A 54,738-nucleotide genomic window follows, 5' to 3' on the forward strand; every position below is an offset into this window, starting at 1 on the left:
ACATGCATGTCTTCAACAGCGATCACGAAGTGAGTCTGGACGGCGAAGAGTCCACCGTCTGATTTGCTATCGGTTGATCTGGACGTGGGAAGGGGCGACTCTTTCCCGTCATAGACCGCAGGGAGGGCATGCCCTCCCTGCGCCATTGAGAGGAAAAACTATGAGAATTCTGATCATCGGTGGCGAAGCCGCCGGTATGAGCGCGGCCGCCAAGGCACGCCGTCTGGCCATCGATGCCGAAATCGTGGTGTATGAGGCCTCCGAGGTGATCTCTTTCGGTGCCTGCGGCCTGCCTTACTTCGTCGGTGACGAGTTTCAGGAGCCCGGTTACATGGCCGAGTTCACCCCCGAGCAGTTCGCCGCCAAGGGGATCGAGGTCAAGATTGGCCATCGGGTGCTGAGCGTTGATGCAACTGCTCAGACCCTGGTGGTGGAGCATAACGGCGACACCTTCACCGATCGCTACGATCGGCTGATGATCGCCACCGGTGCCCGTGAAGTGATGCCTCCCATCCCCGGTTTGCAGCAGCAAGGGGTATTCGGTCTGCGCCGGATGGCCGACGGACTGGCGCTGAAGGCTGCGGTACAAGACAAGAACAATCGCCGCGCCGTGGTGATCGGCTCCGGCTTTATCGGGCTGGAGGTGGTCGAGGCGCTGGTCCATCAAGGCAAAGAGGTGCGTCTTATCGAGCTGGCGGATCGGGTCATCCCCGACGCGTTTGATGGCGAGATCACCCAGCACATCGAAACCGAACTGCGCGAGCAGGGGGTCTCTCTCCATCTGGGTGAGCGAGTTGAAGCGCTGCTGGGGGATAGCCGGGTGACCGGCGTGCGCACCAGCCAGGGTGAGTACGAGGCCGATATCGTGGTGGTCTGCACCGGGGTCAAGCCCAACACCGAGTTTCTGGCCGATACCGGTATCGAGCGGCTCGGCAACGGCGCCATCAAGGTGGATCGTCAGGGACGCAGCTCGCTGGCCAATGTCTGGTCGGCCGGTGACTGTGCCAGCGTCTGGCACAGCGTGAAGCAGCAGCAGGTCTATGTGCCGCTCGCCACAATCGCCAACAAGCTGGGGCGCATGGTGGGTGAGAACCTAGCGGGGGCCGAGCAGGAGTTCCCGGGCACCCTCGGCTCTGCGGCGCTCAAGGTACTGGGGCTGGAGGCGGGCCGTACCGGCCTCTCCGAGCAGGAAGCCAAGGCGATGGGCATCGATTACCGCACGGTGGTGATCAAGGACAAGTGCCACACCAACTACTGCCCGGGCCAGTCCGACATTCACGTCAAGCTGGTCTATGAGACGGGCAGCAAGCGGCTGCTGGGTGGCCAGATCCTCGGTCGCAAGGGGGCGGTACACCGCATCGACGCGCTGGTGGTCGCCATCACCATGGGGGTGACTACCGAGCAGCTCGGCATGCTGGACTTTGCCTACGCGCCCCCCTTCTCCCGCACCTGGGATGCCCTGAACGTGGCGGGTAACGTCGCCAAATAAAGGGGGGCAGGCCAACCTGACAGTGACAAGAGGCGGCACAGGGTGCCGCCTCTTTTTTCGCTTAACCTTGCCCTTTGTCAGGAACCGGCAGGGGGAGTCTGCCGCTCCGGCTGGCTTGCCGCAGGTTTGCTGCCGACCAGCACTGCGCCGAAGAAGATAAGCGCAACGCCTGCCGCCTTGCTCGCCACCAGCGGTTCGGCAAAGGCCGGCATGCTCACCGCTAGCAGATAGACCAGCCCGTAACTGGTGCTGAGCAGCGGGTAGGCGATATTGAGCGGCGTTGAGTGCAGCGCCGCCAGCCAGCAGAGCATCGACAGCCCGTAGCAGAGGATGCCGATGGCGATGGTGAGGAGCGGCAGGGGGTGAGCCAGCATCACGGCGGGATCGGCCTGCCACTCAGGGAGGCTGATTGCCCCCCACTTCATGCAGAGTTGCGCCACCGTCACCAGCACTATGCTGCCCAGTACGTAGAGATAACCCTTCATAGCAGACCTCCCAACAACAGGGCGCCGACGATGATGGCGGCAGCCCCCAGCCAGTTGCGGCTGCTCACCGGCTCGCGGAAAAAGAGGCGCGAGCCGAGCATCACCAGCACCAGATTGAGGCTGAGCATGGGGTAGGCCATGCTCAGTGGCAGCCGCTGTAGCAGGTAGATCCAGAGCAGCATACCGCTGCCAAGGGCTGCAACGCTCCCCAGCAACCAGGGGGAAGCGAGCTTCTGCCAGTGGTCGTGCGGTGTGCGTTGCCAGCTGATGACCGCCTGCTTTTGCAGCATCTGTCCCGCACTGGTGAGGAGGCTGACCAGCAGGAGGAGCAGGATATCCATCAGCGACTCCCGTGGTAGACGAGCAGAGTGAAGCGGTGACTGCGGATGGTCTGGTCTGCCGGAGGCAGCGCAGCGATCTCCTCGTCATCATTGGTGCGCAGCAACAGGGCTACCTGCCCCTTCTTGCGTGCCTGTGCCAGCCAGTTCGGGAACTCCTCTTGCGTGATGTAGCGCCCCTTGCCATCGGGGTAGTCAAGGCCATATCTCAGTTCACCCATGCTATCGAGCAGGTTGACCTCGCTGCGTTTGGTCTCCCAGGCGATGGAGGAGGCAGTACCCACCTCGTTGGCCAGCAGGGTGTGGGACTCCATCAGGATCTCCCGGTTGGCCTTGATGAAGTGCTCCGGCAGTTTGGAGTCTACCAGCGATAACGGCAGCGCCAGCGGCAGGGCGATGGCCAGCACCATGGGACAGAATGTACTCAGCTGCCAGCTGCGGGCGGGGGCTACCAGCTGGATAAAGCCAAGCAGCGACCAGCCGACGAAGATGGCCATGGCGATGGCCAGCTTGCCCATCTCGTGGCGGCCGTAGACCGCATGTTGCGGCGAGAAGGCCAGTACCGCCAGCACTCCCACGCAGATCAGGCCAAACAGGCCGTTGATCCAGGCGTTGAGGCGAAATGGCTGATCCCGTCCCTCCTTCAGGGCATTGACCGCGCTGTTGGCGAGCAGGATGGCCAGCGGGGCGAAGCAGGGCAGAATATAGGTGAGCAGCTTGCCCTTGGCGATGCTGAAGAAGATGAAGGGCAGTACCAGCCAGGCCAGCAAATAGAGAGTCTGCGGACCTACCTTGCGCTCCTGCCAACCCTGCTTTAGCGCGCCCGGCAGCAGCCCCAGCCAGGGCAAGGTGCCGAGCAGTCCCATCGGCAGGTAGTACCAGAAGGGGGATTTGTGCTGGGCATCTTCCGAGGCGAAACGCTGGATGTGCTCAATCCAAAAGAAGTAGTGCCAGTAGTCCGGTTCCCGCTGATGAATGGCGATGGCCCAGGGGGCGGCCAGCAGGGCGGCGCTCAGGATGGCCAGCGGCCCGAAGCGCACCAGCTCGAGCAGGCGCCCTCGGGTCAGCATATATGGGACCAGCACGATCACCGGTACCGCCAGCGCGATGAACCCCTTGGTGAGAAAGCCCATGCCGCAGGCGAGGCCAAATAGCAGATAGCCCGCCATCCTGCGACCGGGTGGCCCCTCCTGCCGGATGAGGTAGAAGCTCACCATGGCGGCGTTGAGCCAGAGGGTCACCATGGCATCCAGCACACTGTAGGTGCCGATGCCGTAGACAATCAGGGTCGAGAGATAGATGAGGCTGGCGAACCACGCCTTGCGCCGGCACTGCCAGAGCTGGAGGGTAAACCAGAAGACCAGCAACGCGCTCAGCCCGGTCGAGGCGGCCGAGGCGAAGCGGACGGCAAAGTTGCTCTCGCCGAACATCAGCTGGCTGAGGCTGTTGAACCAGTAACCGGCGATGGGTTTCTCGAAGTAGCGCAGGCCGAGGAAGTGGGGCACCACCCAGTCACCCGTGGTGACCATCTCCCGGCTGATTTCGGCGTAACGGTTTTCGTCCGGGCTCCACAGCATCCGCTGGTTGAGCGGCAGCAGGTAAAAGAGCAGAAAGAAAAGGGGCAGGGCCCATCGGGTCATCTTCATGAGATCCTCGGTTGCAATCTGGTGAGCGGGTTCATGGGGCTGCTTTGCAGCCGAGCCACCCTTCGCGTCCCGGCAGGGTGCCGCGCAGCAGATGACCGGTCGGCAGTTGAGTCGGGTCGGACGGGAGCAGCTCGCCAAGGGGGACGAAACGGATGCCGCGCGCTTTGGCCTCGCCGAGCAAGGCATCGAACTGATCCGCCATGACGATCCCCTCCACTTCGGCGTGGATGGTGTAGACATGGGGGCCCGGTTGCGGTGCCGCAGTCAGCTGCTCCAGCAGGAAGTGGTTGAAGCGCTCGACTGTCACCTGATGCCCCACCACCTCGTCGAAGGTGGGCAGGTTGACCGGGATCTGCGGGGTGCCGGGACGACCATCCTCCAGAATGGGGCGGAACAGGCCGCTGCCGCGGCAGTCGCTGTTGTAGCGAAAACCGAACTGCTCCTTGGCTTGGGTGGTGAGCGGGTCTGCTCGCCAACCAGCGGCGGCGGAGCAATCCACCGCGCGCCCCAGGATCTCGCTCAGGGCATCCACCCCGAGCCGGATCTGGCGAGTCAGCTCGGCTTCGTCCCAGCGCCCGGTGTTGGCCTGCCAGCCGTGGTGATCCCAGGCGTGCAGCCCCACTTCATGACGGGCGCTGTCGGTGTCGCGCATCAGGGAGCCGAGCTGCTTGCCGATGGATTTGCCTGGCCAGGCGGTGCCAGCCAGCAGGATATCGAGCCCATACAGAGATGCTGCGTTTGAACGCAGCATCTTGAGCAGGAAGCGGGGTTTTAGCAGGCGCCACAGGTGGCGCCCCATGTTGTCGGGACCGACCGAGAAGAAGAAACTTCCCTTCACCTGATGCTGGTCGAGCAGCTGCAGCAGGCGGGGCACCCCGTCACGGGTCCCCCTGAAGGTATCGACGTCGATCCGCAGACCCACCTCAATCATGTTCGACTCCCGTTGTGACAGCCCCTTGCAGAAAGAAGTCCAGCGTCTTGCCGATGGTCTCCTCCATCTCGATGGTCGGTTCCCAATTGATCAGCTTGCGGGCATTGCGGATGCTCGGACGACGGTGGGAGACATCCTGATAGCCATCGCCGTAGAAGGACTTGCTCTCCACCATCTTGAAGCCGGCGAACGGCGGGAAGTGGTCGCGCAGCGGGTGAGCATCGAACTTGGCGAGCAGTACCTCTGCCATCTCGCGAATGCTCGCCTCGTTATCCGGGTTGCCGATGTTGATGATCTGGCCGTTGCAGCGATTGCCCTTGTTCTCGACGATGCGGAACAGGGCTTCGATGCCATCCTCGATATCGGTAAAGCAGCGCTTCTGGGCGCCGCCATCCACCAGCTGGATCGGGGTACCGTCCACCAGATTGAGAATGAGCTGGGTAATGGCGCGAGAGCTGCCGATGCGGGCGGAGTCCAGACTGTCGAGGCGCGGCCCCATCCAGTTGAAGGGGCGGAACAGGGTGAAGTTGAGCCCCTCTTTCTTGCCGTAGGCCCAGATGACCCGATCCAGCAGCTGCTTGGAGACGGAGTAGATCCAGCGCTGCTTGTTGATGGGGCCGACGATGAGGCGGGATTCATCCTCGTCGAAGCTGTGATCGTCACACATCCCGTACACCTCGGAGGTGGAGGGGAAGATGATGCGCTTGTTGTACTTGACGCAGTAGCGGACGATCTTGAGGTTTTCCTCGAAATCGAGCTCGAACACCCGCAACGGGTTACGGGTGTACTCGATGGGGGTGGCGATGGCCACCAGTGGCAGGATCACGTCGCACTTCTTGATGTGATACTCGATCCACTCGGTATGAATGCTGATGTCCCCCTCCACGAAGTGGAAGTTGGGGTGGCCGATGAAGCGATCCACGGCGCTGGAGCCGATGTCGAGGCCATACACTTCGTAGCCGCCATCCTTGAGCAGACGCTCGGTCAGGTGGTTGCCGATAAAGCCGTTGACGCCGAGGATCAGCACCCGGGTCAGGCGCGCCTTGCGCAGGGCATTGCTCGCCTTGGCGCCGATCTTCATTCCTTCGACCAGCCCCAGTTCGCGGGCAAGTTGGGCACCGCGTACATAGAGCCCCCCTTCGGCCTGGCCGGTCAGGATCTCCAGCACCCCCTCACCACAAGCCACGCGCAGCGGGTCGTGGGAGAGAATGGTGCCTGGCTGCAGGTCGTTCTGGATCGCCAGTGGCTTCGCCTGCCAGACCGTCAGCTTGCGATCACCGGCGAAGCTGAAGGCGCCCGGGTAGGGTTGGGTGACGGCGCGTACCAGGTTGTAGAGATCGCTGGCGGGCTTATCCCAGCGCAGCTCGCCATCGGCCGGGGTGCGGCGACCATAGTAGCTCGCCTTGCTCTCGTCCTGCGGGGTGAAGGTGGCGTCCCCGCGCTTGAGTTTGACCAGCTCCCCTTCGAGCAGGGCGCGGGCTGCCTGGCGCATCTTGCCATGCAGGGTGAGTGCGGTGTCATCGTGGGCAATGGTTACTGCCTGCCGGGCAAGGATATCGCCGGCATCGGCACGGGCCGTCATCCGGTGCAGGGTCATGCCGGTCTCGGTCTCGCCGTTGACCAGACACCAGTTGATGGGGGCGCGGCCGCGATAGGCTGGCAGCAGGGAGCCGTGCAGGTTGAAGGCCCCGACGGTTGGGATATCGAGGATCTCCTGCTTGAGCATGTTGCGGTAGTAGAAGGAGAAGATGGCCTCCGGTGCCAGCTCGCGAATGCGCTCAATCCAGAGCGGATGGCTCACATCTTCGGGAGAGAAGACCGGCAGGTCGTGATCGGCACAGAGTTGGGCGACCGAGTCGAAGAAGCGGTTCTCGCCCGGATCGTCGGCATGGGTAAAGACCGCCTGGATCTGGTAGCCGGCCTGAAGCAGGGACTCGATACCGGTGCAGCCGATATCGTGATAGGCAAAGACGACAACGTTCATGATTGAGTTTCCTGTTGCGAAGCATCCGGGGTGGAGCGAACGATTTGGTGAATGAAGTAGCGGGGACGGGCGCGCACATCGGTATACATTCGGCCTATGTACTCACCCAGCAGTCCCATCCCGATCAGCTGTACGCCGACAAAGGTGAAGAGAATGGCAAACAGGGTGAAGACGCCATCTGCTGCCCAGTCGGCACCCAGTAACAGGCGCAGCAGCAGCAGCAGGATCGAGAAGATGAAGCCGATCCCCGCCACCACGCTGCCGACGATGCTGAGCAGGCGTAGCGGGGCCGTGGTCATGCAGGTGACCAGGTCGTACATCAGGTTGATAAGGTGCATCAGGCCGTATTTGGATTCGCCGTGGGCCCGCTCGGCGTGGCCCACCTCCAGCTCTGTGGTACGGCGGGCAAAGCTGTTGGCCAGGATGGGGATGAAGGTGCTGCGCTCCTGACAGCAGAGCATGGCGTCGATGATGTGGCGGCGATAGGCGCGCAGCATGCAGCCGTAGTCGCTCATCTGGACGCCGGTCGCCTTTTGTACCGACTTGTTGATAAAGCGCGAGGCCGTCTTGCGAAACCATGAATCCTGCCGGTTTCGGCGGATGGTGCCGACCACGTCATACCCTTCCATGGCGGTGGCGACCAGCCGCGGGATCTCTTCCGGCGGGTTCTGCAGATCCGCATCCAGAGTGATCACCAGATCCCCAGTTGCCGTCTCGAAGCCCGCCATGATGGCGGCATGCTGACCATAGTTGCGGTTGAGCAGCACGGCGACCAGCTTGCTCCCTTCGCGATTGGCGGCTTCGCTGATGATGGTGGCGGATCGGTCATTGCTGCCGTCGTCGATCAGGATCACTTCGTAATCCTGGCTCAGCTGCTCGCAGGTGTCGGTCACCCGTTGCAGCAGTTCCGGCAGGCTCGCCTCCTCGTTGTAGATGGGGATGATGACTGAGACCCGTTTGATGTCGTTATGGTTCACGTATTGTTACTCCAGTATGTCGGTCAGGGCTGCCACGACCCGATCCACGTCGGAGAGCGTCATGTCGGGGAAGAGGGGCAGGGTGCAGAGCCGTGACGAGTTCCACTCTGTGTTGGGTAGCGAAAGATCCGGATAGCGCTCCCGGTAGTACTTCTGGGTGTGTGCAGCGCGAAAATGCAGGCCACTGCCGATGCCTCGCTCCTGTAGCGCCTGCATCAGCTGATCGCGATTGAGGCCGCACTGCTCGGGGTTGACCCGCACCATGAAGAGGTGCCAGGCATGCAGATGGGGGTAGGTGGGGATGGCAAGCGGTGCCAGCGGCAGGTTGGCCAGACGTTCATGGTAGCGAGACACCAGCTCGACCCGCTTGGCATTGAGCTCGGGCAGTCGGGCCAGCTGCACCAGAGCGATGGCGGCGTTGATGTCGGCCAGGTTGTATTTGAAGCCCGGCATCAGCACCTCCGCCTGCGGCTTGCGTCCCAGCGTCATGCGGTCGAAGGCATCGACCCCCAGGCCGTGGAATTTCAGCATGCGAGCCTTGTCGGCCAGCACCTGGTCATCGGTCACCAGCATGCCTCCCTCGGCACAGGTAAGATTTTTGATGGCGTGGAAGGAGAAGATGGCGGTGCCGGTTTCCCCGACCCAGCGCGCGCGATAGCGGGTGCCGACTGCATGGGCGGCATCTTCGATAACTGGAATATCGTGCTGGCGACCTAGGGCGAGGATGGGGTCGAGGTCGACCGGTGCCCCTGCGTAGTGGACCGGGATGATGGCCCGGGTGTTGGGGGTGATGAGTGGTTCTATCTGGTCGACGCTGACCATCAGAGTATTCCTGTCCACATCGACAAAGACCGGGGTGGCCCCCAGCAGGGTGATGATGTTGATGGTGGAGACCCAGGTCTGGGAGGGGGTGATCACCTCGTCACCCGGGCCAATCCCCAGCGCCATCAGGGTGACATGCATGCCCGCGGTCGCGGAGCAGAGCGCGACCGCATGCTGGCAGCCAAAGGTCTCGCAGAAACGCTGCTCCAGCTCATGATTTTTCGGACCCGTGGTGATCCATCCCGATTGCAGCACCTCGCTGACGGCACGGATCTCGGCCTCGCCCATGGCAGGCTTTGAGAATGGCAGAAAGTCTTTCATACGACTCCGGTCTTAATGTCGCAAAAAATAAAATGACGATGAAAATCGGCATTACCGATTTTCACTGGAAATATGCCTGGGGAAAGTGTCGAGATTGCTCGATATATTTTGAAAGTAGCTGAATAACGAGTTTTTATTCAAGCGCACAGCAACACTTGGTAACAATTACTGCCGCTTTGGTGATGTAAGTTAATATGGAAATATCTCGTAACAAAAAATTGCTTGGTTTTGTTTTGGGTTGGTGTTTAGCCATTTGCCTGGGTTCACAACCAGAATTATCAGCTGTTGCTGAACGGGTTGGTTGTCGTTCAAATTGACACTGCTTGTTACAAATTGCCCATAGTGCAATTGGGTAAAGGATGTAAAGTTTCCATCATTACGCATTATGGGAAGGTTGTTATGAATATCACAGTATTTGGCAGTGGTTATGTTGGACTGGTACAGGCAATTGTATTGGCTGACGTGGGACATCAAGTTGTCTGTATCGATCTTGATGCAGATAAAATAAATAGATTATCCCATGGCGAATTACCAATATATGAGCCGGGACTGGATGTGTTATTACACCAGACATTGCAAAATGGCTCGCTGACATTCACCACGGATATTCCCATGGCGGTTACCCACGGTGACGTGCAATTTATCGCCGTCGGTACGCCCCCTGATGAGGATGGTTCGGCCGATCTGAGCGCCGTCAGGGCGGTGGCGAGATCGATTGCCCAGCATCGTTCAGATGAGGTGATCATCGTCAACAAATCCACCGTGCCGGTCGGTACGGCAGACAAGGTATTCCACTGGGTCATGGAGCAGCAGGCCGAGCTTGGCAAGCAGTTCGAGTTCGATGTGGTCTCCAATCCCGAGTTTCTCAAAGAGGGGGCGGCCGTCCGTGATTGCCAGCGTCCGGATCGCATCGTCATCGGCACCGGTAAGGAGCGCTCCAGAGCCGTCATGCGTGAGTTGTATGAGCCATTCAATCGCAATCACGACCGCATTCTGTTTATGGATGTTCGCAGTGCCGAGCTGACCAAGTATGCCGCCAACTGCATGCTGGCCACCAAGATCAGCTTTATCAACGAGATGGCTGGACTGGCCGAGCGGGTCGGTGCGGATATCGAGCTGGTGCGGCAGGGGATTGGTGCCGACCAGCGTATCGGCTACCAGTTTATCTATCCCGGTTGTGGTTATGGCGGGTCCTGTTTCCCCAAGGATGTGAGGGCATTTCTGGCGACTGCAGCGGCCCTCGACTACGACACGCCGCTTATTCGTGCGGTGGAGCGGGTCAACGAGCGGCAGAAGTTCAAGCTCTTCGACACCCTGGCCTGCCACTTTCACGAGCAGGGCGAGTCGCTGGTAGGCAAGACCATTGCCATCTGGGGACTCGCCTTCAAGCCCAATACCGATGACATGCGCGAAGCGCCGAGTCGGGTGCTGATGGAGGCGCTGTGGCAGGAGGGGGCGCGGGTGCAGGCCTTCGATCCGGTGGCGATGAAGGAGGCCCAGCGTATCTATGGTTGCCAGCCCGAGCTGTCGCTGATGGGGACCAGGGAGGCGGCGCTGGCGGGGGCGGATGCGTTGGTCATATGTACCGAGTGGAACGAGTTCAAGGCGCCCGATTTTGCCCAGATCAGGAAGATGCTGGCGCACCCCCTCATCGTCGATGGTCGCAATCTCTACGATCCGCTCAAGATGAAGGGGCTGGGTTTTTCCTACTATGCCATCGGGCGTGGGGAGACCATTGCAGAAGGGATGAGCCATGCAGAGTGCTGATATTTCGCAGCGCACTCTCTGCTGGATGTTGCTGCTGGTTGCACTGGTGCTGCTGTCTGGCCAGTTTGACCATCAGCTCTGGACGCCTGATGAACCCCGCGAAGCGGCTATTGCACTCGAGATGTATCGCAGTGGTGACTGGGTGGTACCGACCCTTGGCGGGCGCAGCTTTGTCGAGAAGCCACCACTCTTTTACATGGCCGCTCTGCCGTTTCTTGATGGGTTTGAATCCTGGCTGGGGGTGACCAATAGCCTGCGGTTGGCGGGCGTGGTCTGGGCGGCGGGTATACTGCTTTTTACCGGCCTGCTGGCCTATCGCCTGCTTGGCAACAGGTCTGCGGCACTCTGGTCGGTCATCGCACTGGGCACCATGGAGGGATTTATTATCAACACGCACTGGATCAGAACGGACAGTGCGCTCGCCTTCTTTGTCATATTTACCCTCTGGGCATTTTCAGAATATTACCTTGCACGCCGTTGGTGGATGGCGATATTGGCCGGAATAGGGCTGGCGGGCTGTTTTATGGCAAAAGGTCCTATCGGGCCGCTGACAGTGTTTTTTGGCTGGCTCCCGCTATTCTTCTTCGCTGCAAGATGTGCCGCCATCGACAAAAAACTGCCCGAATTTATCTGGCAGCATCTGTTGATACTGCTCTGTTTTATATTGCCAGTGGCAGCATGGATCCGTGAATTAATTAATCATGTTGATGGCGATGCCTTATGGGATGAGTGGTTCTGGCAGAATCAGGTTGGCCGCCTGACAGGCACCTCTACAGAACTCGGCCATATCAAGAAAGGGGCCTATCTCTATTATTTATGGGGGATGGCTGAGTATACCATCCCCTGGTTGCCATTCATTTTCTATTGGGGTTGGCAAACCATAAAACAGCGACGCTGGAGTCGTGAGCGAATATTTCTGTTGTGCTGGGCAGTAGGAACACTTGTGCTGTTAACCCTCTCATCCACCAAGCGTACCCTCTACCTTTTTCCGTTGTTGCCGGTATTTGCCATCATGTTGGGTCAGGTCAGCCTGAACTGGCCGGGATGGACGGCTCGCTATGGTCGGGGATGGCTCTGTTTCATGCTGCTGTTTTGTGTCGTGGTTACGGGGATCCCTCTGCTCGGCCCTTCACTACCAGGTACCAGCCATATTCCGGCAGACGTGCTCCACATCGCCGGCAAGCTGGGGTGGCGTTACATTCCCGCGATTACCCTGTTCGTGATAGCGCTGGAGCTATTGTTGCGGCGCAAGGAAGTACATGGTGCCATTCATATCACCAGCTCGGTAGCGATCATCTTTCTGCTTACTTTTACACTGGTTTACCCCTTGATCGATGCCGCCAAGGGGGTATCGGGAAAGATGGCCCTGTTGCTTGATAGGATCCCGCCCGAGACGCGGGACCGCATTGCCGGCTGGCGATTGGGGGAGACGGAGCTTGGTCTGCTATCTGCCTATGAAGAGATGCGGGTAGCGAATCTAGACAGGGAGATGGTGAGGAATGTGATTGCCTGTCGTGATACCCGGTTTGATGCCGTGTTGGTCAATGGTACAGCCGGGGAGCGGGGGCAGTTGCTGGAGGGGATTCCCTATCAGTTGCTGGCCCAGACCGCTCTGCGCTCGGACAAGGGGCAACTGCTGACTCTGGTGACAGGATTACAGTGCCATTAAGCCATCTATTCCCATTCAGGGGCACTGTATGAGGCAATATGGCCGCGTAGTGACGGTTCCGCTCTTGCCGGTTTAGTGTCAGGCTGGCAGCGGGTTTGCAGCCTGAGGTGATAAGCAGTACTTCACGATGCTGCCATCACGCAGGTGGCTAATGAATGGGATGGATGGGGTGTGGGGGCTTTTATCGCAGTGGGCTACAGGGCCTTAACCCAGCCAGATTGGTGGATCGTAGAGATAAAAAAACCGATGCCTTGGCATCGGTTTTTTGTTACCGGTTTATCCGTATCACTCAGCTACGGCCGAGGCGGTTCTCCGGGTAGTTCTTGGCCAGCACTTCGCGGGCATGCTTGGCCAACTGCGGCATCTTCAGGGTGTCGTAAGACTCAACCATGATCTCCAGCGCCTTCTCGGTTTCGGCTGTGTCGGGGTAGGTTTCGACGATCAGCTTGGCCCGGTTGGCGGCCGCGACCAGTGCATCACGCTTCACGTAATACTCGGCCACGCTCAGGTCATATCGAGCCAGACGATTCTTCAGGCCAATCATGCGGGCACGGGCATCGGCGGCATAGACGCTATTGGGGTAGTTCTGCAACAGGGTCTTGAAGTCCTGGAATGCCTGACGGGCATAAGCAGGGTCTTTGTCGTCACGACCGATACCGAACAGGCTCTGGAAGAAGTTGTAATCCGCCGCCATGTTGGTCAGGCCGCGCATATAGAAGACGTAATCGATATTTTTATGCGCCGGATTGAGGCGGATAAAACGGTCGATATTGGCGATCGCCTGAGCGGTATCATCCTGCTTGTAGTAGGCATAGATGAGGTCAAGCTGCACCTGATTGGAGTAGGCGCCGAACGGGTAGCGAGAGTCCAAAGCCTCCAACAATTCAGTGGCTTGCACGTAATTGCCAACGTCCAGTTTGAGGCGTGCTTTCTGGTACAGGGTCTCCGGCGGTTCGTCGGGTACCTTGGGTTTGGTGCTGGAACAGCCTGTGATCAAGGTAGCGACCAAGGCGAGCGACATCAGCAGGTGAGACTTCTTTCCCATCAACAACATCCGGTCCATTTCCACGAAATTGGCAAAGTATCCGTTATGCTTGGCTAAAAGAAAAGCTAGAATACCCGGATTATTTCGAATTGATACCCCCCGCTCAAGAGACCATACATGAGCCAGCATATTGAACTGACAGGCGAATTCCAGGATCACCAATTCGGGCAGCGACTCGACCAGGCCCTGGCCGAATTGTTTCCCGACTACTCCCGCACCCGCATCAAGGAGTGGATTTTACAGGACAGAGTGACCCTGGACGGTCAGGTTGCCAACACCCCGCGCGAGAAGATTCTGGCCGGGCAGCAGGTGCATGTGAATGTCGAGCTGGAAGATGATACTCGCTGGGATGCCCAGGATATCGAGCTCAACATCGTTTATGAAGATGAACACATTCTGGTGATCGACAAACCGGCCGGTCTGGTGGTTCACCCGGGCGCAGGTACGCCGGATGGCACCATCCTCAACGCCCTGCTGCACCGCTACCCCGGCATTGCCGAGGTACCCCGCGCCGGTATCGTGCACCGTCTGGATAAAGACACCACAGGATTGATGGTGGTTGCCAAAACCGTACCCGCCCAGACCCATCTGGTGGAAGCGTTGCAGGCGCGCCAGATCACCCGTGAGTACGAAGCGATCGCCATCGGTCACATGACCGCAGGTGGCACCGTCGATGCGCCCATAGGCCGTCACCCGACCCAGCGTACTCATATGGCCGTGGTGCCCAATGGTCGTCCTTCCGTAACTCACTACCGGGTTCACGAGAAGTTCCGTGGCCACACCCGTCTGCGTCTGCGTCTGGAGACCGGCCGTACCCACCAGATCCGTGTCCACATGGCCCACATCAAGCACCCGCTGGTGGGCGATCCCGCTTACGGTGGCCGTCTGCGCCCGCTGCGCAACGCGACCCCCGAGCTGACTCAGGCACTGCGCAACTTCAACCGTCAGGCGCTGCATGCCACCATGCTGCAACTGGCTCACCCCATCACGGGGGAAGTGATGCAGTGGCATTCAGCTACACCGCAAGACATGGTGGAGCTGATGGAAGTGCTGCGCGCGGATACGCTCGCCAATCCGGATGATTTAGTCTGGAACTGATGCGATAGGGCCTGCTGCGTCGGTTTCTGGCGTCATCCGGCCCGAATAGATGCCAATCGGGGTTCCCTTGCAGGAGCCCCGTTTTTATATCGGTGAATTGAAGGAGTCACAGATGAAATGGATCGAACCCGACTGGCCAGCCCCGGCGTGTGTCAGGGCGTTGTCGACCACCCGGGATGGCGGCGTCAGTGAAGGGGTCTTTGCCGGTCTCAATCTGGGCGCCCACGTGGGTGACGAACCGGCGCGAGTCGAGGCCAATCGCGCCCGCTTGCAGCAGGCGGCCGCCATCCCGGGGCCCCTTAACTGGCTCAATCAGGTACACGGCACCGTGGTTCATCAGGTCAGCAGCCATTATCAGCAGGTGCCGGATGCTGATGCCGCCTGCGCCCATGAGGCGGATCAGGCCTGCATCGTGATGACTGCTGACTGTCTGCCGGTGCTGTTCTGCGATCGGGCGGGTACTGTGGTCGCAGCGGCCCACGCAGGCTGGCGTGGACTGAAAGAGGGCGTGCTGGAGGCGAGCATCGCCGCCATGGGCTGCGAGCCGGGCGAGGTCCTGGCCTGGCTGGGCCCGGCCATTGGCCCCACTGCATTTGAAGTGGGGGGAGAGGTGCGCGAGGCCTTTATGGCTGAGCAGGCCGAAGCAGAAGCGGCGTTCGTCCCTTCGTCCAACGACGGCAAATGGTTGGCGGATATCTACCAGCTGGCGCGGTTGCGCCTCGCCCGTGCCGGCGTTACCGCCGTCTATGGCGGCGAATACTGCACCTTCAGCGATAGCGAGCAGTTCTACTCCTATCGTCGCGACGGCCAGACCGGCCGGATGGCCTCCCTCATCTGGTTGGCCCGCTAAGCAATCACCCGCCAACTAATAGCCCGTCTCTCTCAAGAACAGATCCGTATGAGAGAGGCGGGGATCCTGTTCTTGTCCCGTCTTGCAGAAAAAATAACCAGTCACAGCCCTTGAAATAGCCCGTGCGGGCCTCATCTTTCATCTCAGAAAGTTAAGTTGTTTGCCGCGCAAGCGGCGTCTGCCTGTTTGAAGGGGGAGTGCAATGCGCCTCGATCGCCTGACCAGCAAATTCCAGATTGCTATTTCCGATGCCCAGTCTCTTGCGCTGGGTCGTGACCACCAATTCATCGAACCCGTTCACCTGATGACCGCACTGGTCAATCAGGATGGCGGCTCTATCCGTCCGTTGCTCACCCTGACCGGGATGGATATCAACGCCCTGCGCTCCCGCCTTGGCGAGGAGCTGGATCGCCTGCCGCGCGTCAGCGGCGTGGAAGGGGACGTGCAGCTCTCCAACGGCCTCGGCCGCCTGCTCAACGTCTGCGACAAACTGGCCCAGCAGCGCAAGGATCAGTTCATCTCCTCCGAGCTGTTCGTGCTGGCTGCCCTCGACGACAAGGGAACGCTGGGCGAGCTGTTGCGCGCTCAGGGGCTGACCAAGGAAAAACTCGAAGCGGCCATCGACAAGGTGCGTGGCGGCAAGAAGGTGGAAGATGCCAACGCCGAGGAGAACCGTCAGGCGCTGGAGAAGTACACCATCGATCTGACCGAGCGGGCCGAACTCGGCAAGCTCGACCCGGTGATCGGCCGTGATGACGAGATCCGCCGCACCATCCAGGTGCTGCAACGCCGTACCAAGAACAACCCCGTGCTGATCGGTGCCCCCGGCGTCGGCAAGACTGCCATCGTCGAAGGGCTGGCCCAGCGCATCATCAACGGCGAGGTGCCGGAAGGGCTCAAGAACAAGCGGGTGCTGTCACTGGACATGGGGGCGCTGGTGGCCGGTGCCAAATATCGCGGCGAGTTCGAGGAGCGGCTCAAGGCCGTGCTGAGCGATCTCGCCAAGGAGGAGGGCAACGTCATCCTCTTTATCGATGAGCTGCACACCATGGTCGGCGCCGGCAAGGGCGAAGGGGCTATGGATGCGGGCAACATGCTCAAGCCTGCGCTGGCGCGGGGCGAGCTGCACTGCGTCGGCGCCACCACCCTGGATGAGTACCGTCAGTACATCGAGAAAGATGCTGCCCTCGAGCGTCGCTTCCAGAAGGTGCTGGTGGAAGAGCCGAGCGTGGAGGACACCATCGCCATCCTGCGCGGCTTGAAAGAGCGTTACGAGCTGCACCACCATGTGCAGATCACCGATCCAGCCATCGTGGCGGCGGCCCAGCTGTCCCACCGCTATATCGCAGATCGCCAGCTGCCGGACAAGGCCATCGATCTCATCGACGAGGCGGCGGCCAGCATCCGGCTGCAGATCGACTCCAAGCCCGAGGCGCTCGATCGCCTCGAGCGGCGCATCATCCAGCTCAAGCTGGAGCAGCAGGCGCTGATGAAAGAGGACGATGACGCCAGCCGCAAACGGCTGGAGCTGATCAATCAGGAGATTGGCGAAAAAGATCGGGAATACAACGAGCTGGACGAAGTGTGGAAGGCCGAGAAAGCCGCCCTCGCCGGTACCCAGCATATCAAGGCTGCGCTGGAGCAGGCCCGTCAGGATCTCGATGTGGCACGCCGCGCAGGCGACCTGGGCCGGATGTCCGAGCTGCAGTACGGCCGCATTCCGGAGCTGGAGAAACAGCTGGATCTCGCCACTCAGGCCGAGATGCAGGAGACCAGTCTGCTGCGCAACCGCGTCACCGACGTGGAGATTGCAGACGTCTTGGCCCGCTGGACCGGCATTCCGGTCGCCCGCATGCTGGAAGGGGAGCGCGACAAGCTGCTGCGGATGGAAGAGCAGCTGCACAGCCGGGTGATTGGCCAGGAGGAGGCGGTCGATGCGGTCTCCAACGCCATTCGCCGCTCCCGTGCCGGACTTTCCGATCCGAATCGCCCCATCGGCTCCTTCCTGTTCCTGGGGCCCACCGGGGTGGGCAAGACCGAGCTGTGCAAGGCGCTGGCCGAGTTCCTGTTCGATACCCAGGACGCCATGGTGCGGATCGACATGTCGGAGTTCATGGAGAAACACAGCGTGGCCCGTCTGGTGGGGGCACCTCCGGGATACGTGGGTTACGAGGAGGGCGGTTATCTGACCGAGGCGGTACGCCGTCGCCCCTACTCGGTGATCCTGCTGGATGAAGTGGAGAAGGCACACCCGGACGTGTTCAACATCCTGCTACAGGTGCTGGACGATGGCCGCCTGACCGATGGTCAGGGTCGTACCGTCGATTTTCGCAACTCGGTGGTGATCATGACCTCCAACCTCGGGTCGGATCTCATTCAGGAGCACCACTCCGAGAAGGATTACGACGAGATGAAGGGCATGCTGATGGAGGTGCTGACCCGCAGCTTCCGGCCGGAGTTCATCAACCGGATCGACGAGACCGTGGTGTTCCACCCGCTCGGCGAGGAGCACATCAAGTCCATCGCCCGCATCCAGCTCAAGAGCCTGATGGGCCGACTGGAGGCTCAGGGTTACGAGGTGGAGGTGAGCGAGGCGCTGCTCGAGAAGCTGGTGCACGCCGGGTTCGATCCCGTCTACGGGGCGCGTCCCCTCAAGCGGGCGATCCAGCACAAGGTGGAGAACCCGCTGGCGCAGGCGCTGCTCTCCGGCCGCATCGTCCCCGGCAAGAAACTGCTGCTGGGAGCCGACAGCAATGGCCTCACCATGACCCAGTAACCAGTCTCGTATCTATGTTTGCAACGCCAGCCCTCGGGCTGGCGTTGCCATATCTGGGCGATGGAAAATAAAAAAACGGCAATCCGAAGATTGCCGGGAGGAATGTAGTGAAGCGACCTGACGTGGGTTGAGCGGGTCGCAGGGGCAAGCCCCCGATTGCGAAGCGCGGCCACTGCTGGCCTCGCTTCTTACAGCCTGCCGGGGATGCGCTCGCTCAACCCCGACGGCCACCTGCCTGTTGCCATGCCGACTGTGATGGCGCCGGCATGGCCTTCATTCGTTACAGCATGCCTTGCACGGCGGCTTTCATCTCGGCCGGCCAGACGCCGACCTGAACCTGACCGATGTGCTCTTTTTGCAGCAGCAGCATGGCCAGACGGGATTGGCCGATGCCGCCACCGATGGTTTGCGGCATCCGTGCGGCCAGCAAATCCTGATGCCAGTCGTACTGCAGACGATCCTCGTCGCCGGTGATGGCCAGCTGGCGACGCAGCGCCTCGGCATCGACCCGGATCCCCATGGAGGAGATCTCGAAGCTGTCTTGCAGCACCGGGTTCCACACCAGAATGTCGCCGTTCAGACCTGCCAGACCCAGCTCGCTGTGGCTGCTCCAGTCGTCGTAGTCCGGGGCGCGCACATCGTGGCGCTCACCGTGGGAGAGGGCACCGCCGATACCGATAAGGAACACGGCACCCAGCTCCTTGGCGATGGCGCGCTCGCGCCCCTTGGCATCGAGGTCCGGGTAACGGGCCAGCAGCTCTTCGCTGTGCAGGAACTGGATCTCGGCCGGCAGGAAGGGGGTCAGCTCGTGCTCGGCGCAGACCGCGCGCTCGGTGGCCTTGATGGCGGCCCAGATGCCGCGCACGGTTTCCTGCAGGTAGGCCAGATCGCGGCGCTCGCTCGGCATCACCTTCTCCCAGTCCCACTGATCCACGTAGACGGAGTGGATGGGAGTGAGGCGATCCTCGTCCGGACGCAGCGCCTTCATGTGGGTGTAGATCCCTTCGCCCGGGCCGAAGCCGAAGCGTCCCAAGGTCTGGCGCTTCCATTTGGCCAGTGAATGGACCACTTCGTAGCTGTGCTCCGGCAGGGTCTTCACCTTGACCTGCACCGCATTCTCGTGGCCAGAGAGGTTGTCTTGAGTGCCATCACCGACCCGGCTCAGGATGGGGGCTTGCACCTCCATCAGACCCAGTTGCTGGGCGAGCTGGCGGGAGAACATCTCTTTGACGAAGCTGATCTGCTGTTGGCTGCGAATGTAGTGCTGTTTCATGCTGAATTCCTGTTTCAAACCCCGTTGGATGTGGTGATTCTTCAACGGATTGCCAACTAAATTCAATATTCGATAATAGAAATAGGCTTTTTATATTTTTTTATTCAAAATTAGCGAGCGTTTAATGAGATATCGCTAACGGGAGTGCAAAAAAATGCCGGAAAATTACCGGATCGATAATCTCGATCAGGCCATCCTCACCGCCCTGATGGAGAATGCGCGTATTCCTTATGCCGAACTGGCCAAGCAGCTGGCAGTCAGCCCGGGTACCATCCATGTGCGGGTGGAGAAGATGAAGCAGGCGGGGATCATCGAGGGGACGCGGGTGCAGGTTAACCCCAAGAAGCTGGGCTATGACGTCTGCTGCTTTATCGGCATCAATCTGAAGAGCGCCAAGGATTACCCCTCGGCGCTGGCCAAGCTGCAGGCGCTGGACGAGGTGGTGGAGGCCTACTACACCACCGGCCACTACAGCATCTTCATGAAGGTGATGACCCGCTCCATCGACGAGCTGCAGATAGTGCTGATCAACAAGATCCAGACCATCGACGAGATCCAGTCCACCGAGACGTTAATCTCGCTGCAAAACCCGATCTTGCGGGATGTGAAACCCTGACCTGTTGATCAGGGTTCGATATAGGGGATGCTGTACTTGTCGTAGAGGGTTTTGAGGCTGCCGTTGCGCTTCATGCGCAGCAGCTCGGCATCGTAGGCGGCCATCTGGGCGGGCGTGTTCGCGTCGGCCCGTGCGCGGGTCCAGGTGTTGAAGTAGGGGCTGCTTTTGAGTGGCTTGGGCAGGTAATCGACTTTGCCCGTCAGCCCCTCCTCCTTGATCTGGGCGAAGGCGGTGACCAGCGGCATGGGCACGGTATCGATCCGCCCGGCCAGCAGTTTGCGCAGTTGCAGCTGGTTCATGGTGATCTCCTGAAACTGATAGGCCGGGTCGGTCATCGCCGCCGCCAGTTCTGGGGTATAGGAGAAATCCTTGGTCACGCCGATGCGCCAGGGTTTGAGATCGGCCAGCGTCTCGTAGCGGATCTTCAGCAGGTCGGCCTTGCGCACGAAGAAGTGCCAGCTGTGGCGTAGATGGGCCTGTTGGGGATAGATGAGATAACTCTCCCGCTCCGCCTTGTAGGAGTGGGTCATCACCAGGTCGCAGGCGCCGGTTCCGGCATTGCGGGTGAGGCGGGCTCCCGAATCGGCCAGTTCAATCCGGAAGGGCATCTCCAGCTTGTCGAAGATGGCGGTGACGATATCGATATCGAGCCCACGGGGTTTCTGATCGGCATCGAGAAACTTGAGCGGGGGCTCCATGGTGCCGCAGATCACCAGCTCCTTGGCCGGCAATCCGAGTGGAAACAGCAACCAAAACAGGGGGATCACACGCAAACTACGTCTCCTGAGCCCGTTTGAAGATATTCCAGAACCTGATTCCAGTATATTGGATGGCACCTGATCCGTTAGAAGCGACTGTTTATGGCAAACCCTGAAATCGAAAGTACGCTGGACGGGATCGACAAGTTGACCGTCTCGATCTACCGTCTGGGCCTGAGTGTGGCAGCCCTGTTGCTGCTTTGCCGTGGTGCGGCGCTGCTGAGCGGGTTGGCACTGCTCCCGTCGGCACAATGGTTGATGTCGCTGGCAGTGGCAAGCGCAATCTGCGGCTTCTCGCTGCATATCTACGACAAGCGGATTCGCCTGATTCTGCAGGGGTTTGGTTGGGGCTCGCTGGCGCTGGCTGCGGTGGGGGCACCGGATGCACTGGTGCTGGGAGCCGCGTTGGCAACCCTCTCCGGGCTGGCGTTTAAGGAGCAGTTTTGCTTCGCCATTCCCGGCATCAAGCTGGTGCCCATTTTGCTGCCGGTGTTATGGCTGCTGGAGTGGTTGCGGGTGGAGTGGGCCGCCGCACTGGTGGCGCTGGTCTGCGGGGCCCTGTTGACCTTGCTGGCGCTGGCCAAGTGGCGGATGCCCCTGCACTTCGATATCGGTGACAAGGGGCGTTACCAGATCTAGGTCTGCTGGCACACCTTCATCTGCTGGTTGAGGGCCTGCATCACCTGACGGCGGCTGATGATGCCGATCACCTTGCCCTGTTGCAGCACCGGGTAGATCTTGGGCTTGGCATCGGCCATCTGGCGGGCCAGCTCCAGAATACAGTCATCCGGCCCGACCGAGAGGGGCGAGCGGTTCATCAGATCCTCCACCCGGGTGCGGGTATCGCAGTAGTAGCTGCCAGTTAGCAGGCTGGGAATGCAATCTTGTTCGGAGAGAAAGCCGATCAGCCGTTTCTGCTCATCCAGCACCGGCAAGCCGCCAAGGCCCGATTGATGCAGGCGATCCAGCGCCTCGGCCAGGCCAAGGCCGGCTGTGAGGGAGTGGGTCAGACGACCCATGTGATGGTGTACTTTCAGCATGGTGGTGACTCCGCAAGAGGGGGATGTCGCCACTATGAGGCGGGTGGGTGGTCCGCGACCAATGGCTTGTGCCGCAGAGATTGATAGGCACCGGCCATCGGCGGTGATCCGCTGGCAGGCGGGCTTCGTTCATGCAAGACCATGAAAGGGAAAGGAGATCGTATGCGTGCATTGGTAACGGGCTGTGGCCGTCGACTCGGATTTTATCTCTGTGAACAGCTGGTGGCAGCGGGTTGGCAGGTGACGGGCAGCTATCGCAGCGAGCGGCCGGAGCTGGCCACGTTGGCTGCATTGGGGGTCGAACTGGTGCAGGCGGATTTTGGCCGGGAAGAGGACGTTGGCAAGCTGATCGATGTGCTGGCTGCCCATCAGGATCTGGCGCTGGTGATTCACAACGCTTCGGCCTTCGAGCCGCAGGCAACTGATCCGGCGGCGCAACTGGCCCAGTTCGAGCAGTTCTACCGGGTACACATGGCGGCCCCCTTCCAGCTAAACCGGGCGCTGGCCCCCCAGCTGGCCAGCAATCCCAACGCCAGCATCATTCACATCACCGATATCTATATCCATGCCCCAGCCCCCCGTTTTGCCAGCTATGTGGCGACCAAGGCGGGAGCCCATTCGCTGGCCATGAGCTTTGCCCGGGAGCTGGCGCCTGCGGTTCGGGTCAACACCATAGAGCCGGGTCCCATCCTGTTTCTCGACGAGCATGACGAAAGCTGGCGCCAGCAGGTGTTGGCGAAAACACCGCTGGCGCGGGAGGGGGGGCTTGAGCCCATCTGGCAGGCGGTGCAGTTACTGATGGGGAACAGTTATATGACGGGGGCCAGCATCAAGGTGGATGGCGGGCGCGCGCTGGCCACTCTCTGAGGGGCTGCCGAGCACCAGCGGCTCCAGACCGACCTGTCGGGTCAGCAAGCCCTTGCCGGGCTTGTCCGAGGGGCCGGGAAGCGCCACCTGCAACGCCACCTTGGGGTCATGCACCTCGCCATGGCCGTAGAGTTCCGCCAGCAGCTCCGCCAGATAGGAATCGACCTCTGCCGTGGCAAAGTCACCGTGCGTGTTGCTGGCCAGAATATCGATGTCGAGCGGCCGATCGTGCACCTTGCAGAGCGGGTCGCTGCGATCCCGGCCGTGAGCCACTTCGAGGGCGACAAAGCGCTGCTTGAGGCGGACGGCATCGAGCGGGCTCTCCACCACCAGCAGGCAGTTGAGAAAGTCGTGGCTGGAGTGCATTCCCACCGGCTTGGTGCGGATCACCGAACTCAGTTGCAGGGGGCCGACGTGCGCAAGCAGCTCGGCCAGCGCACGGCTGACATGGATATGCGGATCAAGATTGGAACCAATGCTACACAGATAGAACATGCTCACCTTCCCGGGGTTGGGCTCATCTGAAATGTATACGCAGCTCACGGTTATCGGATTAACTATGACTTAACATTGTCTTATCTATTGTGATCCGGCACTGATTGGCAGAAAGGAGGTTTGCATGAGTGTGGAGCTGAAATGGGCGCTGTTGACCGCTTCGGGAGCATTGGCGATGATCCTGACCATCTGTCTGGCCTCTGTCGCGTTAGCGTGAATCATCACAATCCAGATAATCCAAACCGGCCCGTTGGCCGGTTTTGTTTTTCGGGGCGCTGCGGCTATGCTGGCGCACCGGTGAGAAAGCAAGAGAAGAGATGATGACCAAGGTTCGCCCACGCTCCCTGCTGCAAGTGGTATTGATGGGATTCGTGCTGGTGCTGATGCCGCTGGGTGGGATGATCTGGCACAACAGTACTGCCCTTGCCCACCTCAGCCAGCTCACCAGTGACGAGATGGAACGGGCGGTCAAGGATACCCGTCGCGCCACCCTGCTGACGGCGCAGGTTATCGACATTGAACGTACCTTGCGCCGCTTCGCGGTGCTGGGGGATCGCCGCAGCCTCACCAGCTATCAGCAGCAACTCGACGGGTATCGGGTATTGCTGGCAGAGCATCGCAACTCCATCTCCGACGGCCAGCTCTATAGCGGGCTCGACCAGGGGCTGGCCTGGCTCGACAGCTTGCAGGATGCCGCGTTGGCACGAGCGGCAGTGGCTGGCGACAAGCTAGAGCTGTTTAACGATGCAAACAAGCAGCTCGAAATGGTTACCCGCAGCCGGGTTGATGAGCACATGGATCGGGTACGTCTCACCATCGCCGGATTGACCAGGGAGCTCTGGTGGGTGAGCGGTGCCGTGGCAGCCATCAGCTTGCTGCTGGTCTTTATCTTCACTTACCTCATCATCCACCCGGTACGACAGATTGAGTCGCGCATCTTGAGTCTGGGGGCGGGGGTGGAGCCCGATCCTCATCCGGTCGATGGCCCTGCCGAGCTGGTGTTGCTGGGGGAGAGGATCCTCTGGTTGCACGACAAACTCAAGGAGCTGGAGCAGCAGAAATACCAGTTCCTGCGCCATGTCTCCCACGAGCTCAAGACCCCGTTGGCAGTGCTGCGGGAAGGCTCGGATCTGCTCTGCGAGCAGTTGGTCGGGCCGTTGACGCCGGATCAGCTGGAGATCTGTCAGATGCTTGACGAGAGTAGCCGTCGTCTGCAGACCCTGATCGAGCGGTTGCTCGACTTTAATCGCCTCAGCCAGCAGGAAGCCTTCGAGCTGGAGTCCGTTCCCCTGCAGCCCATGCTGTCAGAACTCATCGTGGAATATCGGCTTGCATTGGAGTCCAAGCAGATCCGTGTACACTTGCCGACTGGGCCGGTTGCCCTGTGGGCGGAGCCTTACCGGCTGCGACTGATCCTCGATAACCTCTTCTCCAATGCCGTCAGTTACGGCGCCAGCGGGGGCAATATCTGGATCAGGGCAGGACAGGACAAACAGATAAGCTGGCTGGAGGTAGCCAACGAGGGGCCAGAGATCCCTGCTGCCGATCAGCAACGTATTTTTGAACCCTTCGAACAGGGCAGTACAGTGCGGCAAGGTGTATTGAAAGGCTCTGGTATGGGCCTCTCTATCGCCCGTGAGTCTGCCCATAGCCTCGGAGGTGAGTTGGTTCTGGTAAGAGATGAACAGGCAGATGTCTGCTTCAGGTTGACGTTGAAAAGAGAACTATGAAGATACAGCGCGTATTTCCAGCCCTGATGATGGGGTTGCTCGCGGGTTGCGGCCTGCTGCCACAGCACGAGCAGCAGAACTCCTCCGATATCGCTTTTGCCAAGCGGATGGAGTTTGCCAACAAGGAGATGCAGGTACGTCTGCAATACTCCGACTGGTTGCTGGCCAGCCATCCCCAGCAGCGTGTGCAGGAGCGTCAACGCCTGAAAGGGGCGGGAGATCTTGAGAGCCGGGTCAGTCTGGCGATGGTGGATTCCCACCCGGCCGAATCGGTGGCCAATCGCACCGCCGGGCTGGTGCGCCTGAAGCAGATGCTGCCCGAGCTGGGTCTTGATGCACAGGCTTTTTTGCGCAGCTGGATCGCTCTCGGAGAGCAGTTGCTGGCTCGCGACAGCCGGCGTGATGATCAGAGTCAGGAGATCCAGCGGCTGCGTCGTCAGATCGAGCAGCTGACTGCAATTGACGACCAGCTCAACCAGCGCAAGCTGAATGAGAATCGTGAGGCTATACCATGAGCCGGATCCTGTTGGTGGATGACGACGTCAGCCTGCTCAAACTGATGAGCATGCGGCTGCGCAGTCAGGGTTATGAGGTGGATACCGCCGACAGTGCGGAGGGAGCCCTTGATCGGCTTCGTCAGCAGCGGGCCGATCTGGTGTTGAGCGATTTGCGGATGGGGGGGATGGATGGCCTTGCTCTATTCGAGCGGATCCAGGCCCAGTGGTTGGGGCTGCCGGTCATCATCATGACTGCCCACGGCACCATACCGGACGCTATTCAGGCCACCCGCTCCGGCGTCTTCAGCTTTCTGACCAAACCCATCAACAAGGACGAACTACTGGCCACCATCGAACATGCGCTCAGCTTGACCCGGCCGAAACAGCAGCAGGAGTGGCAGTCGTTGATCCTGACCCGCAACCCCCAGCTGGAACAGTTGCTGATTCAGGCCCACAGCATCGCCACTATGGAGGTCCCTGTGCTGATCATGGGGCCATCCGGTTCCGGCAAGGGGGCAATGGCGCAGGCGTTGCACCAGGCCAGCCAGCGGTGCGACAAGCCGCTCTATACCATCAACTGCGCCGCCATTCCCTGGGCTTCCCTCGATCTGCAACTGTTTGGTGAAGATGGCCAATCCGGTCTGTTCGAGCAGGCCAAGGGGGCGACCCTGTTTCTTGACGAGATTGGCAGCTTATCTGAATCCTTGCAGGCCAAGCTGCTGCAGGTGATGGAAGAGTATGGCCAGGGCACGCCTGAGGTACGGGTGCTCAGCTCCAGCCATCAGGATCTGGTCAAGGCGATGGAGGAGGGGCGCTTTCGGGACGATCTCTTTTACCGTCTTAACGTTGCCAACATCACTTTGCCCTCTCTCAGTGCCCGTAGTGAGGACATTCCGCTGCTTGCCAGACAGGCGCTGGATGATTATCGCTGCCGCCATAGCGACTGTGCGGCTATGGGCTTCTCACCGGAGGCGCTGGCGATGTTGGCCGCAGCCGCCTGGCCGGGTAATGTGCGTCAACTCTGCAACCTGGTGGAGCAACTCGCCAGCCTCTGTTGCAGTCCGGTGATCGGGGTCTCCATGGTGGAGTCCGCGTTGAGTGGTGGGGGCGGCGGCATCCCCTCGTTCAACGAGGCGCGGGCAGAATTCGAGAAGGAGTATCTGATCCGTTTGCTGCGCACCACCGAGGGCAATGTGACCCTGGCGGCCAACATGGCGGGCAGAAACCGTACCGATTTTTACAAACTATTGAATCGGCACGGTATCGAGGCAGCAAACTTCAAATCGAAGGGATAAATCAGGCGGGATCAATCGCTGCCGGAGCAGCATCGGCTTTTTGGGTTTTATGGGAGAGCCATAAGCCGCTCGCCTTCATCAGGTAACCGAACAAGGCGCCGATGATGAGGGAGGGGAGGATCAACCGCCACTCGCCAGCCGCCCCGAAGGTGGCACAGCAACCGGCAAAGGTGCCTGGAATGTAGCCGAGCCACTGCTGCTTGGCCTGCACGCACATCAGGGTTGCGACTACCCCCGTCATCACATAACCCGCCACACCCGCCCCCCACAGACTGTCGCCATGGATCAGTAGCAGTGCCCACAGCATGCCGCTGGTGTTGCAGAAGATGGTTTGCAGCAGCGCCTTGTAGCCACCGCTTGACGCGAAATAGCTGGTGCAGCCGAGAAAGCCGACCCAGGAGATAAGGCCGAACGCGACGGCAATCCAGCCCCAGACGGCGGAGAGAATTCCAGTGGTGAGGGCGATGGCGATCAGTGGGCTCATGGGGCGACTCTTCAGTTGGCTTCGCAAAAGGGGCAGCCTACCTCCGGCAATCGGACCGGCAAGCGGGGGCGGAATTGTGTGTGATCTGCATCACTCTTTTCAACTCAGGAATACGCTTGCGCTCGCGAAAAAAATTCATTGGTGACCGGCCTGACACTCGACCATAGTTAGAGGCCCTGTCCTGCTCATGGAGTGAGTCTGATGGCGCCCAATGTGATCGTTCCCCTACTGGTGTTCGTAGTCCTGTTTCTGGTCGGAAATATGGCCAAGGCGCTGCCTCTGCACCACATAATGTAATCTTGTGTGAAATAAAAATCTGCCGGGGCGGGTCTTATCCATAGTGCCTCACTCAGCCCCGGGAGTTTTTCATGTTGATCAAGCGTCGTACCGCCCACCCCCTCACCGAACAGGATGTCACCCCGGAAGCCGTCTATCAGGACCGCCGCCTCATTCTCAAGGGGCTGGGTCTGGGGGCGGCCACCCTGGCGTTTCCCACTCAGGCCGGTGTACTCGATCTGCTGCGCGGTAAAGAGGATGCTCCCCAATTAGCCACCCAGCCGCTCAACAGCAAGCCTGCGGAGCGCCCGGCCAATCTGGTGCTGACACCGGAAGAGAAGGCAACCAGTTACAACAACTTCTATGAGCTCGGCACCGACAAGTCCGACCCGGCTCGCAACGCACATTACCTCAAGCCCGAACCCTGGACCCTCAAGGTGGAGGGGGAGGTGGCCAAGCCCTTTACCCTAGATGTGTGGGATCTCATCAACAAGAGCGAGCTGGAGGAGCGGATCTACCGGCTACGCTGCGTTGAAGCCTGGTCCATGGTACTGCCCTGGAACGGCATCTCGCTGGCAGAGATCATCCGCCGCGCCGAGCCCACCAGTCGCGCCAAGTTTGTCGCCTTCGAGACCCTGTTTGACCCGAAACAGCTGCCGGGGCAGGCCTCCAGTCTGGGGGGCGGCATCGAGTATCCCTACGTGGAAGGTCTGCGTATCGACGAGGCGATGCACCCTCTCTCTTTCCTTGCGATGGGGCTCTACGGCAAGACCCTGCCCGCCCAGAATGGCGCGCCGATCCGGTTGGTGGTGCCGTGGAAGTACGGCTTCAAGAGCATCAAGAGCATCGTCTCGATCCGGCTGGTAGAGGAGATGCCTCCGACCACCTGGAACCTGCTGGCTCCTAACGAATATGGCTTCTACGCCAACGTCAACCCGCAGGTGGATCACCCGCGCTGGAGTCAGGCCAGCGAGCGCTTTATCGGCGAGGGTGGAGTGTTTGGCGCCAAGCGTCAGCCGACCCTGATGTTCAACGGCTATGGTGACGAAGTCGCCTCGCTCTATCAGGGGATGGATCTGCGCCAATGGTACTGAGATTGAAACCGGCCCATGTTAGCGGCTTGCGGGCGCTGGTGCATCTGGGCTCCCTCGGCTTCCTGCTTTGGCTGGTTTTTGCCATTCCGGCAGGTCTGCTGGGGGGCGATCCGGTGCCCGAGCTTATCCACTACCTCGGCAAGGGGGCGCTCAACCTGCTGCTGCTCACCCTGCTGGTGTCACCGCTGGCCAAGCGCTGGCGGCAGGGGCCGCTCATCAAGCTGCGCCGCCCCCTCGGGCTCTGGTGTTTTGCCTGGGCGTTGCTCCACTTCATGGCGTGGCTGGGACTGGATCTGCAGTTTGACTGGGGCTTGATTGGCGGCGAGCTGGTCAAGCGCAGCTACATAGTGGTGGGGATGGTGGCCCTGCTGCTGCTGGCTGCCCTCAGTATCACCTCGCTGCCCGCATTGCAGCGCAGAATGGGCGCAGCATGGCAGAAGCTACACAACTGGGTTTATGCGGTAGCCCTGCTGGTGCCGGTGCACTACTGGTGGTCGCTCAAGAGCGGTTGGGGGGAGCCCCTCATCTACCTGCTGCTGGCCTGCGCTCTGCTTTGGCCGAGGCGGGAGAAGCTGCTGCGCCCCATGCGAGGACGCTGGAACGCAAAAGAGGCCTAATCGGCCTCTTGTTGTTTGATCTCGCCTGTGTAGGCATCAATGATGAGATATACCGTCTGATCCTGGCGATTGAGGGTTTTGACCTCGAATTTGTCCCCTTCCAGCTCCACTTCCCGAATGTCGTGATACCCTTGCGCCAGCAGGAGTTTGACCAGCCCGGCCATGTCGAGACGGCTCTGTGCCGCCCAGCTTGTGGCGCTCAACAGGCAAAGGATCAGCAGGAAACTGCGCGGGATCATATTCATTCCGGATTCATGGCTGGCAGACTATAAACGCCATTATGTTAGGTTTTTGGAGATGAATCATCCATGAATAGAGCGCTCCCTCTGCTCGGGTTATTGCTGCCGGTGCTGGCACAGGCGGTCACGCCTGATGAAGCCCAGCTGCAGCAAGCTGTCCATGAGGGACGGGTTCGGCCCTTCCATGAAATGATGGAGGTGGCGGCCAGGTTGCCGGTACGGGTGTTGCGGGTGGATCTGGGAGAAGAGGATGGTATCTGGCTCTATGAACTGCGCGTCATCGATCGGGAAAACAGCGTGATCAAGGTAGCCTATCGGGCCGACAACCTTGAGCTGGTGTGGGCCAAGGGCCACCACCTGGAGCGTCTGTTCGAACCGCCTGTCTCTCCGATCGAGGATGATGAATAACCCCAGAGTGGAAATCTGTTCATGCGAATTCTGATTGTTGAAGATGAAAAAATCCTGGCCGGCCAGCTGGCTGAGCAGTTGCGCCTCTCCGGCTTTGTCACCGACCTCTGCCATGATGGCAACGAGGCCGGTTTTCTCGGCGAGACCGAACCCTACGATGCCATCATTCTCGACCTCGGCCTGCCTGGACGCGATGGCCTGAGCGTGTTGAAGGAGTGGCGCAGCAAGGGGATCGATACGCCGGTGCTGGTGCTGACCGCCCGTGGCCAACTGCACGAGAAGATTGAGGGGCTAAACGCCGGTGCCGATGACTACCTCACCAAGCCGTTCCAGGTGGCCGAGTTGGTGGCGCGGGTCCATGCGCTGGTGCGACGGGCTGCCGGCAATGCCAGCTCCGTTCTGGAGATTGGCGGGGTGCGGCTCGATATGGCGGCCTCCCAGGTGTGGTACGAAGGGACCCCCATCAAGCTGACCGCCCACGAGTTCCGGGTGCTGGGTTATCTGATGCAGCACAGGGGCAAGGTGGTATCGCGCAGCGAGCTGATCGACCACATCTATGCCCAGGATTTCGATCGTGACTCCAACACCGTTGAGGTGTTCATCGGCCGGATCCGCAAGAAGACCCATCCAGACTTGATTGAGACAGTGCGTGGTCTCGGATACCGGATCAACGAATGAGGTTGGTCCGAACCCTTCGGGGGCGGCTGCTTGCCATTGCGCTGGTGTGGTGCGGGCTGTTTCTGTTCGCTACCGGCTTCAGCCTGCAGACCATGATGCGCAACTACTGGCAGGAGGCAGAGGCTGACGGCTTGCGCCTGCAACTCTACGATCTGCTCTCCCGGTTGGAGGTGGAGAAGAGTGGTCTGCCTGTGGTGATCGAACCGATGGCCGATCCCCGTTTCAGCCAACCTTACTCCGGCTACTACTGGCAGCTGGAACTGGGGGAAAATGTGGTGGGCCGCTCCCGCTCCCTGTGGGACACCCATCTGGTGAGCCATGGCCTCAAGTCTGCCTTTGGCGATCCTGACCTCTTTTTTGGCAAGGGACCCAACAAGGAGCCGCTGCTGATCATGACCCGTACCGTGCTGTTGCCCGGTTCGGATCGGGTCTTTACCCTGGTGATGGCCAAGGACAGCAGCACCCTGATCCAGACCCTGAAGAAAACCCGCATCAGCCTGTTCCTCGGTCTCGGTTTTGCCGCCGCCGGTCTGGTGCTCGGCTTCATGTTCCAGATCGTCTACGGTTTGCGGCCGCTGCACCTGCTACGCCGTGAACTGGGGCGGGTTCACGAGGGTCATCAGGAGGGATTTCGGCTGCGCTATCCGCTGGAGATCCAGCCGCTGGTGGAGGATATCAACCGGCTGCTGCACCACTACGGCGAGCTGCTGCAGCGGGCCCGTGCCCACACCGGCAATCTTGCTCACGCCCTCAAGACGCCGCTCAGCATCATGCGCAATCAGGTGGCACAGTTGCCGCCGGAGGATCAGGCCGCCATCGGCGAGCAACTCGACCAGATCCAGCGCCATATCGACTATCACCTCGGCAAGGCGCGGGTGACCGGCGCTGCCAAGATCCTCGGGGTGTCGACCCCGGTGCGGGCGCGGGTGGAGTATATCTGCCGCGCTTTCTCCCGCCTCTATCCGGGCAAGACGGTGGATCTGCAGGTGCCCGCCAATCTGGCGGTCGGGGTGGAGGAGCAGGATTTCGACGAGATGGTGGGCAATTTGCTGGAGAACGCCTTCAAGTGGTCAGCCAGCGAGCTGCGTATCTCCAGCGCCGAGCTGGGGGGCTGGATCACCCTGCGTATCGAGGATGACGGCCCCGGCATGAGCGAGGATCAGATCGCCAAGGCGGTGCTGCGCGGGGTGCGGCTCGACGAGAAGGTGCCGGGTTCCGGTCTCGGTCTCAACATCGTATCCGATCTGGCGGAAGCCTATCGAGGCAGCTTTATTATGGGCCGCGCCGAACTGGGCGGGCTGGCCGCCTCCCTCTCGTTGCCCAAGGTGGCAAGGGTCGAGAGCTAGGCATAAGATATGGCATTTGTTTTAGCCTGAGGAAGAGAACCATGACCGACGATCCGTGGGCCCTGTGCCATCTTGACGATTCATTCGATGCCTCTGTACTGGGGGTCAAGGGCGCCCAGATCCAGTGGTTTGAAGATCGGGATGGCCTGATTGCCTATCTGCTGGAAGATTATGTCGATCTGCTGGCCGATGTGGGCGAGCTGGACGAGGAGCAGACCGAACAGGCGCGTGAGCGCTTCACCCTGCTGGTGGAGCAGAGCTTTGACGATCGCACCCTGATGGATGCTATCAACGATCTCGCCTCCGGCTTGCGCCGCATCGCCTGGTTGGGGCCACTCTCGGAGCTGGCGGAGATCAGCGACGACTTTGCTTCCGGTCTGCGCCGTTACTTCTGGAGCCAGTACGATGGCGATGAAGATGACCCGGACGCCTGGGTGCCGGAAGAGCTGTGGCCGCAGCTGGTGGAGTGCGCGCAGGAGTATATGGAAGAGGGGGATTTTTAAATCTGTCCGGACTATGTGTGCTCTTTGGCAGACAGATAAAGAAACGGCGCCTTGATGGCGCCGTTTTTATTGGGTGGCAATCGCCTTAGCCGTTGGCCGGTACCGCGTGGGCGGTGTTGGCCAGCACAGGTCCTGTGTACTTCTCGATCTGCAACTGGGCCATGTGGCCGCAGTTGCCCTGTGCCAGACTGGACGAGCCTTCGTCGAAGGTGAGGCAGTTGACGTTGCCGTTTTTGCAGATGCTGCCCGCTTCGCCCGGCTTGGCCGGGTCGTACCAGGCCCCTTCGCAGATCCGCACCACCCCTTGGCGCACATCTTCGGAGAGCAGGGCGCCCACCAGGATCTGGCCGCGCTCGTTGAAGGCACGCACCAGATCCCCCTGGGCGATACCACGAGCCTTGGCATCCAGCGGATGGATCATGATCGCCTCGCGGTCGGCGATGGCGAACTTGTCCCGCAGCGGAGTGTTGTCGAGCTGGGAGTGCAGCCGCTGGGTCGGGTGGGAGGTGTTGAGCGACAGCGGATAGCGCGCCGCCACCTCGCTCTTCACCCACTCTTTGGGCTCATACCACTTGGGATGGCCGGCGCAGTCGGCATAACCCATCCCGGCTACCGTGTTGGAGAAGATCTCGATCTTGCCGGACGGGGTACCGAGCGGGTTGAGCAGCGGGTTCTCGCGAAAATCGGCGTGACGGATCCACTGGCGGTTGGCCTCGGGGATCGGGAAGCGGATGTAGTTGTTGGACTCCCAGAACATGTTGAACGGCGGCAGTGCAACGCGGGCACCGCGGGCCTGCGCCGCCATGCCGTCGTACATCTGCTTGAGCCACAGCATCTCGTCCTTCCCTTCGGTGTACTGCTCCTGCACACCCAGCTTGGCGGCGATGGCGCTGAAGATGTCGAAGTCGTTGCGGGACTCGTGCTGGGGCGGCACGCACTGGTGCATCGGGAACACATAGCGCTGGGAGTAGTCGCCCCCCATCTCCAGATCATTGCGCTCGTAGCTGGTGGTGACCGGCAGCACGATATCGGCGTGCTTGGCGGTAGCGGTCCAGTAAGGCTCGTGAACGATCACGGTCTGCGGTTTGCGCCACGCCAGCAGCAGGTTGTTGGTGTCCTGATGGTGGTGGAAGGGGTTGCCGCCCGCCACGTAGACCAGCTTGATGTCCGGATAGGTCACCTTGCGGCCGTTGAAGTCGATGGTCTTGCCCGGATTGGCGAGACAGTCGGCGATGCGGGCCACCGGGATCGGTGCCGGGCTGTTCTTCGGTGCGTTGCCGGCGGAGATACCGGCCAGAATGCCGCCTTTGGCGGTGGGGCTGCCACCGGAGGAGTAGTGGTAGCTGAAGCCGTAGCCGCCGCCCGGCAGGCCGATCTGGCCCAGCATGGAAGCCAGGGTCACCAGCATCCAGTTCGGCTGTTCGCCGTGCTGCTGACGCTGCATGCCCCAACCGGCCATGATCATGGTGCGCTTGGCGGCCATGTCGAGGGCCAGCTGGCGAATCACCTTGGCATCGACGCCGCAGACAGTGCTCGCCCACTCGGCACTCTTCGGCTGACCGTCATCCTTGCCGAGCAGGTATGCGAGGAACTTGTCGAAGCCGACGGTGTAGCGATCGAGGAAGGCCTGATCGTGCTTCTTCTCGCTGTAGAGGGTGTGAGCGACACCCAGCATCATGGCCACGTCGGTGTAGGCGTTCGGGGCAATCCACTCGGCGCCGACCAACTTGGCGGTCTCGTTGTAGACGGGATCGATGCTGATGACGCGGGTGCCTTTCTCTTTCAGCGCCATGAAACCGGCCTGACCTTCGTGATCCGGCATGTTCCAGCTGTTCTTCAGGGTCACCTGAGCGTTGACCCCCCACAGAACGACCAGTTCGGCGTTCTCGACCACGTTGGGCCAGGCGGTCTGCTGCTCGTACACCTCGATGGAGCCCATCACGTGGGACATGATCACCTGAGCCGCGCCGGTGGAGTAGTCACCGGCATAACCGGTGAAGCCGCCGGAGAGGTTCATCAGGCGGTGCAGCAGGGTGCGGCTGTTGTGGAACATGCCGACACTCTTCCAGCCGTAGGAACCGGCGTGGATCGCCTGTGGGCCGAAGTCACTCTGCACGCGCTGGATTTCACCGGCCACCAGTTCGATCGCTTTGTCCCAGCTCACTCGCACCCACTCGTCGGCGCCGCGCAGCTCCGGCTTGGCGCCCGGACCATGCTCCAGCCAGCTCTTGCGCACCATGGGGTACTTGATGCGGTTTTTGGCGTGCACCTGGAACGGCGCCATGTCGATGAGATCGTTCGGCGCCGGATCATCGGCTACCGGCTGGACGCGCACCATGCGGCCATCTTCGACGATCGCCTCGAACGCACCCCAGTGGGCACCAGTCAGAATGCCCTTCTGGGCGGGCACCAGAGTCGGGAACTGGCTCAATGCGGTGCTGATGGCTTGCGCCAGCGCACTCTTGGGAAAAATGCCGCCGAGCAGGGGCAGGGCTGCGCAGGCGCCGAGCCCTTTGAGCAGGTTGCGGCGGGACAGATTGGTCTTCTTGTCATTGAAAAAAGTCATAACGGTTTTCCTCTGTGCCAGCCTTAGTGGGCCGCGCTCATGTCACTGGCGTGTTTCTGGACATACTGGGTCAACATGCGAGCCTGTTCCGGGGTCAGGGAGGTACGAGACTCCATCCCCTTGATGACGCCGATCCACTGGTTGGCATTGAAGTGATCCAGCGCGGTGAGGCCGTGGCAGCCGGTACAGTTGTTGGACATCAGGGTGGAGGCGTATTGCCACAGCTTACCCTGATCGCCGATAAGCTGGCTCTGGTCGACCCAGGCGGTCAGCTTGACCTGATGCCAGGTGAGGTTGGTGGCGCTGTCGGTTTCGCTCTGGCCGGTGACCAGCGCTTTCTTGGCGGCATCGCCGACCAGTACGCTGAGGATCCGTTTGCCCGGTGCGGCGTAGAACACTTCGCTCACACCATCCTGTTGCCAGCCTTCGATCTGCACCTTGGCGCGGCCGTTTTCGTTGGCCAGCACTTCCACCTTGGTGGAGGGCATCAGGGTGCCTTCGTCGGTCTTGGCTGCGGCATCGAGGAACAGCGGGGTGGTAGCGATGGCGTAACGGGTGGTGATGTTGGCCGGGGTCTGGGCCGCAGCCTGCGCCAGCTCACTGGCACCGGCGGCAGCCAGGCCGCTCATGTCTGGCATGATGTGGGCGACACCGCGGTGGCAGTCGATACAGGTCTGGCCCTCCTTGATGGCGACCGGGTGTTCGGCACGGGCATTGGGGCGCTGGGCCAGAATGTCCATCGCCTCGTAGCTGTGGCAGCTGCGGCAGGTGGCGGAGTCGTTGGCTTTCAGCTCGTCCCAGACCGACTGGGCCATACGCAACTTGTGGGCCTCGTATTTCTCAGGGGTGTCGAGGGTGCCGATCGCCTCGTGATAGATATCCTTCACTGCACGGATCTTGGTCCACAGGTAGGAGGCTGGCTCATTGGGAATGTGGCAGTCGGCGCACTCGGCACGGATCCCCTTGGTGTTCTGGAAGTGGACACTGCCCTGATACTCGGCCAGCGGTGTCTGCATGGAGTGGCAGGAGACGCAGAATTCGGTGGAGCTGGTCTTGTGCAGCACGGTCACGGTGACACCCAGTGCCGCGACACCCAGCAGGGCCCCGAGCAGCAGGAGCCAGAACCAGGTTTTTCTTATCAGTTTTCCAATCATGGCGGCGTTTTCCTACGGTCAATAATTACCTACATAGTACTAGTCCAATAGTAGTAGTAATGATAGGGATAAGGCGTTGACCTCCATCATGGTTTATATTTTTTGATGGAAGTCACACTCAATTCATAGTTCTGTTATTGACAATAATATCGAATTAAATTCTGTTTTATTGTATTTATCCGCTTTTGACACTTTCCTTGGCAGCTGTTAGCCCCCTCGCAAAACCCCACAAGATTCGTTGATATAGTGAACAGTGAGCCACAACGGAGTGTCGCCGATGAGCCCTTTCTCACTGCTGTGTGTCGCCGCCAACGTGCAGCTGCTGACCGAATTCGAACAGGAGCTGGCCCCGCTGCTCGGCCATTTTGCGCTGGTGGTGGTGGTCGGGCAGGAGTCGGCGGAGCTGGCCCTCGACGAGCTGGACCGCAAGGGGCAGCCGCCCGCCGTGGTGGTGTGTGACAGCGAGCTGGGGGATGGGCGAGGGGCCGATTTTCTAATCCGCCTCGGCAGCCGCCACGAGGCGTGCCGCAAGATCCTGTTGGGCAGCCAGCCGGAGATGAAATCGATCATCGAGGCGGTCAACCTCGGTCGTCTCGACTACTACCTGCAACGCCCCTGGCGCGATGGCAGCCTGCGCCGGGCGGTGATCGAGCAGGCCAGCCACTTTGTGCTGCTCCAGCCCGAGGCTGACCTGCTGAGCTATGCCGCCGTGCTCGACAACCAGAAGTTGCTGCGGGTCCACGTTGATCGCCAGTTGGCGGCCTATCGGCAGGGTTTTATGGATTACACCCACTGCAGTGATGAAGAGCTGTCGCGGGTGGTGATCGACGGCCTCTACCAGTTTTTCGATGGCAATGACGAGGCGCGGGTCTGCCGCCACTACAGTCCGGGCCATGTGCTGACCCGCGAGGGGGAGCCCAACAGCTTTCTCTGGTTTATCGCCAAGGGGGAGGTGGTGCTGCGCAAGCGGGACGAGCAGGGGATCGATCAGGAGGTGGTGCACTACCGCACCGGTTCGCTGGTGGGGGGTATGTCCTTCGTGACCGGCGAACCCGCCTTTACCACCGGGGTGATCCTGACCGGCGCCGAGGTGATCAAGCTCGACAAGCTGCAATTCTCCCGGGTGATGCAGGCGCGCAGCGAACTGCTCCCCTCCTTTACCAACCTGCTGCTGCGCCACTTCAACCGCCGCCTGCAAAACAGCATCCGTACCGAGATGCGGCTGCAACAGACCCTCAACTCCCTCGATGCCGCTCACGCCCAGCTGGTGGAGAGTGAAAAGATGGCGATGCTGGGTCAGCTGGTGGCCGGTGTCGCCCATGAGCTGAACAACCCGGTGGCGGCCATCATCCGTGGCAGCGAGACCCTGCGGGCTGCCATCCCCGATCTGGTCAATCTCGAACTGCCTGCTCCCATCAAGGGGCTGGGCAACCAGACCCTCTGTCAGGCGCTGACCGCACAGCCGGTTTCGACCAGCGAGATCCGCGACAAGACCCGGCTGGCGGAGGGGCGCTTTGGCGATCGTCAGCAGGCGCGGCTGGCGGTGCAGATGAATCTGGATGACGAGCTGAACTGGCAGCGCTGGTTTGCCAGCCGCACCGCCGCCGAGCGGGAGGCGCTGCTCGCCCGGCTGGAGCTGTTCCAGCAGACCGGCAGCTTCCTGCGCAATATCGAAGTGTGTGCCCGTCGCATCGGCGATCTGGTCAAGAGCCTCAAGCAGTATGCGCGGCAGGATCGGGCCGAGCCCTCGCTGGTGGACCTGCACGAGGGGCTGGAAGATACCCTGATGATTTTCGAAAACCGCCTCAAGCATCATGAGCTCTGCAAGGAGTACCAGCCGTTGCCGCTGGTGCGCTGTCACCCTATCGCCCTGCAACAGGTGTGGACCAACCTGATCGCCAACAGTCTGGATGCCATGAGCGGCCCGGGGCGACTCACCATTCGCACCGGGTTGCTGGATCCCGAGTGGGTCATGGTAGAGATCGAGGATAGCGGTTGCGGCATCGAGCCCGAGCTGTGGCAGCGGATCTTCGATCTCAACTTCACCACCAAGCGGGAGGGCCATTTCGGCCTCGGGATTGGTCTGAGCGTTTCGCTGCAGATAGTTCAGCAGCACCACGGCCGGATTGAGGTGGCCTCCGAACCGGGCCATTACACCCGGATGCGGGTCTGTCTGCCGCTGGATGGCATGGGGCAGGCCGGTTACGGGGGCGAACCTCATCACAACAAGGAGCATGCGGCCTGAGCCGTCGCCAGCATCAATCGCGCGGCGTGCCAAACCATGTCGCCAAGGAGGAGCAATGAACAAACACTATCTGATCCTGTGTGTGGACGATGAGCGGGAGGTGCTGGATGCGGTGATCCACGATCTCGCCCCGTTCCGTTCCCACTTCGAACTGGAAGCCGCCGAGAGCGTCGACGAAGCGCGGGAGGTGGTGCACGAGTGGGAAGAGGAGGGGGGCAAGCTGGCGCTGATCCTCTGCGATCACATCATGCCGGGAACTTTGGGGGTCGACTTTCTGGTGGAGTTGAACCGGCGTGCCACCACCCGTGCCAGCCGCAAACTGCTGCTGACCGGGCAAGCGGGGCTGGAGGCCACCGTCGAAGCGGTCAATCGTGGCGGGTTGCACTACTATCTGGCCAAACCGTGGAAGCTGGAGACCCTGCAAGAGGCGGTGCGCGAACAGCTGACCGACTACCTGCTGGCAGAAGATGGCGACAACGCCTTCCACTATGCGCCGCTGCTCAATCAGGCGCGGTTGTTTGCCGCTATCCACGATCACCCGTTCGACGAATAGGGGCAGTTGGGCTTTCGCGGTGGCAGTTGTATACTGTCTGCATATACAGTATTGCAGGTAGCTACCGATGCGACTCTTTATCGCCGAGAAGCCCACGCTGGGCCGCGCCATTGCCGATGCCCTGCCCAAGCCCCACAAGAAGGGCGACGGTTTTATCGAAACAGCCCAAGGGGATGTGGTCACCTGGTGCATCGGCCATCTGCTGGAGCAGGCCGAACCCGATGCCTATGACGCTGCCTTCAAGCAGTGGCGGATGGAGCATCTCCCCATCATCCCCGCCCAGTGGCAGCTGGTGGCCAAGCCCAAGACCAAAACCCAGCTCACCGTCATCAAGCGACTGATCAAACAGGCGGACTGCGTGGTCAACGCCGGTGACCCGGATAGGGAAGGGCAACTGCTGGTGGACGAGGTGATCGACTTTCTCGGCTACCCGAAAACCAAGCCGGTGCAGCGCTGCCTCATCAGCGATCTCAACCCGCCTGCGGTGCGCCGCGCTCTCGAGAAGCTGAGGGACAACAAGGAGTTCGTGCCGCTGGCGGTCTCCGCGCTGGCCCGCAGTCGGGCCGACTGGCTCTACGGCATCAACATGACCCGCGCCTACACTCTGCTCGGGCGCAAGGCCGGTTGCAGTGAGCTGCTCTCGGTTGGCCGGGTGCAGACCCCGCTGCTGGGGCTGGTGGTGCGGCGGGATCTCGAGATCGAGGCCTTCGTGCCCAAACCCTTCTACGAGGTGCTGGCCCATCTGCTGACCGACGGCAACGAGCGCTTCACCGCCAAGTGGCTGCCGTCGGAAGCCTGCCTGCCGTGGCAAGATGAGGAGGGGCGGGTGCTCAATCGGGCGCTGGCCGACAAGGTGGTGAGCCGGATCAATGGCCAGCCCGCTCAGGTCGAATCGGTGGAGGAGCAGGCCCGCAAGCAGGCGGCGCCGCTGCCCTACAACCTCTCCTGCCTGCAGATCGATGCCGCCAAGCGGTTCGGCATGGATGCCAAGCGGGTGCTCGACATCTGCCAAAGCCTCTACGAGCGCCACAAGCTCATCACCTATCCGCGCTCCGATAGCCGCTATCTGCCGACCGACCATTTCAAGCGGGCCGAGCAGGTGCGCGGCGCCATCGCCGCTACTGCGCTCGCGCTGGCCAAGGCGGTGAGCGAGGCAGACGGCAAGATCCGCAGCAAGGCGTGGAACGACAGCAAGGTGGATGCCCACCACGCCATCATCCCCACCGAGAAGCAGGGCAACCCCGCCACGCTGGGGGCCGACGAGGAGAAGCTCTATGGCCTGATTGCCCGACAGTATCTGCTGCAGTTCTATCCCCCATTCGAATACAACGACAGCAAGGTGCTGCTGCGCATCGCCGGTGGCCTGTTTCAGGCCAGGGCACGGCGAATCCTCAAGGCGGGCTGGAAGGCGCTGCTCGGGGTGGAGGAGGATGACGACGAAGAGAAGGCCGGTACCCTGCCGGCTCTGAAGGAGGGCGAACAACTGCTGTGCGAGCGGGGCGAGTTGCAGGAGAAGATGACCCAGCCACCCAAGTCGTTCACCGATGCCACTCTGCTGGCGGCCATGACAGGCATCGCCCGCTATGTGCAGGATCCCGAGATCCGCAAGACCCTGCGCGACACCGATGGCCTCGGCACAGAAGCGACCCGGGCCGGCATCATCGACCTGCTGTTCAAGCGCCGCTTTCTGGTGCGTCAGGGTAAGAGCATCAAGGCGACCCCGACCGGGCGGGCGCTGGTGCAGGCGCTGCCTGCCACTGCCACCACGCCGGATATGACGGCGCTGTGGGAGCAGAGCCTAGGCCAGATCGCCGAGCGACACGGCAGCTATCAGCAGTTTATGGGGCCGCTCACCGAGCAGCTCAACGGCCTGATTGAAGGGGCGCGGCAGGACTCCGGCGCCAGCTTCAGCGCCCTGCTCAAGGAGGCTCCGGGTGCCAGCAAACGGCGTTTTACCAAACGCAAGAGTCCGGCGGCCAGCACGACTGGCGGGCCCCGACCGCGCAAGACGGCCAGCAAGCGCCAGACCAGGGCGGCATAACGAAAAAAAGGCGCCCATCACGGGCGCCAAAGGCGTTGTTGTCAGGCTGCCTAAGTGGGCAAGTTGGCACGGATCCTGTGCTGGTAGTGCATAACCACACCGAGAAACACCAGATCCTTGAAAATGAAAAACTCGGTGACTGGTACCCCGTCGACTACCTTCCAGACCCCTGTCAGGGTCAGCAGAAAGCTCAAAGTGACTAGGAAGATAACGATAGCCCCCATGCTGCACCAGTAGCCGATACGGGGTTGCCACAGGCCCACGACCAGCCCGACGGCGATCACTATCTCGGCCAGCCCGATCAGGTTCGACACGCTCTGGTCCGATAGCGGGCCATAGAGCCAGCTCATCAAGGGGTGGCTGGCTACCAGCGGTTTGATGGCGGCTGCCTCTGTCGGGGTAAACTTGAATACGCCGATCCAGAGCAGGGTCAATACCACGCCCGCCAGGGCGACCAGAAAGCCTTTGTCATGTTGCTGCATGGGGGCTCCTTGTTTAAGGGGTCAGAGTGACGGGCGGGAAGTCGATCTCGGTCGCCGCCAGGTGGTTGCCATAGTTGGTCAGGGTATTGACCACCACCTGGCCGAGCACCTCCAGCAGCAGCTCGTCATCTACGCCTGCGGCACGGGCGCTAGCCAGTTGCTCGTCACTGATCACCCCGCGCTGGTTGACCAGTGCCGTTGCCAGTTGCAACAGGGCGTGATCAAGGGGAGCCGAGGCCTGGCCGAGTCGGGCAGCCCGGATCTCCTGGGCCGAGAATCCGGCCTTGCCCGCCAGCAGTGTGTGGGCAGAGAGGCAGTATTGGCAGGCGTTGGCTTGGCCAATAGCCAGTGCCAGCAATTCCCGTTGTGGGGCAGTGAGGCGCCCCTTGCCAAGAGCCTCGGCAAAGCCCAGGAAGCCATTGAGCAGGGCTGGCGAGTGGGCCAGGGTGGCGTAGAGGTTGGGTACCATACCCAGATTGCGTTGCAGGGTGGCCAGGGTCTGGGCAGCTGCGGATTGCGGTTGGGATACGGGTTGGATACGGCTCATGATGTACTCCTGTGTGTTTGTGAAGGTACGGGAGACAGTGTGCCGTCATTCGTGATACGGTTTATCACTCATCGTCTGCAAATAAATACTATTCGTCTCAAATATGGATCCGCTCTCTGCCCTGTTGGTTCATGCCTCCCCCGAAGCCAAGATCTTCTTCGCCGGCAACCTGTGCCAGAACTCCTCCAGTGATGATTACCCGAGTGGCGGACATCTTCATCTGCTGCGCAGTGGTGCCGTCATGCTGCGTGAAGAGGGGGTGGGGGGCAGCTTGTTGCTCGAGGAGCCGACCCTTATCCTGTTCCCTCGGGGACATCCTCACAAGCTTGAACCCAGAACGCTGGGGGGTTGTGATTTGGTGTGTGCCAATGTCGCATTCGGCAAGGGGGGCGCATCGCCGTTGCAGCTGGCATTACCGGGCTCGCTGGTGCTGCCGCTACGTGAGTTGCCTGCCCTGACGCCGGTGCTGAGTCAGCTGTTTGACGAGGCGTTTCACCCCCGCTACGGGCAGGATCCGCTGATCTCCCGCTTGCTGGAGGTACTGTTGATCCTGCTGCTGCGTCATCTGGTCGAGCAAGGGGTGTGTCAGCAGGGGATGCTGGCAGGTATTTCCGATCCCCAGTTGGCCAAGGCGATCTCGGTGATGCATCAGCGTGGGGATGAACCCTGGACGGTGGCCACGCTGGCGCGGGAGGCCGGCATGTCGCGGGCCCGCTTTGCCGCGAAGTTTCAGGAGCGGGTCGGTCAAGCGCCGCTTGGTTATCTGACCCACTGGCGCATGGCGCGCGCCTGCCAGCAACTGTTGACGGGGGAGCCCATGGTGCAGGTGGCGCTGGGGGCGGGGTACAGCAGCAGTGTTGCCTTTGGTCGGGCATTCGAGCGGGAGCTGGGGGTGAGCCCGGGGCGCTGGCTCAAGGCGCAGCAACAAGCCGAATAAAAAACGGGGCAGCCAGTGGCTGCCCCGTTTTCATAACCGGTCAGCCGGTATAGACGTTCTCTTCCGGATAACGGATGCGGGTCTCGACCGGGCGGGCCAGCATAAAGGCCAGAGTCAGGGGGCCGAGACGGCCGCAGATCATCACCAGCACCAGGATCAGCTTGCCCGGCTCGCTCAGGGAGGCGGTGATGCCGGTCGAGAGGCCGACGGTGGCAAATGCCGAGATGGTCTCGAACATGATTTTGTCGAACGGCAGATCCTCGGTCACCATCAGCAGGAACATCGCCAGCATCAGCACCATGGTGCTGACGATGATGATTGCCAGCGATCGGGTCACGATCTGGGGCGACAGGGTGCGGCCAAAAGCGGTGACATGGGGCCGTTTGGTCAGAAATGCCTTGGTCGCCAGCAGCACGACTGCGAAGGTGGTGACTTTGATACCACCACCGGTCGAGGTGGCACCGGCACCGATAAACATCAGCATCATCAGGAACAGCAGCGCCGCCGGGGTCATCAGCCCGATATCTATGGTATTGAAACCGGCGGTACGGGCGCTGGCAGACTGGAAGAAGGCAGCCAGCAGCTGGCCACCGACACCGGCCTTGCCGAGGGTGCCGGGGTTGTTGTGTTCCAGCAGCCAGAACATCAGGGTACCGGCCAGCAGCAGGGCCGGGGTCATCAGCAGCATCAGCTTGCTGTGCAGCTTCAGCTTGCGCCAGCGGCGGTTGCGCACCAGATCGACGATGACGGTAAAGCCGATCCCCCCCAGGATCAGCAGGCCGGCGATGGTCAGGCTGATGATGGGGTCGTCTCTATAGTCGATGAGGTTGTTGGCAAAGAGCGAAAAACCGGCGTTGTTGAAGGCCGAGACCGCGTGGAAAAAGCTGACATAGAGGCCGTGCACCCACCCCATCTCGGGCACCCAGCGGATCGCCATGATGCCGGTGCCGATCAGCTGGGCAATAAAGGCGAACAGCACGATCCGTTTGACCAGTTGAATGATGTTGACCGAGCCCTCCTGTCCCAGCGCCTCCTTGGCCAGTACCTGTTGGCGCAGACCGACCCGCTTGCTGAAGATGGCTATCAGCAGCAGGGTCATGGTCATCTGGCCCAGACCGCCGATCTCCATCAGTATCAACAGGAAAATCTGCCCTTGCAGGGTGAAGGCTGTGCCGGTATCCACCACGCCAAGACCGGTCACGCTGATGGCCGAGGTGGCGGTAAACAGAGCGTTGACGAAGGTGACCTCGCCATTGTGGCTGGAGGGTTGTACCAGAAAGATGGTGCCAATCAGCAGAATGATCAGAAAGCTGCCGAGGATCAGCCGGGCTTCGCTCCAGCGAGAGTCCTGCTCCCGATGGAGGGCGAAGGCGTAGCTGCTGCGCCAGTTGATCATAGGGTTTCGAGCCAGTGGTCGATGGCGTGCTTGTTGCCCGCCAGGATCAGGATGTCGCCCAGTTGCAGCTCCATCTTGCCGGTCAGCACGTTGTGCAGCACGTCACCACGCTTGATGGCGAGCAGCTGGAAATCGCTCTGTTGCAGCAGGTGGAAGTCGCCTAGTTCCCGGCCGTTCTGCTGCAGGCCGATCACGAACTCGGTCAGCACCATGTCGTGGCCCAGCTCCAGATAGTCGAACAGCCGGTTGTCCAGCATGCTCTGGGCGACCCGACGGCCCATGTCCCACTCCGGGTTGATCACCTTATCGGCGCCCACTTTCTGCAGGATCTTGGCGTGGAACTTGTCGCGCGCCTTGACCCACACCTTCTTCACGCCCGCCTCTTTCAAGACGAGGGTGGTGAGGATGCTGGTCTCCAGGTTGTCACCGATGGCAACGAAGACGATATCGAAATTGGCCAGTCCCAGCTCGGCGATTGTGGCCTCGTCAGTGGCATCCGCCACGATAACGTGATTGCAGAGTGCGGCGATTTGCCGAGTCTTGCTCTCGTCGATATCGATGGCCAGTACTTCGGCATCTTGCCGCTGCAGCTCTTCGCACAGCGCGCTGCCAAACAGGCCCAGGCCGATGACGGCAAACTGGTTGTTCATGAGTTGTTCCTCAGCAGTTGAAGTCGCCTACTCTAAACCACTGTTATTCCCCCGAAAAGGGCTCGGGTTTTTCGTCATGGGGTAACTTGAGGTAGACTGCGCCCTTGCACCAAGCCGGGATAGACCGATGAAACTGAATGCCAACGCCTCCTTGTTGAAGCTCAACACCCTTGCCCTCGATGCGTACTGCCTCTGGCTGGCAGAGGTGGAGCAGGTTGCCGATCTGGCGACCCTGCGTGCCGATCCACAGCTCAACCAGTTGCCTCGCCTCAATCTGGGCGGCGGCAGCAACATGCTCTTCACCACCGATTTTCTCGGTCTGGTGGTGCTCAACCGGCTCAAGGGGATTACCGCTGAAGATGGTGGCGATCACTGGTTGCTCCATGTGGCGGCGGGTGAAGATTGGCATCAGCTGGTGCGCCATACCTTGCAACAGGGCTGGTTCGGGCTGGAGAATCTGGCGCTCATTCCCGGTACGGTCGGTGCAGCGCCGGTGCAGAACATTGGCGCGTATGGCGTTGAGCTGGCCGACTTCTGTGCCTATGTCGAGGCGTTCAACTGGCAGAACGGCGAAATTGAGCGGATCGCGGCGGCAGAGTGCCACTTCGGTTATCGCGACAGCATCTTCAAGCACGAGTATCAGGATTCCCACCTGATCACCGCCGTCGGGCTCAAACTGCCCAAGGCGTGGCAGCCGGTGCTGGGCTATGGCCCGCTGGCAGCGCTCGGTGACACACCTTCTGCGCAGGCCATCTTCGATACCGTCTGTGCCACCCGCATGGCCAAACTGCCGGATCCCGCCGTGCTCGGCAATGCGGGCAGTTTCTTCAAAAATCCGGTGGTGCCTGCGGCGCTGGCGGAGTCGCTCAAGGCGCGCTATCCGCAGATGCCCTGCTATCCGGCCGGAGAAGGGCAGGCCAAGCTGGCGGCGGGTTGGCTCATCGATCAGTGCGGCCTGAAAGGCTTCGCCATCGGCCGCGCCGCCGTCCATCAGGAGCAGGCGCTGGTGCTGGTCAATCTGGGGGGCGCCAGCGCCATGGAGCTGATCGCGCTGGCGGCCCATGTCCGCGATAGCGTGGAACAAAAGTTTGGCGTGGCACTGGAGCATGAGGTGCGCTTTATGGGCGCGCAGGGCGAAACCTGGCTCGACGAGGTGCTCTCATGACCTTGACTCCCATCAGACAGACCCTGATCACCCTGCTCAGCGACGGCCAGTTTCACTCCGGCGAACAGCTGGGTGAGCAGCTCGGCATCAGCCGGGCGGCGGTAAGCAAACACATGGCGGCGCTCAAGGAACTGGGGCTGGATCTCTTTAGCCTGACCGGCAAGGGCTACCGGCTGGCGGTGCCGATGGCGCTATATGATCAGGCTACCTTGCAGGAACTGGCACCGATGGCGCCGGTGCACTGTTTTCCGGTCATCGGCTCGACCAACCAGCACCTGCTGGATCGGGTCAATGAGCTGCGCTCCGGCGAGAGCTGTCTGGCCGAGTGTCAGACAGCCGGGCGCGGTCGTCGTGGCAAACCCTGGATTTCGCCGTTCGGTTGCCAACTGATCCTCAGCATGTACTGGCGACTCGAACAAGGCATGGCGGCGGCCATGGGGCTCAGTCTGGCGGTCGGCGTGGCAGTGGTTGAAGCGCTGGAGAGCCTTGGCTATCAAGGCGTCGAGCTCAAGTGGCCCAACGATCTCTACTATCAGGGCCGCAAGCTGGCGGGCATTCTGGTGGAGATGAGCGGCAGTGCCGGTGCCAGCTGTCATCTGGTGATCGGTATCGGCCTCAATCTGGCGATGCCGGCCCGTGAAGGGGAGAAGATCGATCAGGCCTGGGCCGAGCTGCGCCACATCAATCTCGAGCTGGTCGACCGCAATGAGCTTGCCGCCCGGATGATCGTCTATCTGCAGCAGGCGCTGCAGACCTTCGAGCAACACGGTCTGGCGAGCTTTGTCGAGCAGTGGAATCGGCTCGACCATTTCGCTGGTCGCCCCGTCCGTCTGTTGATGGGGGATCAGGAGATCCGCGGTATCGCCCGTGGTATCGACGATCGCGGAGCCCTGCGGCTGGAGACGGGCGAAGGGGTCAAATTCTATCTGGGGGGGGAGCTCTCCCTGCGCCGGGGCGACTGAGGGTCAGCAAGGCCGCTCATGATGCCAAACAGAAGAGGGGGCCTGCGGGCCCCCTCTTCGTTATCCGGCAACCGCCGTCATCATTTGCGCAGCTTGATCTGCTCGATGGCGTGCTCATGGCCCTTGGTCATGATGAGGTTGGCTCGCTCACGAGTTGGCAGGATATTCTCTTGCAAATTCAGATAGTTGATATCTTGCCAGATATTGCTGGCGATCCGAGTTGCCTCACTCTCCGTCAGCTTGGCGTAGTTATGGAAATAGGAGTCGGGATCCGAGAAGGCGCCGCTTCTGAACTTGAGGAAGCGTTCGATATACCAGGTACGCAGCAGGTCGGCATCGGCGTCCACATAGATGGAGAAGTCGACGAAGTCCGATACGAAGACCCGATGGGGCTCCTGAGGGTAATCCATGCCGCTTTGCAGCACATTGAGCCCTTCCAGGATCAGGATGTCCGGTTGCTCTACCACCTTCTTCTCGTCAGGGATGATGTCGTAGATAAGGTGGGAGTAGACCGGTGCTTCCACCTTCTCGTGACCGGCGCGGATATTAGCGACAAACTCCACCAGATGGCGGATGTCGTAGGATTCCGGGAACCCCTTGCGGCGCATCAGGCCGCGCTCTTCCAGTACCTTGTTGGGATAGAGGAAGCCGTCGGTGGTGACCAGCTCCACCCGAGGGTGTTCCGGCCAGCGCTCCAGCAGGGCCTGCAGAATACGGGCCGTGGTGCTTTTACCCCCCGCCACGCTGCCGGCAATACTGATGATGTAGGTGCCCTTGCCGCGAGACTGACCGAGAAACTGCTCCAGCACCCGGCTGCGACGCTGTTTGGCTTTAACATAGAGATTGAGCAGGCGGGAGAGGGGCAGGTAGATCTCTTCCACTTCCCGCAATGACACCTTCTCGTTGATCCCGCGCAGGGTCTGCAGATCGTGTTCGGTCAGGGTCAGGGGGACCGAATCGCGCAATAACGCCCATTGTTCGCGGGTGAATTGCAGATAGGGGTTATGCTCTGTCGTCATGGTGTCATCACTGTTTCTTGGGCACGGCGACCATACACCAAGGGTGGGGGAGCGACAAGGGACGCAGCAGGATTGGCTGATTTCCAGCCGCTTTTTTGCAAACTTCCCAGCAATAAAGCGTATTTTGCCAGGTTCAATGGTTGCATCCCCCAAATCCTTACAATAAAATGCGCGACGCTTGGATGTCTGTCGTCTATTTGCCGTGCAAAAGCGATAAAAACAGTGGGTGCAAGCAGAATTACCGCTGTGACAATCTGGCATCTGGAGGGGTTCCCGAGCGGCCAAAGGGATCAGACTGTAAATCTGACGGCTCTGCCTTCGAAGGTTCGAATCCTTCTCCCTCCACCATATTTCTCTGCGGTTTGAGTTCTTTGGGTTAGAGAAATGCGGGCATCGTATAATGGCTATTACCTCAGCCTTCCAAGCTGATGATGCGGGTTCGATTCCCGCTGCCCGCTCCAAGATGCTGATATGGCTCAGGCGTTAGCAGAGCCGCACCCTAGGGTGAGTTCGGCAAGCGAACCAGCCATCAGTACCTCTCTCTTTCCCACCAGATTCAAATCCATCATATAAACTGTTCTGTGGTTAGCTTGCCACCGCGTACTCAGCGTTAGTTTAGAGGGACGATCATGTCTAAAGAAAAATTTGAGCGTAATAAACCGCACGTTAACGTGGGTACCATCGGCCACGTTGACCACGGTAAAACCACCCTGACTGCAGCTATCACCAACGTGCTGGCCAAGCACTTCGGTGGTAAAGCTTTCGCCTTCGACCAGATCGACAAGGCACCGGAAGAGCGTGAGCGTGGTATCACCATCAACACCTCCCACGTAGAATACGACACCGCTACCCGTCACTACGCACACGTAGACTGCCCGGGTCACGCCGACTACGTTAAAAACATGATCACCGGTGCTGCCCAGATGGACGGCGCGATCCTGGTGGTAGCAGCGACTGACGGCCCGATGCCGCAGACTCGTGAGCACATCCTGCTGGGTCGTCAGGTAGGCGTTCCGTACATCATCGTGTTCATGAACAAGTGTGACATGGTAGATGACGAAGAGCTGCTGGAACTGGTCGAGATGGAAGTTCGTGAACTGCTGTCCGAGTACGACTTCCCGGGTGATGACCTGCCGGTAGTCCGTGGTTCTGCACTGAAAGCGCTGGAAGGCGAAGCTCAGTGGGAAGAGAAGATCCTGGAACTGGCTGGCCACCTGGACAGCTACATTCCGGAGCCGGAGCGTGCGATTGACCAGCCGTTCCTGATGCCTATCGAAGACGTATTCTCTATCGCTGGCCGTGGTACTGTAGTTACCGGTCGTGTAGAGCGCGGTATCGTCAAAGTTGGTGAAGAAGTGGAAATCGTGGGTATCAAAGATACCACCAAGACCACCTGTACCGGCGTTGAAATGTTCCGCAAGCTGCTGGACGAAGGTCGTGCAGGCGAGAACATCGGTGCACTGCTGCGTGGCGTGAAGCGTGAAGACGTAGAGCGTGGTCAGGTACTGGCCAAGCCGGGCACCATCAAGCCGCACACCAAGTTTGAATCTGAAGTGTACGTGCTGTCCAAAGAAGAAGGTGGTCGTCATACCCCGTTCTTCAAAGGCTACCGTCCGCAGTTCTACTTCCGTACTACTGACGTGACCGGTACCATCGAACTGCCGGAAGGCGTAGAGATGGTAATGCCGGGTGACAACATCAAGATGGTTGTTACCCTGATTGCGCCGATCGCGATGGACGACGGCCTGCGTTTCGCTATCCGTGAAGGTGGCCGTACCGTAGGTGCTGGTGTTGTAGCTAAAGTTATCGCTTAATCTTTGGCTTACATAAATAAAGCAAAGCCCCTATAATAGGGGCTTTCTTATGCAGGGGCGTAGTTCGAATTGGTAGAACAGCGGTCTCCAAAACCGATGGTTGCGGGTTCGAGTCCTGCCGCCCCTGCCATATACCTCGTCTCGTACGGGGCTTTTGTGTCTTTGGTTACGTCAGATACAGGTGGGTTGTATGAGTGTTAGTTCTGAGAGCCAGGGCGGAAGCAAGGATACCCTGCTTTGGGGCCTGGTTTTCATTATCCTGGCGGCCGCTGTAGTGGGTAATTACCTGCTCAACGATGTTGTCGCTGCCGTCCGCGCCCTGGGTGTGGTCGTTGTCATTGCTGCTGCTGGTGCAGTAGCCCTGCAAACCACCAAGGGAAAGGCAACACTGGCATTCGCCCGTGAGTCTCGCCTGGAAGTCCGCAAGGTCGTATGGCCGACCCGTCAGGAAGCCATTCAGACAACCCTGATTGTGCTGGCGGTGACCGCCGTGATGGGGCTGCTGCTGTTCGTTCTGGACGGTGCCTTGGTCTGGTTGGTCAACCTGATTACCGGTGTGTAAGGATAAGCCATGACTGAACAACGTGAACAACGTATGAGATGGTATGTCGTGCAGGCTTTTTCCGGCTATGAAGGCCGTGTAGCCAAGTCCCTGCGCGAGCATATCAAGATGCATGGCATGGAAGACATGTTCGGTGAAGTACTGGTCCCGACCGAAGAAGTGGTCGAGATGCGTGCTGGCCAGAAGCGCAAGAGTGAGCGCAAGTTTTTCCCGGGTTATGTCCTGGTCCAGATGATCATGGATGAAACCACATGGCACCTGGTGCGTAACGTACCGCGTGTCATGGGCTTCATCGGCGGTACTTCCGACCGTCCGGCACCGATCTCTGACAAAGAGGCCGATGCCATCCTGAACCGTCTGCAGGATGCCCACGACAAGCCGCGTCCGAAAACCCTGTTTGAACCGGGTGAAATGGTGCGGGTTGCTGATGGTCCGTTTGCCGACTTCAACGGTACCGTTGAAGAGGTCGATTATGAGAAGAGCCGCGTGAAGGTCTCTGTACTGATCTTCGGTCGTTCTACTCCTGTTGAACTGGATTTTGGTCAGGTCGAGAAGGGCTGATTGAATTCTGTACGTTTAACGGTTGTCAGGGGCAGCGAATATCTCTATAATTCGCTGCCCCTTTATTAGTTGGGGAGCCGTTTGCAGGAGCAAGTCTCCGAGGCGCTAGAACCCATTTTTGAGGTATTTTCCTAATGGCTAAGAAAGTCACAGCTTATATCAAGCTGCAGGTTGCTGCTGGTGCAGCCAACCCGTCTCCTCCCGTTGGTCCTGCACTGGGTCAACACGGTGTTAACATCATGGAATTCTGTAAGGCGTTCAACGCTCGTACAGAGAAGCTGGAAAAAGGTTCACCGACTCCGGTCGTGATCACCGTTTACAGCGACCGTTCCTTCACCTTCGAAACCAAGACTCCGCCTGCTTCCTTCCTGCTGAAGAAAGCTGCTGGCATCAAGTCTGGTTCTTCCAAGCCGAACAAAGACAAGGTTGGTAAGGTGACCGTTGCCCAGCTGCAAGAAATCGCCAAGACCAAAGAGCCGGATATGACTGGTGCCGATCTGGATGCAAAAGTACGTTGCATCGCAGGCTCCGCTCGTTCCATGGGTCTGGTAGTGGAGGATTAAGACAATGGCTAAACTTTCCAAGCGTATGCGCGTTATTCGCGAAAAAGTTGACGGTACCAAAGAGTACTCCATCAACGAAGCCATTGCCCTGCTGAAAGAACTGGCTACCGCCAAGTTCGTTGAAAGCGTTGACGTTGCTGTCAACCTGGGTATCGACGCTCGTAAATCTGACCAGAACGTACGTGGTGCTACTGTACTGCCGCACGGTACCGGTCGTGACGTTCGCGTTGCCGTATTTACCCAAGGTGCCAACGCCGAAGCAGCTAAAGCTGCCGGTGCTGACCTGGTAGGTATGGATGACCTGGCCGATCTGGTCAAGAAAGGCGAGATGAACTTCGACGTAGTTATCGCATCCCCGGATGCCATGCGCGTTGTTGGTCAACTGGGTCAAATCTTGGGCCCGCGCGGCCTGATGCCTAACCCGAAAGTTGGTACTGTAACCCCGAACGTTGCCGAAGCCGTCAAGAACGCCAAGGCTGGTCAGGTTCGTTACCGTAACGACAAGAATGGTATCATCCATACCACTCTGGGTAAGGTTTCTTTCAACGAAGTTCAGCTGAAAGAAAACTTGGAAGCTCTGCTGGTTGCCCTGAAAAAAGGCAAGCCCTCTTCCGCCAAAGGTCAATTCATCAAGAAAGTCAGCATCTCCACCACCATGGGTGCCGGTGTTGCCGTAGACCAAGCTTCTCTGGAAGCTCAGGCCTAATTGATGGGTTTTACAAGGCGCAAAATTTAATCTATAATTTTGCGCCTTGATTGGTTGGGGGTTTCGACCTCCGTCCAAGACCGCAGGAGGCTGCAAAGCCTTAATGTTTCCTGCGTAGACGGTGCCGGAAACCCAGCGAGAAAGATTCTTTCTCTTCTGGAATCCTGCTACCGCATCGTTCCCCTCTGTTGTAAAGGTAGGGGGGATGTGTCAGTACTGGGTCATTTGACCCGGATTCAATCCAGGAGTTAAGCCAATGGCATTGGGACTCGAAGACAAAAAGGCAATTGTTGCTGAAGTCAACGAAGCTGCCAAAGGCGCTCTTTCTGCAGTTGTTGCCGATTCTCGCGGTGTCACTGTAGACAAGATGACCGTCCTGCGTAAAACCGCTCGTGAAGCCGGTGTGTACATGCGCGTTGTGCGTAACACCCTGCTGCGTCGCGCGGTAGAAGGTACCGAATACGAGTGCCTGAACGACGCATTTACCGGTCCTACCTTGATTGCTTTCTCTAACGAACACCCGGGCGCTGCTGCTCGTCTGTTCAAAGAGTTTGCCAAAGCGAACCAAAAGTTCGAAATCAAGGCTGGCGCTTTTAACGGTGAGTTTATCGCCGCAGCACAAATTGATCGTCTGGCCACGCTGCCGACTTACGAAGAAGCAATTGCGAAGTTGATGGCGACTATGAAAGAAGCCTCTGCTGGCAAGCTGGTTCGTACTATCGCTGCTGTTCGCGACCAGAAACAAGCTGCTGCTTGATTCTCGCCTATTTAGGCTGTTTGAGTTTATTCAACATCAGGAATTTTTGTCATGTCTATCACTAAAGACCAAATCATCGAAGCCGTTGCTTCCATGTCCGTAATGGAAGTTGTTGAGCTGATCGAAGCTATGGAAGAGAAGTTCGGTGTTTCTGCCGCTGTTGCTGTTGCTGCCGGTCCGGCCGCTGAAGCAGTAGAAGAGAAGACCGAGTTCGACGTAGTTCTGACTGCTGCCGGTGCCAACAAAGTTGCCGTCATCAAAGCCGTTCGTGGCGCTACCGGTCTGGGCCTGAAAGAAGCCAAAGATCTGGTAGAAGCTGCTCCGGCTAACCTGAAAGAAGCCGTCTCCAAAGACGAAGCTGAAGCTCTGAAGAAAGAGCTGGAAGCTGCCGGTGCTTCTGTTGAGATCAAATAATCTGCATTTATGTAGATTAGCCTGATAAAACAGGCTAGGGCTGGTGAATTTTTGTTCACCAGCCTTTTTGCGCTGTAGACTGAGAGCATTTCACACCGTTTACGACTCTCGGTGCACCAGCAATCCGGACTGTCTTCTTTCGTCCGGGCCAACACAAAACGGTGTTGAGACAGAGCTGTCCCGCGGGACAGAGTGGGTCACTTATCAGCGAGCTGAGGAACCCTATGGTTTACTCTTATACCGAAAAAAAACGCATTCGTAAGGACTTCGGTAAGCGAGACCAGGTACTGGACACGCCTTATCTGTTGTCCATTCAGCTGGACTCCTTCAAGCAGTTCATCGAGGCTGACCCGGAAGGTGAATATGGCCTAGAGGCCGCTTTCCGTAGCGTTTTCCCGATCACCAGTTACTCCGGTAGTGCTGAGCTTCAGTATGTCAGCTATCGCCTGGGTGAGCCGGTATTTGACGTAAAAGAATGCCAGATCCGTGGAGTGACCTACTCCGCGCCGCTGCGTGTCAAGCTTCGTATGGTTCTGTACGACCGTGAAGCAGCTGCCGGCACCGTCAAAGACATCAAGGAACAAGAAGTATACATGGGCGAAATTCCGCTCATGACCGAGAACGGTACCTTTGTTATCAATGGTACCGAGCGGGTTATCGTTTCCCAGCTGCACCGCAGCCCGGGCGTCTTCTTCGACCACGATAAAGGCAAAACACATTCATCCGGTAAGGTGTTGTATAACGCCCGCGTTATCCCCTACCGTGGCTCCTGGCTGGACTTCGAGTTCGATGCGAAAGACAACCTGTTTGTCCGTATCGACCGTCGTCGCAAACTGCCGGCATCCATCATTCTGCGCGCCCTGGACTTCACTTCCGAAGAGATCCTGGCCACCTTCTTCGAAACCATCGGTTTCGAGGTCAAAGATGGCAAGTTGATGATGGATCTGGTGCCGGAGCGCCTGCGTGGCGAAACTGCGACCTTCGACATCGTGGCCAATGGTGCCGTGGTTGTTGAAACCGGTCGTCGTGTGACTGCCCGTCACATCCGTCAGCTGGAAAAAGATGCCGTTACCCAGATTGAGGTACCGGTTGAGTACGTTGTTGGCAAAGTTGCTGCCAAGGACTACGCACATCCGCAAACTGGCGAACTGGTAGTGGCAGCCAACCAGGCTCTGAGTCTGGAAGCGATTGCCAACCTGTCCCAGGCCGGCTTCAAGCATTTCGAGGTTC

General features: G+C 59.9%; 56 protein-coding genes and 3 tRNA genes (2 of these 59 cut by a window edge). 37 read left to right on the forward strand and 22 right to left on the reverse strand.

Translation table 11 applies throughout. The features are described 5' to 3' along the window. Window positions 1-62, forward strand: partial view of an L-cystine transporter gene (locus tag G5171_RS14395; protein WP_005339766.1) — the final stretch only. Its footprint begins 1,339 nt before the window's first position; only the last 62 of its 1,401 coding nucleotides appear in the window; its start codon lies beyond the left edge, outside the window; it ends in the stop codon at window positions 60-62. A 98-nt stretch (window positions 63-160) separates the two neighbouring features. Further along, window positions 161-1,489 carry a CoA-disulfide reductase gene (locus G5171_RS14400; protein WP_421260348.1) on the forward strand — a complete coding sequence of 443 codons (1,329 nt, stop codon included), beginning with the start codon at window positions 161-163 and terminating at the stop codon, window positions 1,487-1,489. Window positions 1,490-1,566: 77 nt separating this feature from the next. Here the strand turns inward: G5171_RS14400 and arnF are convergent, their stop codons facing one another. From arnF to arnB, 7 genes are read right to left on the reverse strand one after another with little or no spacing between them, the layout of a single operon-like run. Further along, window positions 1,567-1,974, reverse strand: a complete 408-nt coding sequence (gene arnF, locus G5171_RS14405; RefSeq protein WP_421260349.1) for a 4-amino-4-deoxy-L-arabinose-phosphoundecaprenol flippase subunit ArnF — start codon at window positions 1,972-1,974, stop codon at window positions 1,567-1,569. Further along, a complete protein-coding gene (locus G5171_RS14410; protein ID WP_216979916.1) occupies window positions 1,971-2,315 on the reverse strand; it encodes an EamA family transporter in 345 nt (114 codons plus the stop codon). Before G5171_RS14410 ends, arnF begins: the two co-directional genes overlap by 4 nt. Beyond that, on the reverse strand, window positions 2,315-3,958 hold the full coding sequence (gene arnT, locus G5171_RS14415) for a lipid IV(A) 4-amino-4-deoxy-L-arabinosyltransferase (protein ID WP_421260350.1): 1,644 nt from the start codon (window positions 3,956-3,958) through the stop codon (window positions 2,315-2,317). The genes G5171_RS14410 and arnT overlap by 1 nt, the downstream gene beginning before the upstream one ends. A gap of 31 nt (window positions 3,959-3,989) precedes the next feature. Then, window positions 3,990-4,889: a 4-deoxy-4-formamido-L-arabinose-phosphoundecaprenol deformylase gene (gene arnD / locus G5171_RS14420; RefSeq protein ID WP_421260351.1), complete on the reverse strand. Its 900-nt coding sequence runs from the start codon at window positions 4,887-4,889 to the stop codon at window positions 3,990-3,992. Further along, window positions 4,882-6,873, reverse strand: coding sequence for a bifunctional UDP-4-amino-4-deoxy-L-arabinose formyltransferase/UDP-glucuronic acid oxidase ArnA (arnA, locus tag G5171_RS14425; RefSeq protein ID WP_421260352.1), 1,992 nt, complete (start codon window positions 6,871-6,873; stop codon window positions 4,882-4,884). The genes arnD and arnA overlap by 8 nt, the downstream gene beginning before the upstream one ends. Next, window positions 6,870-7,850, reverse strand: a complete 981-nt coding sequence (arnC, locus tag G5171_RS14430) for an undecaprenyl-phosphate 4-deoxy-4-formamido-L-arabinose transferase (RefSeq protein ID WP_421250901.1) — start codon at window positions 7,848-7,850, stop codon at window positions 6,870-6,872. The genes arnA and arnC overlap by 4 nt, the downstream gene beginning before the upstream one ends. A 6-nt stretch (window positions 7,851-7,856) precedes the next feature. After that, window positions 7,857-8,993 (reverse strand): UDP-4-amino-4-deoxy-L-arabinose aminotransferase, encoded by a 1,137-nt coding sequence (gene arnB, locus G5171_RS14435; RefSeq protein ID WP_421250900.1) that lies wholly within the window; start codon window positions 8,991-8,993, stop codon window positions 7,857-7,859. Window positions 8,994-9,392: 399 nt separating this feature from the next. On the opposite strand from arnB, the gene G5171_RS14440 reads away from it, so the two are divergent. Together G5171_RS14440 and G5171_RS14445 are read left to right on the forward strand one after the other, a co-directional pair. Next, window positions 9,393-10,760 (forward strand): UDP-glucose dehydrogenase family protein, encoded by a 1,368-nt coding sequence (locus tag G5171_RS14440; RefSeq protein ID WP_421245082.1) that lies wholly within the window; start codon window positions 9,393-9,395, stop codon window positions 10,758-10,760. Between the two features lie 25 nt (window positions 10,761-10,785). Then, complete coding sequence (locus tag G5171_RS14445; RefSeq protein ID WP_421260369.1) at window positions 10,786-12,429, forward strand: ArnT family glycosyltransferase; 1,644 nt, start codon at window positions 10,786-10,788, stop codon at window positions 12,427-12,429. A gap of 289 nt (window positions 12,430-12,718) precedes the next feature. Here G5171_RS14445 and G5171_RS14450 read toward each other — a convergent pair whose 3' ends face one another. Continuing rightward, the gene (locus G5171_RS14450) at window positions 12,719-13,474 is read right to left on the reverse strand and encodes an outer membrane protein assembly factor BamD (protein ID WP_005341901.1); all 756 of its coding nucleotides are present in this window, start codon (window positions 13,472-13,474) and stop codon (window positions 12,719-12,721) included. Window positions 13,475-13,591: 117 nt separating this feature from the next. Between G5171_RS14450 and rluD the strand changes: the two genes are divergently transcribed. The 3 genes from rluD (at window position 13,592) to clpB (ending at window position 18,198) form a co-directional block, all read left to right on the forward strand. Next, on the forward strand, window positions 13,592-14,572 hold the full coding sequence (gene rluD, locus G5171_RS14455; protein WP_005339771.1) for a 23S rRNA pseudouridine(1911/1915/1917) synthase RluD: 981 nt from the start codon (window positions 13,592-13,594) through the stop codon (window positions 14,570-14,572). A 112-nt stretch (window positions 14,573-14,684) separates the two neighbouring features. Further along, window positions 14,685-15,422, forward strand: a complete 738-nt coding sequence (gene pgeF, locus G5171_RS14460; RefSeq protein ID WP_421260353.1) for a peptidoglycan editing factor PgeF — start codon at window positions 14,685-14,687, stop codon at window positions 15,420-15,422. Window positions 15,423-15,624: 202 nt separating this feature from the next. After that, window positions 15,625-18,198: an ATP-dependent chaperone ClpB gene (gene clpB, locus G5171_RS14465; protein ID WP_421260354.1), complete on the forward strand. Its 2,574-nt coding sequence runs from the start codon at window positions 15,625-15,627 to the stop codon at window positions 18,196-18,198. 280 nt (window positions 18,199-18,478) lie between these two features. On the opposite strand, the gene asnA is transcribed toward clpB, so the two are convergent. Then, entirely contained in the window at window positions 18,479-19,471 is a 993-nt protein-coding gene (gene asnA, locus G5171_RS14470) for an aspartate--ammonia ligase (protein WP_058058982.1), read from the reverse strand. A gap of 154 nt (window positions 19,472-19,625) precedes the next feature. Here asnA and asnC point away from each other — a divergent pair, with 154 nt between their 5' ends. Beyond that, window positions 19,626-20,087 carry a transcriptional regulator AsnC gene (gene asnC, locus G5171_RS14475; protein ID WP_005339783.1) on the forward strand — a complete coding sequence of 154 codons (462 nt, stop codon included), beginning with the start codon at window positions 19,626-19,628 and terminating at the stop codon, window positions 20,085-20,087. Between the two features lie 8 nt (window positions 20,088-20,095). On the opposite strand, the gene G5171_RS14480 is transcribed toward asnC, so the two are convergent. After that, complete coding sequence (locus G5171_RS14480; RefSeq protein WP_337073295.1) at window positions 20,096-20,860, reverse strand: substrate-binding periplasmic protein; 765 nt, start codon at window positions 20,858-20,860, stop codon at window positions 20,096-20,098. Window positions 20,861-20,947: 87 nt separating this feature from the next. Here G5171_RS14480 and G5171_RS14485 point away from each other — a divergent pair, with 87 nt between their 5' ends. Continuing rightward, a complete protein-coding gene (locus tag G5171_RS14485; protein WP_421212398.1) occupies window positions 20,948-21,484 on the forward strand; it encodes a DUF2301 domain-containing membrane protein in 537 nt (178 codons plus the stop codon). Here G5171_RS14485 and G5171_RS14490 read toward each other — a convergent pair. After that, window positions 21,481-21,885, reverse strand: a complete 405-nt coding sequence (locus G5171_RS14490) for a CBS domain-containing protein (RefSeq protein ID WP_337073297.1) — start codon at window positions 21,883-21,885, stop codon at window positions 21,481-21,483. The genes G5171_RS14485 and G5171_RS14490 overlap by 4 nt on opposite strands. A 162-nt stretch (window positions 21,886-22,047) precedes the next feature. Between G5171_RS14490 and G5171_RS14495 the strand changes: the two genes are divergently transcribed. Then, on the forward strand, window positions 22,048-22,752 hold the full coding sequence (locus G5171_RS14495) for an SDR family oxidoreductase (protein ID WP_421260355.1): 705 nt from the start codon (window positions 22,048-22,050) through the stop codon (window positions 22,750-22,752). Here G5171_RS14495 and G5171_RS14500 read toward each other — a convergent pair. Further along, window positions 22,678-23,247 (reverse strand): 2-amino-4-hydroxy-6-hydroxymethyldihydropteridine diphosphokinase, encoded by a 570-nt coding sequence (locus G5171_RS14500; RefSeq protein WP_421260356.1) that lies wholly within the window; start codon window positions 23,245-23,247, stop codon window positions 22,678-22,680. The two genes, G5171_RS14495 and G5171_RS14500, sit on opposite strands and share 75 nt — an antisense overlap. 124 nt (window positions 23,248-23,371) lie before the next feature. Here G5171_RS14500 and G5171_RS14505 point away from each other — a divergent pair, with 124 nt between their 5' ends. The 4 genes from G5171_RS14505 to G5171_RS14520 all read left to right on the forward strand — a co-directional run bounded on the left by G5171_RS14505 (window position 23,372) and on the right by G5171_RS14520 (window position 26,769). Further along, window positions 23,372-23,464: a YnhF family membrane protein gene (locus G5171_RS14505; RefSeq protein ID WP_005341891.1), complete on the forward strand. Its 93-nt coding sequence runs from the start codon at window positions 23,372-23,374 to the stop codon at window positions 23,462-23,464. Window positions 23,465-23,567: 103 nt separating this feature from the next. Further along, on the forward strand, window positions 23,568-24,977 hold the full coding sequence (locus tag G5171_RS14510) for a sensor histidine kinase (RefSeq protein ID WP_005341889.1): 1,410 nt from the start codon (window positions 23,568-23,570) through the stop codon (window positions 24,975-24,977). Then, the gene (locus G5171_RS14515; protein ID WP_337073300.1) at window positions 24,974-25,492 is read left to right on the forward strand and encodes a hypothetical protein; all 519 of its coding nucleotides are present in this window, start codon (window positions 24,974-24,976) and stop codon (window positions 25,490-25,492) included. Before G5171_RS14510 ends, G5171_RS14515 begins: the two co-directional genes overlap by 4 nt. Further along, window positions 25,489-26,769 (forward strand): sigma 54-interacting transcriptional regulator, encoded by a 1,281-nt coding sequence (locus tag G5171_RS14520; protein WP_337073301.1) that lies wholly within the window; start codon window positions 25,489-25,491, stop codon window positions 26,767-26,769. The genes G5171_RS14515 and G5171_RS14520 overlap by 4 nt, the downstream gene beginning before the upstream one ends. A 1-nt stretch (window position 26,770) precedes the next feature. On the opposite strand, the gene G5171_RS14525 is transcribed toward G5171_RS14520, so the two are convergent. Beyond that, complete coding sequence (locus G5171_RS14525; RefSeq protein ID WP_421250895.1) at window positions 26,771-27,253, reverse strand: DUF1097 domain-containing protein; 483 nt, start codon at window positions 27,251-27,253, stop codon at window positions 26,771-26,773. A 368-nt stretch (window positions 27,254-27,621) separates the two neighbouring features. Here G5171_RS14525 and msrP point away from each other — a divergent pair, with 368 nt between their 5' ends. Beyond that, on the forward strand, window positions 27,622-28,623 hold the full coding sequence (gene msrP, locus G5171_RS14530; RefSeq protein WP_216979934.1) for a protein-methionine-sulfoxide reductase catalytic subunit MsrP: 1,002 nt from the start codon (window positions 27,622-27,624) through the stop codon (window positions 28,621-28,623). Then, window positions 28,614-29,240 (forward strand): protein-methionine-sulfoxide reductase heme-binding subunit MsrQ, encoded by a 627-nt coding sequence (msrQ, locus tag G5171_RS14535; RefSeq protein WP_216979935.1) that lies wholly within the window; start codon window positions 28,614-28,616, stop codon window positions 29,238-29,240. The genes msrP and msrQ overlap by 10 nt, the downstream gene beginning before the upstream one ends. Here msrQ and G5171_RS14540 read toward each other — a convergent pair. Further along, a complete protein-coding gene (locus G5171_RS14540) occupies window positions 29,237-29,485 on the reverse strand; it encodes a PepSY domain-containing protein (protein ID WP_139741270.1) in 249 nt (82 codons plus the stop codon). The two genes, msrQ and G5171_RS14540, sit on opposite strands and share 4 nt — an antisense overlap. Before the next feature lie 63 nt (window positions 29,486-29,548). Here G5171_RS14540 and G5171_RS14545 point away from each other — a divergent pair, with 63 nt between their 5' ends. From G5171_RS14545 to G5171_RS14560, 4 genes are read left to right on the forward strand one after another with little or no spacing between them, the layout of a single operon-like run. After that, entirely contained in the window at window positions 29,549-29,887 is a 339-nt protein-coding gene (locus G5171_RS14545; protein WP_139741269.1) for a PepSY domain-containing protein, read from the forward strand. A 21-nt stretch (window positions 29,888-29,908) separates the two neighbouring features. Next, complete coding sequence (locus tag G5171_RS14550; RefSeq protein WP_005341873.1) at window positions 29,909-30,565, forward strand: response regulator transcription factor; 657 nt, start codon at window positions 29,909-29,911, stop codon at window positions 30,563-30,565. Further along, window positions 30,562-31,911, forward strand: coding sequence for a sensor histidine kinase (locus G5171_RS14555; protein ID WP_236347911.1), 1,350 nt, complete (start codon window positions 30,562-30,564; stop codon window positions 31,909-31,911). Before G5171_RS14550 ends, G5171_RS14555 begins: the two co-directional genes overlap by 4 nt. 41 nt (window positions 31,912-31,952) lie before the next feature. Then, a complete protein-coding gene (locus G5171_RS14560; RefSeq protein ID WP_005341871.1) occupies window positions 31,953-32,414 on the forward strand; it encodes a hypothetical protein in 462 nt (153 codons plus the stop codon). Window positions 32,415-32,499: 85 nt separating this feature from the next. Here the strand turns inward: G5171_RS14560 and torA are convergent, their stop codons facing one another. Together torA and G5171_RS14570 are read right to left on the reverse strand one after the other, a co-directional pair. Then, window positions 32,500-34,980, reverse strand: coding sequence for a trimethylamine-N-oxide reductase TorA (gene torA / locus G5171_RS14565; RefSeq protein ID WP_421260357.1), 2,481 nt, complete (start codon window positions 34,978-34,980; stop codon window positions 32,500-32,502). A 23-nt stretch (window positions 34,981-35,003) separates the two neighbouring features. After that, a complete protein-coding gene (locus tag G5171_RS14570) occupies window positions 35,004-36,134 on the reverse strand; it encodes a NapC/NirT family cytochrome c (RefSeq protein ID WP_421245168.1) in 1,131 nt (376 codons plus the stop codon). Between the two features lie 277 nt (window positions 36,135-36,411). Between G5171_RS14570 and G5171_RS14575 the strand changes: the two genes are divergently transcribed. The 3 genes from G5171_RS14575 to G5171_RS14585 all read left to right on the forward strand — a co-directional run bounded on the left by G5171_RS14575 (window position 36,412) and on the right by G5171_RS14585 (window position 40,973). Further along, the gene (locus G5171_RS14575; RefSeq protein ID WP_421260358.1) at window positions 36,412-38,379 is read left to right on the forward strand and encodes an ATP-binding protein; all 1,968 of its coding nucleotides are present in this window, start codon (window positions 36,412-36,414) and stop codon (window positions 38,377-38,379) included. A 55-nt stretch (window positions 38,380-38,434) separates the two neighbouring features. Continuing rightward, window positions 38,435-38,932 (forward strand): response regulator, encoded by a 498-nt coding sequence (locus G5171_RS14580; protein WP_236347921.1) that lies wholly within the window; start codon window positions 38,435-38,437, stop codon window positions 38,930-38,932. 67 nt (window positions 38,933-38,999) lie between these two features. Further along, a complete protein-coding gene (locus G5171_RS14585) occupies window positions 39,000-40,973 on the forward strand; it encodes a DNA topoisomerase III (protein ID WP_421260359.1) in 1,974 nt (657 codons plus the stop codon). A gap of 50 nt (window positions 40,974-41,023) precedes the next feature. Here G5171_RS14585 and G5171_RS14590 read toward each other — a convergent pair whose 3' ends face one another. Together G5171_RS14590 and G5171_RS14595 are read right to left on the reverse strand one after the other, a co-directional pair. Continuing rightward, window positions 41,024-41,455, reverse strand: coding sequence for a DUF417 family protein (locus G5171_RS14590; protein WP_421260360.1), 432 nt, complete (start codon window positions 41,453-41,455; stop codon window positions 41,024-41,026). Between the two features lie 13 nt (window positions 41,456-41,468). Beyond that, complete coding sequence (locus G5171_RS14595; protein ID WP_421260361.1) at window positions 41,469-42,002, reverse strand: carboxymuconolactone decarboxylase family protein; 534 nt, start codon at window positions 42,000-42,002, stop codon at window positions 41,469-41,471. Window positions 42,003-42,105: 103 nt separating this feature from the next. On the opposite strand from G5171_RS14595, the gene G5171_RS14600 reads away from it, so the two are divergent. Then, window positions 42,106-42,939, forward strand: a complete 834-nt coding sequence (locus G5171_RS14600; RefSeq protein ID WP_421260362.1) for a cupin domain-containing protein — start codon at window positions 42,106-42,108, stop codon at window positions 42,937-42,939. A gap of 40 nt (window positions 42,940-42,979) precedes the next feature. On the opposite strand, the gene G5171_RS14605 is transcribed toward G5171_RS14600, so the two are convergent. Together G5171_RS14605 and G5171_RS14610 are read right to left on the reverse strand one after the other, a co-directional pair. Further along, window positions 42,980-44,335 carry a TrkH family potassium uptake protein gene (locus G5171_RS14605; protein ID WP_421260363.1) on the reverse strand — a complete coding sequence of 452 codons (1,356 nt, stop codon included), beginning with the start codon at window positions 44,333-44,335 and terminating at the stop codon, window positions 42,980-42,982. Then, window positions 44,332-44,985 carry a potassium channel family protein gene (locus G5171_RS14610; RefSeq protein ID WP_421260364.1) on the reverse strand — a complete coding sequence of 218 codons (654 nt, stop codon included), beginning with the start codon at window positions 44,983-44,985 and terminating at the stop codon, window positions 44,332-44,334. The genes G5171_RS14605 and G5171_RS14610 overlap by 4 nt, the downstream gene beginning before the upstream one ends. 127 nt (window positions 44,986-45,112) lie before the next feature. On the opposite strand from G5171_RS14610, the gene murB reads away from it, so the two are divergent. Both murB and birA read left to right on the forward strand, forming a co-directional pair. Further along, entirely contained in the window at window positions 45,113-46,150 is a 1,038-nt protein-coding gene (gene murB / locus G5171_RS14615; protein WP_421260365.1) for a UDP-N-acetylmuramate dehydrogenase, read from the forward strand. Continuing rightward, a complete protein-coding gene (gene birA / locus G5171_RS14620; protein ID WP_216979944.1) occupies window positions 46,147-47,112 on the forward strand; it encodes a bifunctional biotin--[acetyl-CoA-carboxylase] ligase/biotin operon repressor BirA in 966 nt (321 codons plus the stop codon). The genes murB and birA overlap by 4 nt, the downstream gene beginning before the upstream one ends. Before the next feature lie 80 nt (window positions 47,113-47,192). On the opposite strand, the gene coaA is transcribed toward birA, so the two are convergent. Further along, window positions 47,193-48,131 carry a type I pantothenate kinase gene (gene coaA, locus G5171_RS14625; RefSeq protein ID WP_421260366.1) on the reverse strand — a complete coding sequence of 313 codons (939 nt, stop codon included), beginning with the start codon at window positions 48,129-48,131 and terminating at the stop codon, window positions 47,193-47,195. Beyond that, window positions 48,128-48,277, reverse strand: coding sequence for a hypothetical protein (locus tag G5171_RS14630; protein WP_157188376.1), 150 nt, complete (start codon window positions 48,275-48,277; stop codon window positions 48,128-48,130). Before G5171_RS14630 ends, coaA begins: the two co-directional genes overlap by 4 nt. A 117-nt stretch (window positions 48,278-48,394) precedes the next feature. Here G5171_RS14630 and G5171_RS14635 point away from each other — a divergent pair. The 11 genes from G5171_RS14635 to rpoB all read left to right on the forward strand — a co-directional run. Continuing rightward, window positions 48,395-48,479 (forward strand) — tRNA-Tyr (locus tag G5171_RS14635). 38 nt (window positions 48,480-48,517) lie between these two features. After that, window positions 48,518-48,592: transfer RNA gene (locus tag G5171_RS14640), tRNA-Gly, on the forward strand. Window positions 48,593-48,760: 168 nt separating this feature from the next. Then, window positions 48,761-49,945 (forward strand): elongation factor Tu, encoded by a 1,185-nt coding sequence (tuf, locus tag G5171_RS14645; protein ID WP_074042664.1) that lies wholly within the window; start codon window positions 48,761-48,763, stop codon window positions 49,943-49,945. A gap of 53 nt (window positions 49,946-49,998) precedes the next feature. Further along, a tRNA-Trp gene (locus tag G5171_RS14650) sits at window positions 49,999-50,075 on the forward strand. A 60-nt stretch (window positions 50,076-50,135) separates the two neighbouring features. Further along, window positions 50,136-50,507 (forward strand): preprotein translocase subunit SecE, encoded by a 372-nt coding sequence (gene secE / locus G5171_RS14655; RefSeq protein WP_005306322.1) that lies wholly within the window; start codon window positions 50,136-50,138, stop codon window positions 50,505-50,507. Window positions 50,508-50,540: 33 nt separating this feature from the next. After that, entirely contained in the window at window positions 50,541-51,068 is a 528-nt protein-coding gene (gene nusG / locus G5171_RS14660; protein WP_019840195.1) for a transcription termination/antitermination protein NusG, read from the forward strand. Between the two features lie 134 nt (window positions 51,069-51,202). Next, a complete protein-coding gene (rplK, locus tag G5171_RS14665) occupies window positions 51,203-51,631 on the forward strand; it encodes a 50S ribosomal protein L11 (RefSeq protein ID WP_005339887.1) in 429 nt (142 codons plus the stop codon). A gap of 4 nt (window positions 51,632-51,635) precedes the next feature. After that, the gene (rplA, locus tag G5171_RS14670) at window positions 51,636-52,337 is read left to right on the forward strand and encodes a 50S ribosomal protein L1 (protein ID WP_005339888.1); all 702 of its coding nucleotides are present in this window, start codon (window positions 51,636-51,638) and stop codon (window positions 52,335-52,337) included. Between the two features lie 256 nt (window positions 52,338-52,593). Beyond that, window positions 52,594-53,094: a 50S ribosomal protein L10 gene (gene rplJ, locus G5171_RS14675; protein ID WP_005339895.1), complete on the forward strand. Its 501-nt coding sequence runs from the start codon at window positions 52,594-52,596 to the stop codon at window positions 53,092-53,094. 51 nt (window positions 53,095-53,145) lie between these two features. Then, entirely contained in the window at window positions 53,146-53,508 is a 363-nt protein-coding gene (gene rplL / locus G5171_RS14680; protein WP_005341840.1) for a 50S ribosomal protein L7/L12, read from the forward strand. Between the two features lie 224 nt (window positions 53,509-53,732). Further along, window positions 53,733-54,738 carry the beginning of a DNA-directed RNA polymerase subunit beta gene (gene rpoB, locus G5171_RS14685; RefSeq protein ID WP_005341838.1) on the forward strand. 3,023 nt of this gene lie beyond the right edge of the window, so only the first 1,006 of its 4,029 coding nucleotides appear in the window; its start codon is at window positions 53,733-53,735; the stop codon falls past the right edge of the window.

Origin of the sequence: Aeromonas sp. 600774, assembly GCF_049175075.1 — a bacterium.
Taxonomy (GTDB): domain Bacteria; phylum Pseudomonadota; class Gammaproteobacteria; order Enterobacterales; family Aeromonadaceae; genus Aeromonas; species Aeromonas veronii_A.

Excerpts from the sequence above, each read along its gene's own strand:
- G5171_RS14495 (WP_421260355.1), top strand. The coding sequence starts at position 22,048 with ATGCGTGCATTGGTAACGGGCTGTGGCCGTCGACTCGGATTTTATCTC.
- G5171_RS14580 (WP_236347921.1), top strand. The coding sequence starts at position 38,435 with ATGAACAAACACTATCTGATCCTGTGTGTGGACGATGAGCGGGAGGTG.
- rluD (WP_005339771.1), top strand. The coding sequence starts at position 13,592 with ATGAGCCAGCATATTGAACTGACAGGCGAATTCCAGGATCACCAATTC.
- G5171_RS14515 (WP_337073300.1), top strand. The coding sequence starts at position 24,974 with ATGAAGATACAGCGCGTATTTCCAGCCCTGATGATGGGGTTGCTCGCG.
- G5171_RS14410 (WP_216979916.1), bottom strand. The coding sequence starts at position 2,315 with ATGGATATCCTGCTCCTCCTGCTGGTCAGCCTCCTCACCAGTGCGGGA.
- tuf (WP_074042664.1), top strand. The coding sequence starts at position 48,761 with ATGTCTAAAGAAAAATTTGAGCGTAATAAACCGCACGTTAACGTGGGT.
- G5171_RS14505 (WP_005341891.1), top strand. The coding sequence starts at position 23,372 with ATGAGTGTGGAGCTGAAATGGGCGCTGTTGACCGCTTCGGGAGCATTG.
- arnB (WP_421250900.1), bottom strand. The coding sequence starts at position 8,993 with ATGAAAGACTTTCTGCCATTCTCAAAGCCTGCCATGGGCGAGGCCGAG.
- arnA (WP_421260352.1), bottom strand. The coding sequence starts at position 6,873 with ATGAACGTTGTCGTCTTTGCCTATCACGATATCGGCTGCACCGGTATC.
- asnA (WP_058058982.1), bottom strand. The coding sequence starts at position 19,471 with ATGAAACAGCACTACATTCGCAGCCAACAGCAGATCAGCTTCGTCAAA.
- G5171_RS14605 (WP_421260363.1), bottom strand. The coding sequence starts at position 44,335 with ATGATCAACTGGCGCAGCAGCTACGCCTTCGCCCTCCATCGGGAGCAG.
- G5171_RS14550 (WP_005341873.1), top strand. The coding sequence starts at position 29,909 with ATGCGAATTCTGATTGTTGAAGATGAAAAAATCCTGGCCGGCCAGCTG.
- G5171_RS14590 (WP_421260360.1), bottom strand. The coding sequence starts at position 41,455 with ATGCAGCAACATGACAAAGGCTTTCTGGTCGCCCTGGCGGGCGTGGTA.
- G5171_RS14500 (WP_421260356.1), bottom strand. The coding sequence starts at position 23,247 with ATGTTCTATCTGTGTAGCATTGGTTCCAATCTTGATCCGCATATCCAT.
- secE (WP_005306322.1), top strand. The coding sequence starts at position 50,136 with ATGAGTGTTAGTTCTGAGAGCCAGGGCGGAAGCAAGGATACCCTGCTT.
- G5171_RS14555 (WP_236347911.1), top strand. The coding sequence starts at position 30,562 with ATGAGGTTGGTCCGAACCCTTCGGGGGCGGCTGCTTGCCATTGCGCTG.
- arnT (WP_421260350.1), bottom strand. The coding sequence starts at position 3,958 with ATGAAGATGACCCGATGGGCCCTGCCCCTTTTCTTTCTGCTCTTTTAC.
- G5171_RS14575 (WP_421260358.1), top strand. The coding sequence starts at position 36,412 with ATGAGCCCTTTCTCACTGCTGTGTGTCGCCGCCAACGTGCAGCTGCTG.
- G5171_RS14525 (WP_421250895.1), bottom strand. The coding sequence starts at position 27,253 with ATGAGCCCACTGATCGCCATCGCCCTCACCACTGGAATTCTCTCCGCC.
- G5171_RS14610 (WP_421260364.1), bottom strand. The coding sequence starts at position 44,985 with ATGAACAACCAGTTTGCCGTCATCGGCCTGGGCCTGTTTGGCAGCGCG.
- clpB (WP_421260354.1), top strand. The coding sequence starts at position 15,625 with ATGCGCCTCGATCGCCTGACCAGCAAATTCCAGATTGCTATTTCCGAT.
- rplA (WP_005339888.1), top strand. The coding sequence starts at position 51,636 with ATGGCTAAACTTTCCAAGCGTATGCGCGTTATTCGCGAAAAAGTTGAC.
- G5171_RS14595 (WP_421260361.1), bottom strand. The coding sequence starts at position 42,002 with ATGAGCCGTATCCAACCCGTATCCCAACCGCAATCCGCAGCTGCCCAG.
- rplK (WP_005339887.1), top strand. The coding sequence starts at position 51,203 with ATGGCTAAGAAAGTCACAGCTTATATCAAGCTGCAGGTTGCTGCTGGT.
- msrQ (WP_216979935.1), top strand. The coding sequence starts at position 28,614 with ATGGTACTGAGATTGAAACCGGCCCATGTTAGCGGCTTGCGGGCGCTG.
- G5171_RS14510 (WP_005341889.1), top strand. The coding sequence starts at position 23,568 with ATGACCAAGGTTCGCCCACGCTCCCTGCTGCAAGTGGTATTGATGGGA.
- coaA (WP_421260366.1), bottom strand. The coding sequence starts at position 48,131 with ATGACGACAGAGCATAACCCCTATCTGCAATTCACCCGCGAACAATGG.
- G5171_RS14490 (WP_337073297.1), bottom strand. The coding sequence starts at position 21,885 with ATGCTGAAAGTACACCATCACATGGGTCGTCTGACCCACTCCCTCACA.
- G5171_RS14570 (WP_421245168.1), bottom strand. The coding sequence starts at position 36,134 with ATGATTGGAAAACTGATAAGAAAAACCTGGTTCTGGCTCCTGCTGCTC.
- G5171_RS14630 (WP_157188376.1), bottom strand. The coding sequence starts at position 48,277 with ATGCAACCATTGAACCTGGCAAAATACGCTTTATTGCTGGGAAGTTTG.
- rplL (WP_005341840.1), top strand. The coding sequence starts at position 53,146 with ATGTCTATCACTAAAGACCAAATCATCGAAGCCGTTGCTTCCATGTCC.
- G5171_RS14445 (WP_421260369.1), top strand. The coding sequence starts at position 10,786 with ATGTTGCTGCTGGTTGCACTGGTGCTGCTGTCTGGCCAGTTTGACCAT.
- G5171_RS14520 (WP_337073301.1), top strand. The coding sequence starts at position 25,489 with ATGAGCCGGATCCTGTTGGTGGATGACGACGTCAGCCTGCTCAAACTG.
- G5171_RS14450 (WP_005341901.1), bottom strand. The coding sequence starts at position 13,474 with ATGGGAAAGAAGTCTCACCTGCTGATGTCGCTCGCCTTGGTCGCTACC.
- asnC (WP_005339783.1), top strand. The coding sequence starts at position 19,626 with ATGCCGGAAAATTACCGGATCGATAATCTCGATCAGGCCATCCTCACC.
- G5171_RS14600 (WP_421260362.1), top strand. The coding sequence starts at position 42,106 with ATGGATCCGCTCTCTGCCCTGTTGGTTCATGCCTCCCCCGAAGCCAAG.
- G5171_RS14585 (WP_421260359.1), top strand. The coding sequence starts at position 39,000 with ATGCGACTCTTTATCGCCGAGAAGCCCACGCTGGGCCGCGCCATTGCC.
- nusG (WP_019840195.1), top strand. The coding sequence starts at position 50,541 with ATGAGATGGTATGTCGTGCAGGCTTTTTCCGGCTATGAAGGCCGTGTA.
- msrP (WP_216979934.1), top strand. The coding sequence starts at position 27,622 with ATGTTGATCAAGCGTCGTACCGCCCACCCCCTCACCGAACAGGATGTC.
- birA (WP_216979944.1), top strand. The coding sequence starts at position 46,147 with ATGACCTTGACTCCCATCAGACAGACCCTGATCACCCTGCTCAGCGAC.
- G5171_RS14540 (WP_139741270.1), bottom strand. The coding sequence starts at position 29,485 with ATGAATATGATCCCGCGCAGTTTCCTGCTGATCCTTTGCCTGTTGAGC.
- G5171_RS14485 (WP_421212398.1), top strand. The coding sequence starts at position 20,948 with ATGGCAAACCCTGAAATCGAAAGTACGCTGGACGGGATCGACAAGTTG.
- murB (WP_421260365.1), top strand. The coding sequence starts at position 45,113 with ATGAAACTGAATGCCAACGCCTCCTTGTTGAAGCTCAACACCCTTGCC.
- pgeF (WP_421260353.1), top strand. The coding sequence starts at position 14,685 with ATGAAATGGATCGAACCCGACTGGCCAGCCCCGGCGTGTGTCAGGGCG.
- rplJ (WP_005339895.1), top strand. The coding sequence starts at position 52,594 with ATGGCATTGGGACTCGAAGACAAAAAGGCAATTGTTGCTGAAGTCAAC.
- G5171_RS14560 (WP_005341871.1), top strand. The coding sequence starts at position 31,953 with ATGACCGACGATCCGTGGGCCCTGTGCCATCTTGACGATTCATTCGAT.
- torA (WP_421260357.1), bottom strand. The coding sequence starts at position 34,980 with ATGACTTTTTTCAATGACAAGAAGACCAATCTGTCCCGCCGCAACCTG.
- G5171_RS14440 (WP_421245082.1), top strand. The coding sequence starts at position 9,393 with ATGAATATCACAGTATTTGGCAGTGGTTATGTTGGACTGGTACAGGCA.
- G5171_RS14400 (WP_421260348.1), top strand. The coding sequence starts at position 161 with ATGAGAATTCTGATCATCGGTGGCGAAGCCGCCGGTATGAGCGCGGCC.
- arnF (WP_421260349.1), bottom strand. The coding sequence starts at position 1,974 with ATGAAGGGTTATCTCTACGTACTGGGCAGCATAGTGCTGGTGACGGTG.
- arnD (WP_421260351.1), bottom strand. The coding sequence starts at position 4,889 with ATGATTGAGGTGGGTCTGCGGATCGACGTCGATACCTTCAGGGGGACC.
- G5171_RS14545 (WP_139741269.1), top strand. The coding sequence starts at position 29,549 with ATGAATAGAGCGCTCCCTCTGCTCGGGTTATTGCTGCCGGTGCTGGCA.